The sequence below is a fragment of the Rubripirellula obstinata genome, from assembly GCF_001642955.1.
In the GTDB taxonomy this organism is placed as follows: Bacteria; Planctomycetota; Planctomycetia; order Pirellulales; family Pirellulaceae; genus Rubripirellula; species Rubripirellula obstinata.
Genome location: NZ_LWSK01000021.1, coordinates 1 through 57,671 on the forward strand (window position 1 = coordinate 1; position 57,671 = coordinate 57,671).

The following is a 57,671-nucleotide window of genomic DNA, read 5'->3' on the forward strand; positions in this document are numbered from 1 at the left end:
TAAGCTTGCTCAAGCAAGAGAAAACGGCCAAGTGCGGAGTCAAAAACAAGCGGCTCACCGCTGGTTGGGACGATGACTACATGGAAAAAGTCGTTTTCAGTCGGTAAATCCCCGTGCAATCGCCCTGCGGCCCAATCATCGCCGTGATGCCCGATAATGTCTGGTACGGCGGATGCGTTCCCGACGTGATCGACCGAATACTGCAAGAACATTTGATCGATGGCAAACCCGTGACCGAATTTGTGATCTCGCAATGAACATTCTAATTTTGACCGGTGCTGGTATCTCCGCTGAATCGGGAATCCCGACATTTCGTGATGCGGATGGATTGTGGGAAGGACATGCGGTTGAGGAGGTGGCGACGCCGCAAGGTTTCGCTCGCAATCCAGAGCTGGTCCACCAGTTTTACAACGAGCGCCGGAGGGCGTTGTTGTCGGAAACGATACAACCCAATGCAGCCCATGTTGCACTGGCTGATTTTGAGCGTGAACTTCTTTCGGATCCGCGAGTTTCTAATCAACGCTGCGACTTTCTGTTGGTCACGCAAAATATCGATGACCTGCATGCACGCGCGGGCAGCCAAAACGTGTTGCCCATGCATGGTGAACTTTTGAAGGCCCGCTGTCTGTACACCGAAGCCTTGTTTGATTGGCGTGACGACCTTGGTACGGACACGCCACATCCCGATAATCCTGACGACGAATCGATGCGAGGTTGCTTGCGTCCGCACGTTGTTTGGTTTGGCGAAATGCCGATCGGGCTCAGCAAAATTGAACAAGCCGCAGCCAATGCCGACGTGTTCATTGCGATCGGTACGTCCGGTTTGGTTTACCCAGCCGCCGGAATCGTCCAACAAACTAAACCACAGTGTCGCAAGATTGAAATCAACCTGGACGATACTCCTGCGTCGGCAGCGTTCGACGAGACGATTCGAGGACGGGCCAGCGAAGAGGTTCCCAGGCTGCTGCGAGAATTGTCGAACTGAATCTAGTCCCTACAATCGGAAATTGTTGTCGGCGTTGGCAGGGCGAGCATCGCAACTGCCGATAGTTGATTCAATGACGACTCAATTCGACGATATTGGGCTTAAGAAAGCCGCCATCTTGCTGATGAGTTTGCCGACCAAGGTTGCGGCAAATATCTTGGGGCAATTGCCGCCGCGGTACATCGAAGCGATCAGCATCATGATCGCTCAAACCGAATCGGTTGGCGGCGCGGATCAAGAGATCGTGATCGCAGAGTTCCTGACCAGCAAGGCCAGTGCGATCTACGCCAGTCCCGGTGGATTGGAACGCGCCAAAGAGCTGATCAAGGAAGCACTTGGCCGGGATGCGTCTGAGCTGATCGGTAACCTGACGCAGACGATCGAAGCGATGCCGTTTGGCTTTGTTAAAAAAGTCGACGCGCAGACTCTGCTGCAGTTCATCGGCGAAGAGCATCCGCAAACGATCGCGTTGCTGATGAGTCACGTGCCTGGTCACTACGCTGCCGAAGTGTTGGCGGGATTAGATCCGGAAAAGCAACTGGAAGTGATTCGGCGGATTGCTTCGATCGGTCGGACCAGTCCCGAAGCGGTTGCTGAGCTTGAATTTGGATTGGAAATGCGATTGTCCAGCATGGTCAATCAACAGCAAAGCCATAGTGGCGGTGCGGAAAGCGTTGCGGAGATCTTGAACGTTTGCGAGCGAGCGATCGAGCGAACGATCATGGATTCGCTGGGCCGCGACGATCCCGAATTGTCAGACGAAATTCGCCGGCTGATGTTCGTGTTCGAGGACATCAACAAGCTTGGCGATCGAGACATTCAATCGCTGTTGAAGAATGTGGAAACCGCGCAGTGGGCGATGGCGTTGAAGGGTGCCAGCACCAACCTGCAAGAGAAGGTGATGCGGAACATGAGCAGCCGCGCGGCCGAGAACTTGAAAGAGGAAATCGGCTACCTCGGAAGCGTCCGTGTCAGCGAAGTCGAAACGGTGCAGCAGAAGATTGTCGATGTTGTTCGCCACCTAGAAGACAGCGGCGAAATCTCGCGGCCGACCGGCGAAGAGGAAGAAGAATACGTCACGTAAATCACAGGCTAGTGGCTTGTCTCAGCTAAGAATTAGGGTGTGCCGTAGTGGATCTTGTTAAAGATCCTCTCGCGATAGGATCTTTAACAAGATCCACTACCCTAAAATTAAGCTGTGACAGACCACTAGAAGCGTGTGCGACTTTGTTACGCGCGGGCCTTGGCGGCGTACTGTTCGGCGTATTCGATCGACCATGCGTCGATCAACTGCTCGAATTCATCCGAGTCCACGTCGGCGATGGGCACGTAGTAGCTGCGATTAAACAGTTCGCGGTTCATCACGGTGCCTTTGCCTTTCAGATCCAGCACTTTGGATTTTCCCAGCGGTCGGATCATCATTTCCAGTCGGCTGTATTGGTTTTCGCGACGACCATTGGAAATTTTCAAATCATCGCGATAGCAGGCCGCTCCCCAGCCCACTTCGCCAAAGAGCGATTCTTCGCGGAAACCGGGGAAGTGGTCAGAGACTTGATGGATCGCTTTTTCGATACGTTCGGACAGCGACAACCGCAGCGATGTGTGCATGCGGCGCAGTTCATCTTCGCTTAGCTCGTTCGCTTTTTTCTTTTCAGCACCAGCTTCGCCCCGGCGCTTGCCGCGTTCGATCGCAGATTCCAGACGTGATTGAAAGTCGTCACTACTCATGACTTCGATGAATCCTCATTGGCTTCCTGCTGCGCCGCTGGGGCTGGTTCGGCAGCGGGAGCGGGAGCCTTTTCTGCGACGGGAACTTGCTGAGTTTCCGGGGCTTGCTCGTTTGCCGGTGGCGTGGAAGCGGGTGCTTCGCTGCTGGCAGTTGCCGCTTCGCTTGGTGCCGTTTCAGTTTCGCTGGTGGCCGGTTTGGCTGCAGCGGGAGGCTTTGGTTTGGCAGATTTCTTTTTTGGTGCCGCTGGTTTTCCGGTTCCGAGAAACTGTGCCAGATCACCAAACGATCGTAGCGGCTCTTCGCCTTTGGCCATCTTATCCGTCAGCGGCTTTTCTTCCTTCTTGCTGACGACGCGATAGGACTCAACTCGCTTTTCGCGACCTCTGCCGCCGCGTGAATCACGGCCCTGACCGCCTCGGTTGCCGCCGCCGGGTTTACCGCCAGAACGACCTGCACCGCCGCGCCCACCTGGGCTGCCGCCACGATTCTGACCACCCTTACTTGGGCCTCCGCCGGTCTGGCCGTCACGACTTTGCCCACCTCTGTTTTGCCCGCCTCTGTTTTGGCCGCCGCGATTTCCACCGCCGTGCCCATGACCGCCGCTTCGTTGATTGCGGCGTGCTTGTTCAAGTTCAGCTTCGCGTTCGGGCGACAAAGCACTCAAGCCGACACGACGTTTCTTTTCATCGATGCCGGTCACCCAAGCGGTCACAACATCGCCGACTTGAACTGCTTCGTGCAGGTCTTCGACAAACGTATCCGACACGCGGCTGACGTGAACCAGACCGCTGCAGTCGGGCGCGAGTTCAACGAAAACGCCGAACGGCATCACGCCGACGACGACACCGATCACCTGATCGCCTTTTTTCAGATCCTTCATCGCCGGGACTTTGGTCAGCACCGCTGGCGGAGTTCCTGATACATCACTATCGCCGAACGGATCGCAAAGCCAATGCACGAGCTGATAGGTTCGCTGAGCCCCGATTTGCCATTCTTTGATGCACTTATCAACAGCGGCCTTTTCCGGCAACGGATGCTTGATCGGATCAGCCGCCACCGGCGCAGTTTTCGTGGTAGCAGCCGCAGGCTCGGGTTCAGCTTCGGCTGTTTCAGCCGCTGGTGTTTCGGCCGCAGCTACTTCAGCCGCAGCTACTTCGGCCGCTTCGACCCCGGGGGTTTCAGCGGCTGGTGGTTCCGTCGCGGGCTCCGACGCTGGTGCTTGCGAATCACTTGCCGCCGAATCAGCTACGGCTTCAGTTGCAGGTTCTTCCGTTTCCGGTTTCGCGTCGTCCTGAATCGAAAACTCAGGCGACTTTTCACCCGATGCCGTGAACTCTTCGACGACGGGCTTTGATTCCTTCTGAACAACTTCCATCGGCTTAACTTCAGCGGCCGCCGTGCTTGACGCCGACGAGTAATCCGGAGCTTCGTAACCAGGCGGGAACGCAGGCGGCAGTTCGATACCCAGCGTCGTTGCCAATTTGCGAGCGATCGCATAATCGCCAGGATGGATCAGTGTGCCGTCGAGTGTTTCTTCGCTTCCGAAGACCCGCAGGAACGGCAACGCTTGCCGGCCTTCGGATTCGCTGGTCCAACCTTCCAGTTCCAGAATCGTTTCTCGTGACGTAAAGAGTTGCTTTCGTCGAGCGGTGTCGATCGCTGCTGCGGTGACGTCGGTCATGCCGGGCAACCGAGCCAGCCACGATTGTGGAGCCGAATTGACATCCACGCCGCCGCGGGAAGCACCGCTGACCATGATATTTTCCAGCACCGGCGCGAGTGCTTCTTCGGACAACTCACGCTGGAACGAACTCAATCGCAGTTTCAGCGGATCCACTTTCGCCATCGCCTGGGCGGGCTGCAGAACCGAGATCGCGAGCCATGCGGCTGATCGGAATCGGCGAGGCGTGGATCGCATTTCTTGATCGGCCACGCTGCTGCTGCTGTAAGCGTCCGCGCCGCCTCGTTCGGCAAGCGTCCAGCGAACTGATTTTTCAGGCGATTGTTTGATCAGATCACCGACCGCGACCATCATCGATCGCCGAGCGGGGCCATTACTGATGACAATCAAATCAACGTGGTGCGAATGAATCAATTCGCCCATGCGAGCGACGGCAGCGGATCGCTGAGCGGTGGAAAGCTGGCATGGCAAGTCTTCACAGTGCAACAGGCGACCGTCGGCGGACACGATTGTGGTCGCTGCGGTGCGAGGACCGACGGCATCGATCGACAGCACGACTTTCGCATCGACGGCACCCCGATTGACATGCGAACGAAGCGTGTCGGCGGTGACGGCGACCAATCGAGCCGACGCACGTTCTTGCAAATCGTCCCACCAAGCGGCCTCGGCAGCATCGCGGATGATGGCTTCGTTTTGCAGAACGACTGCCTTCAATTTGTCTTCAGCAACGCGATTAAAACCAACAGCGGTTCGTTGCAGTTCGGCGACCAATTTTGCAGCGTCATATTCAAACTGGCAAATCGCAACCTGGCTGCGAAGCGCACGACCGAGCATCACGACCTGGAAGGCGCTCAGCTTATCGCCGTTGAACTTCTTCCCTTGCAGCGGTTTCAGGACGCTGACCAACCATCGACGACGACGCTGTCGTGGCGAAACCTTCTTAGGAGCCTTTTTAGCCTCCGGTTTCTTCGCCGCTTTTTTCTCTTTTTTCGCAGCAGGCTTTGCTTCAGCGGTTTTGCCTTCAGCCGGAGCTACTGGTTGCGTCGGAGTTGAATCAGCAGCGGGTGGATCCGACTTTGGCGTTTCTGTCTCGACGGCCGCATCGGTTGCGGGAGTTTCCGCCGCTGGTTCAGCGACTGCTTCGTTAGCTTCCGCTGGCGCTGGAACTGTCTCAGCAGGAGTTTCCTCAGTTGAAACCTGCTCAGTAGAAACTTTCTCAGTTGAAACTTTCTCGGTTGACGTTTCCTCTGCGGGAACGGCTTCCGCAGCCGGTTTGGCATCTTCTGTTTTGGGAGCATCCGCCGCAGCGGTCTCCGTCACGGGTGCAGCCTTCGTTTCCGCTTTCGCTAGCGCGGCCGCCTCCTTTTGATTCTTCTCTGAACTTGATTCGAGATGAGGATCATGGATTTTGGCGATCTTGATCTGAGCATGTTTGGCCAGCCAGCGAACCGCGGCGGCAACAATCCTGGGGTCGTCGGGTAAACGGTGAGCCAGTGCATCGTCCAATCCCGCAACCGCAGCAGCGGCGTCGCCGATCGATTCGACTTTGCCGGCGATCGCGGCAAAGTCGTCGCCGTCACCCTTTTGCGGATTCAAAACTCGGACTGCCAAGCGGACCGAATCCGATGGCGCGGTCGATGATTCACCTTTCAGCCGTCGAGCCAATCTGGCCAGCACTCTGACCGATCCTGCTTTTTCGATCGCATGACCGATCGCGGGATCGACCAGCGGGGTTTGTTGCCAAGCGAGATGCAGCTTTTCTTTGCGAGTGGCAATCTCTTGTTCGTTGCGAATCGCAGCCGACAAAGCCCAAAGACTCGCCTCGTCGATGCCGCCCAGTTCATCACGTCGGTAACGCGACAAGAAAGGAGGACTATAACCCTGTTCGATCAGGGGCTGGGCAAGACGTAAGCTGGAAACATCGCAACGCCCGCGTTGGGCAATTGCATCAAAATCGACGCTCATAACGAGTCGGTCTCTTCTAAATTTACTAGGAGGCGAGATCAGGGTAAAAACTCGCAAATGCCACGCGAAAACTCGGCGCGCGTGGATCGAGAAAGATAAGGCCCCCACCACGGCAGTGTCAAGCAAGCGGTTAGTAGCGAATAGCCTTTAGCGATTAGCCTTTAGCTTTAGGGGCTCGATTCAAAGCTAACAGCTAATCGCTTCCTTTCCTACTTCGCCGTTTCCACAAACCGGGCTTCTCGCACGACCGTGACTTTGATTTCGCCTGGGTAGGTCAATTCGGACTCAAAAGCCTTGGCAATGTCGTGGCAGATCGACGCCGCCTGTTCGTCCGAAGTGCGGTCACTGGCCACAATTACCCGTAATTCACGGCCCGCACTGATCGCAAACGCTTGCCGCACGCCATCAAAACGCTTGGCGATCGATTCCAATTCCTCCATCCGCTTGATGTACCGCTCCAACGATTCTCGGCGAGCCCCGGGACGCGAAGCACTGCACGCGTCACCGATCGCGGTCACCATCGTGTAGGGATATTCGGTGACGATTTCGTCGTGATGCCCCAATGCCGCGTGAACGACCTCGGCACCTTCCCCGTTTCGTCGCAGCAAATCAGCCCCGATTTTGGGGTGACCGCCTTCCAGTTCGTGATCGGCGGCTTTGCCGATGTCGTGCAAAAGGCCACATCGCCGAGCCAAATTGCCGTCCATGCCCAACATTTCAGCCACCAAACCGGCCAAAAACGCGACCTCAATACTGTGGCGGAGCACGTTTTGGCTGTAGGAAGTCCGGAAATGAAGCCTGCCCAGCATTTGAATGATCTTGTCCGGCAAACCGCTGACCCCAACTTCGTCCGCCGCTTCATGCCCCTTTTGCATGATCAGTTCATCGATTTGACCGGTCGTTTCGCCGACGACCTCTTCGATTCGCGACGGGTGAATTCGTCCGTCCGCGATCAGGCTGCCCAACGACATCCGAGCGATTTCGCGACGAACGGGATCAAATCCGCTGACGATCACGACGCCTGGCGTGTCATCGATGATCACATCGACGCCGGTGGCTTTTTCAAACGCGCGGATATTGCGTCCTTCGCGGCCAATGATTCGCCCCTTCATATCATCAGTGGGCACATCGACGGTGCTGGTCGTGCTCTCGGCGGTGTGGGCCGACGCGTATCGCTGAATCGCGGTCAGCAACATTTCGCGGCCCTGGGCTTTGACGACTTGGTCGAGTGCTTTCTTGTGGCGAATCAATGCCGCGCCACGCTGTTGTTCCAAATCGGTTTCCAGCGACTGCAGCAACTGCTGTTTCGCGTCTTCCCGCGACAGACCGCTGGCTTGTTGCAAAACAACTTGTTGGGCGGCGACAACTTTATCAAGCTCGGTTCGCTGGTCAGCGATTTCACTCAACTGGTTTGCCAGCCGAGTTTGACTGTTTTCGAGCCCGCGTTGTGCCTTACGAAAATCCTCTTCCTGCTGATGCAGCAAGTCTTCGCGTCGATCCAGTTTCTGTTCCCGCGTCGTCAAGGCTTGGCGCATCGACGCAGCCTCCTGCTCTGCGGTCGCTTTGACCGACAACGCAGCTTCTTTGGCTTGGACCAGAATGTGCCCCCGCTCGGTTTCCGCCTCGCGGCGAGTCGAACTTAGCAGTTGCTTGGCTTGGGATTGGACTCGGAGTTGTCGTTTATTTTCGGTTGTTTTGAAGTAAGCGATCGTGCAGGCTGATCCAAGGATCACGCCAACGACGGCGCACAAAATGAAGGTAGGTATCATCGTATCGTCCTCTCGGTCGAGGACGCAAAAACCACTCGTCAGCTCGGTTGATTAAGGTGCCAGTAACCAAGGTCCTGGTACGCAAAGACATCGCCCGCAAAGATTCATTGCGGTGAGTGTTTCTAGGTTGGCCTAGTCGGAACTGCAGGGTTGCAAAGAGGTAAAGCAAAAAGCACATGATGGCTTCACCGGGCGGCGGGTGATTTTGTTGTCCGGAGGAGTTGTTAGTCTTGTAAGCATCCAGCCTATCATCTGAGCAATGCGGAAGAAACGATATACCCCGCCAATGCCCCATTAGAAACCTGGAAAAAGCCAAGATAACGGAGCCTCGATACCAGAAACAGAAAAGGCCCCACCATGAAAGACCAGTCACTTGCAAGATCTCATCTCCGAAATCCAAGCCGCTTGGCCGCCTGAGCGATTCCAGGGCGTTGGCGTGGTGGTCGGAATCAGCGGCGGTGCCGACAGCACCGCGCTGCTCATTTCGCTCGCGCGGATGATGGCGGATCTGCATCAACAGAATCGCCACGCCGGTTTCCTGATCGCAGCCCACTTCAATCACGGATTGCGAGGTCCAGAATCAGATGCGGACCAGCAGTTTTCATCAGAACTCGCCGAGCAATGGGGCATCCAGTTCGTCTCAGCAAGATCGACGCAGCCCTGCCAAGACGAAGCGACGATGAGTGCCCAGCGAATGGAGTTCTTGATCGATACCGCAAAACAAAACGGCGCTCGCTACATCGCTCTTGCACATTCCCTTGACGACAACGTCGAAACCGTGCTGCACCAATTGATGCGAGGCACCGGACCGGCGGGGCTGTGCGGAATCGGCGGAACTCGCAGCGTCGATGACGATCTGGTTCTCGTCCGACCGATGCTGAGGATCTCACGCGATCGCATCCGAGCCGCGTTGCAGGAAGCCGGGCAACCGTGGCGAGAAGATTCGTCCAACGCCAGCGTCCAATACAGCCGCAACTGGATCCGCCACGAACTGATCCCGCTAATCCAAACCCGCTATCCCGCCGCCGTGCCAGCGATCGATCGCGCGATCCAAGGCCAGAAAACATGGCGGACGACCATCGACGCCCACGCTGAAAACTGGATCCAGCAGCATCAATTGGCAACATCGCCTGCGACGTTCCGGCGAGACACCAATACCGACGCGGCCATCCTGATCGCGGCGATGCAACGGCACTGGAAAGAATCGGGCTGGCCGCGAGGATCGATGACACGCGACCACTGGCAGCGGTTGGCGAAGGCGTTTCAGGGGAAGGAGAAAACCGTACCCCGATTTGATCTTCCCGGCGGCGTTGAGGTCCAGGTTTTAGACGATCAGGTCATTCTGCGTGATTCGACCAACTGAATCCCAACCGCAATGGTCACGCGGCTAAACGAACTAATCCGTGTTCAGTCCATCCTTGGCTGTACCCGACTGAACCCTGGCGGGCCCAGCTACGAAAGATTTTCGCAACCTGGGAAGTTGTTTTGGGATCGTTCCTTAACCGACAAGAACTCGAATCGGCCTGAAGTTTGCTAGGCTGTTATGATCGACAATGATCTGCCAAATTGGCAATGCAAAACAACGAACTTCAAACTTACTCGCTGAAAAGACTTCTGTGGCTGAAGACCTCTATCAAACCCTGGGCGTAGACCGATCGGCGTCGAAAGACGAGATCAAGAAAGCACATCGCAAACTGGCGAACAAGCTGCACCCGGACAAGAACCCTGACGACAAAGCTTCGCATGACAAGTTCAAGCGAGTCCAGGAAGCCTACGATGTTCTAAGCGACGAGGAAAAACGTGCCGCGTATGATCGCTACGGATCCGATTTCGAGAAGATTCGCGGCGGTGGATTCAATCCCAATGCAGGCGGATCGCCTGGTTTCGACGGCTTAGACTTGGAACAAATCTTTGGCGGTCGCGGCGGCGGTGGCGGGAACGCGCAATTCGATGGCTTTGGCGATTTCTTTGAACAAATGATGGGCGGTGGTGCTGGCGGCCCATCCGCCGGTGGGCGGCGCAGACGCTCACCCGCGCCGCCGGCACGCGGCAGCAACGTTCGACACGAATTGGAAATCCCGCTGGAGATCGCCGTCCGTGGCGGAAAGACCGAGTTCTACGTGCAAACCGGTTCTGCCAACGAGAAGATCGCCGTCAACATTCCCGCTGGCGTCAAAACTGGCTCGAAAATTCGACTTCGCGAACGAGGCGGACCTTCACCCAACGGAGGCCCCACCGGCGACCTGATCCTATTGCTGAAAGTGTCCGACCATCCGTACTTCAAACGTTCCGGCGGAAACCTGCAAATCGACTTGCCGGTCACGATCGGTGAAGCCGTCTTGGGCGCAAAAGTGGACGTGCCGACTCCGGCCGGAACCGTCACCATGACCATCCCGCCAGGCACCAGCAGCGGCAAGCGTTTGCGATTAAAAGGTCAGGGCGTCGGAAGCACCGACGGTTCCGCAGGCGACTTGATCGTCAACGTGCAGATCCAAACGCCGGAGACAATCGACGACGACTCAAAAGAACTGATCCAAAAATTTGCAGACAAAAATCAGGATGATGTTCGTCAGGGCATCGCGTTCTGATCGCCATGGCGTCTTACGGATTCAGCAAAGCCGTCCGAGTCAAACGCGGTGCCGAATTCACCTTTGCACTGCGGCGAGGCCAATGCGCCGCCGACGGAGTGCTGGTGTTGTTCGCGGTCCCAAGTCAGCCCGATGCACCGGCACGACTTGGGATCACCATCCCCAAGAAAACAGGCAACGCAGTCGTTCGCAATCGTTGGAAACGTTTGATCCGGGAATCGTTCCGAACTCAAATCGAACAAATCCCAATCGGCCACGACTACATCATCAGGCCAAAAAAAAACGCGACCCTCAACTGGATCGCGGTTCAAAAATCGGTGCCGAAATTAGCGTGCAAGGCGACAAAAAATACTTAACAATTGTCGCCGAGATTGTCCCAACCTCGCTATCGAAACCCAAGCGTGAGACCAGCTCGGCTACGCTAAAACTAAGCCGCTGCTTTCGCACTACCCGCGAAAAAACTCTTCAGCGTTTCCACCACTCGGTTTTGCTCTTCTTCGCGTAGTCCTGGGAAGACCGGCAGGTTCAGAATTTCGTCGCAAGCCGATCGCGTTTCAGGAAGCTTCGACGAATCGAAATTCAGATCCTCGTAACACTCTTGTTCGTGAACGGGAATCGGATAGTAGATCTCGCTGCCGACACCGTGCTCGGACATGTGAGCTCGCAAGTCATCGCGGCGACCGCCCTTGATGCGAACTGCATACTGATTCCAAACGTGGAATGCCGCTGGATCTTCATAAGGCAGAACCATTTGATCGTCGCCAACCAAACCCGCATCGGAGAGCATTCGGCCGTATCGACTCGCCACTAACTGCCGAGATTCAACCGCTTCGGGCAGATGCTTGAACTTGACGCGAAGCACGGCGGCTTGGAACGTGTCCAAACGACTGTTGATGCCAACGACTTGGTGATGATAACGAGGACGCATGCCATGACCGGCAAACAAACGAAGCCGGTCAGCCATCGCTGGATCCACCGACGTCAGCATTCCGCCGTCGCCCATGCCGCCAAGATTCTTGGTCGGATAAAAGCTGAAGCAACCGACCAATCCCCAACTACCTGCGGGGCGCGAATGATAGGCCGCGCCGATCGCTTGAGCTGCGTCTTCGACAACGATCAAGTCATGGGTGCAGGCGATTTGGCAGATGCGGTCGATTTCAGCACACTGACCAAACAAGTGAACCGGAATGATCGCCTTGGTAGCCGGCGTGATCGCTTCTTCGATCTTCTCGGCATCGATATTGAATGTGTCAGGTCGAATGTCAACAAAGACTGGTGTTGCACCCAATCGAGTGATGCAACTGACCGACGCAAAGAAAGTAAAACTCGGAACGATGACCTCATCACCCGGTCCGATGCCGATCGCCATCAACGCCAGCAACAGTGCGTCGCTTCCTGACGCACATCCGACTGCGTTTTCGACTTGGCTGTAACCGGCAACTTCGCGTTCCAGTTCAACGACATCCGGCCCAAAAAGAAACCGGCCGCTATCGACGACACCGGTTAGAGCTTCGATAAATTCATCGCGGTAGGGCTGATTATCGCGATTGATGTCCAATAGAGGGACATTTTGTGTTGGCTGTGCCATCCTGGCGACCTTGTTTTTGGCTTTCAAAATCATGTTTGCGGAAACAACTGCAAACCTAACCCAGAAATAGCCCCATCGCGTCCCGCCAGTCAAGATCAGTCACCTTGAAAACTAAAATGGATTTGAATCAGAGTGGGTCAGCTTGCCTGTTGGGTCACCCTCTGCCAAGCTTTTAGAAACCACCTACGTCCCAATACGTAAGAAAGTCGATGCTGCAACGTGGCCAAAAATTTGTTCCGGGATATCGTCTTACAGAATTCCTGGGGCGAGGTCAGTTTGGTGAAGTGTGGAGGGCGAGTGCTCCGGGGGGAGTCTGGACGGCTGTAAAGTTCATCGATCTTTCGCGAGGTGAAGGGCAAAAAGAGTTTCGGGCGATCAAGAGAATCAAGGAAATTGATCACCCAAACTTGATGAATATCACGGCGATTTGGCTGCTCGATGATTCGGGTAACGTGATTCCTGATAATCCCGAACTCAGCGATGACACCGTCGATATCGATAGCATCATTGACGACAATCCCTCTCTGCTTGCTCCCAAGAACCCAGCGACTTTGGTTGTAGCGATGCCACTGGGTGGAAAAAGTCTGCTGGACAGGATGAAGGAACTTGAAAAGGCAAACCGAACGGGCATCCCTCTTGATGAACTTCTTCCGTACATGGAAGACTGTGCGAAAGGTCTCGACTTTTTGAACGCCCCACAACATGATCTGGGCGAGGGCAAAGTTTCGATTCAGCACTGCGACATTAAGCCCGCCAACATCGTGACGATTGGTGGGAGTGCAGTGATCTGTGACTTGGGTCTTGCGAAGCTTTTGCAACACCGGCAGGTGGAAGCGACCGAGGCTGCGGCGGGCACCGTGGGTTACATGTCGCCCGAAGCGATTCGTGGGAAATCCAGTTCGAACAGCGATCAGTATTCTCTCGCTGTCACCTACTATCACCTCAGAACAGGGGTGCTGCCGATCCAGGGCACGTCAATGTTCGAGGCGATCACTGCGCATCGCGAGGGAAAGCTCACGTTTGACAAGGTTGGACAAGCAGAGCAAGACGTGCTGCGTCATGCAACCAAGTTGCATTGGGAACATCGTTATCCCAGTTGCAGGGCATTTGTCGATGCGCTGCGTGAGTCATTTCGTGAACAACCCGCGTCCGCAGTCAACGACGCAGCCGACTGTATTTTTGACACGACTGAGTTGGCCAACGAACAGACAATGAACGAAGTGGCCGCACTTCCGACAACGCCAGAAGCGAATGCGGTGTTGGGATCAGACACCGCCTTAGAAGCACTACCTTCTACACCAACGAAAGCTCATGCTGCGAAGAAAACTTCGGAATATCGGATGTGGCGATGGATTGCGGCTGTCGCTGTAACGGTGCTTTGCGCCGGAGGCGTCTGGTTGAAAATGAGTGGAACTAAAGAAGAGGCAATCCAAGAAAGAACTGCAACACTCGAATCAGCGATTGAGGCCATTCCTCGTGATCTTATTGAGGCACGCCGGCTATTCGCCAGTGTTCTTTCAGAAGACTCTTCGATCGGGAACCTTACGCCAATCGTTCTGGACGGGTTTCGACGCAACGTTGTTCATCTTTGGAACCCCGCTCCGGATACGTTGATTGCGTTTGCGTTCGAGAATGCGCCAGCAATCGTTTCTTTGAAAGATTCCAAGATAGCCTTAAAGGCTCAGGCATTGGCCCCGTTCGATTCAGTTTTGTTCAATCCGAATGCAGTTGACTGTTTCCAGTCCTGGGTTGCGGCCGGGCATGGAACCTCCGTTCGCATCTGGGACGCTGGACGCGCAACTGCCGATCCAGCGTTGTTCGTAGAGCTTGATCCGTTCAAGGAAGAGGTGACTGCTGTTGCTCTGGGCGCGTGCTCTGGTGACGCGATTCTGGCAGTCGGCTCGGCGTCGGGAAAAATCCATCTTTTCGTTCATGTATCGGGCAAGTGGAACCGGTTGGTCGATTGGCCGATTGGCAATGAAATCAAAATGCTTTCGTGGGATCCTTCGGGGCAATACTTGTCGACCTTAGACATTGAAGGCAATGCATCGATCTACAAGGTCGAACACTTGATGGCACATCACGACGACGGAACGCCGCAAACGTTTTACAAGAATCCGGCCGCAAACGTGCGTCAGTTGCACTGGGGCCCAAACACCAACGTCCCAGCGTTGGGTGTTGTCCATTCAGGTGGAAGCGTGACGATGGTACGAATGGGCGAATCGCCAGAACAAGTCTTTCGAGAGTCTGTTGGAATCAACGGGTCAGAAATTGAATGTGGGCAAGTGCTCATTAATGGATCGCAACTAGCAATGGTCGTGGGGCTCGAAGATGGATCTCTCTTGGACGTCGGCAAAGCGAGTGTGAAGCAAACAACATTTTCCAATCAATCGATTTCTTCGTTAGATGTCACCGATGATGGGAACTGGATTGCTGCCGGATCCATTGATGGGAACCTGTTGTTCACCAAACGTGAATTGCTTGGGCAATATGCAGCGGTGGCGAAAGACGATGGTTCTGAATACTCGATCGAGTTTGTCAAAATAATCGAGCCAAGCAATCTTGTTGTCGCCGGGTGCAGCGACGGAACGATCCGAGGGTGGTCTTTGGACCTGTTAAAGTTGTTCGGAATCACTCATCGCGATACGACACTGCAAAAGATCGAAGACGTTAATCCTGAACCGCCTAAATCTCCGTCCATAAACTCGAGAACCTAAAGCACTCTCAAAAATTGTTGGACGATGCTTCCGGAACCAGCATTTCCAACGTCTGGTTGGTTTGTGGCAGAAAATCGAACTCCGTTTTCTGCGACGTTTCGTTCCACATCAGCCATTGTTTCAATTGTGATGCTTGAGGTGAGTCGGGCCAATTCGCAAGAATTTGGATCACATGTTCGCGTGCTTTTTTCAGATCCACTGATGTCTCGGGAACTCCCCAGTCACCCGATCGAATTCCGCTTAGCATCCAATGACCTCGGAGCTGCGTTGAGAGTGGGTTCGTGACCCGTGTCATTTGTTCGTAGGAATCGATGGCCTTTTTTAAGTCGCCAGAGATCAAAAGAGAATGATCCGCACGGATTTCCAATCGAAGCGGTTTGGACCTTATCTTCGAAGCGTGACGATTGGCCATGCGAAGAGAAGTTTTGAAAGTGGCTCTGGCTTCTTCCGCTGGCCCCGTTTCGTTATTGCGAAAATAGATGGAGGCGAGGTTAAAAGACGCATTGGCGGCGAGCCAATGGGCCAGAGGATTTTCGGGTTCGGCATCGATCGCCGACTCCGCTGCTGTCTTTGCTGAAATCAGCAAAGGCAGTGATTCAGGATCACCCGCCGACAATGCCAACGCTTGTTCCAACGCTTCGATCGAGGTCAGCAGATCATCTCGTGTCGCGCTGTCATTAGCGATAGACTCGGACAGGATCGCTCTTTCGTCCATTGTCGCGACACGCCTTGCAAGTTCACACAATGGCTCTTGATCCCATTTGCTATTGGCTGCCGCCGTCAATAGAACGTCGGCCGTCTGTTCAGAATTGCCGTCCAATGAGACCTGAATGATGGCTTCTCCATCGACTCGTCGGTAGGCGGCTGTGGTGATTTGGGACGTGTTTGGTAGCGATCCCCAAAGCAGGTAATCAACATCCATCCGGCTAGCCAAACCTTGCACGGTGGCATCGTCATCCGAAAAACCTCTTTCTCGTAGCTGCTGCAATCGTCGCCGAATGTCCATGGTGCTGGCGACCTTCACACCGGGCAGTTGGCTCATCTGACGTTTGATCGCCGTCGCGACTTGCACTGTCTTTCTGGTGGGATCAAAGGACATTGATTGAAACGGCTCGTGAGGAACGATAGCCATCTTGATAAGTCGCCGGGAACCTTCATCACCGGCTTGATTGCCATTCGCTTTAGTACTGCGTGCTGCCATCTGCAAATCGGCTCCGTTGATTGGCTTGATCTTGGCGTAATCCGTCGTCCCTCGACCAGCCGCTTCCACCAACGATTTCTGTATTTCAGGATACGACAAATCCAGCATGATCCCACCCGTGTCTGACGACAAACGATTCATGAAATCTCTCGTCTGATCGATCACTGTGGAATAACTAGCTTCGGTCTTATCGTCACTGGTGCAAAGCACGCAGTTGATCTCGATCCCTTTTTGCGCCGCCATGTTGGTTAGCACGTCATCGCTGTAGCGACGTTTTGAAGATGGGGAATCCGCGTTCGCTTTTGTCGATTGATAGGGTGGTGCGTCACCAAACATCAGAATCCATTTTGACACTTCTGGATTGTCCGACCACGGCAGTTGATTGATCGCCCGGTAGATCCCCAGGTCGGGTAGCTCGTAGAAAAAGGGAGCACCTGATTCCGGTGTCAATTTCTCGACGGCAGCAACAATGGTGTCGGCATCATTGGTGAATCGATCTAGCAACATCGTGACTTCACCGCTTGGTGATCCATGATCGCGATAGACGACAATGGCCGCTCGGACACCATCCCCACGAAAGCGTTTCAAATCATCGATCATTTGCCGAATCGATTTTTGAACGCCTGCAATTTCGGACGACATCGAATCGGTTCCGTCGATGACCAGTGCGATTTCTAGTTCACCGCTGCCAGCAGCCTTGTCAAGAAAGTTGCGCTGCAACAGCCCCATTGTTTTCCTTCGCGGAGCCTCCGTCGGGGAGAAAATCGTTTGCAACGCGCCAGAGACGGGAGCAGGTGTTGCGACACCACCTGCGGTGTCCGATTCATCCGCCAATGTATCGAAATGGAACAGCGAGCAAACCAGAAAGACAATGCAAAACTGAAACGTGCGTTTTGGTGGTGAGTATGGCATATCGTCCGCTACCAACGTGTGATGCGTGGAAATGGCGAGTTTTGGGAACAGCGACGGAAACGTTTCCAACAGTTGTTATCATAGTCTTTAGGTTTCGTCTTTTGTTGAGGATCTCGAATCAGGCAGGCACCAATCCATGAATTCCAATTTTTCACGAATCGCATATTTGTCTGTGCGACAAGTGTTTGTGTGGGGAAGCATTGGACTGCTGCTTGTCACTGGGCTGCTTGTGACTGGGCTGCTTGTGACTGCGCAGGCCTGGGCAGAACCGCCGCCGGTCAAATTGCCGTCAGAAAGTCAGTTGCCCGATTCCAGCAATCAAGACATGCGAGGGACAACGCCACTGGAATCTGAACTGCCGCAGAACGACCGAAGTAGACCGAGGCCTGCGACATTGGATTTGCCTGCTGAAGGCAAGCTGCCAGTTGATGATCCGTTGGCAGTCCAACGTGGCGCGGACGAGAATGTTGACCGTTCGACCGACCACCCACCAATTTTACGGCTGAATCATGCTGGACATCAAGCGATGATTCGGGCTTTGGACGTTTCCGAGGATGGACGGTATTGCATCAGCGGCGGCGACGATAAGGCAGCGAGGGTTTGGCAAAAGCAGTCGGAAAAAGGAGGCTGGAAACACTTTCGCACGATCCGTTGGCAAGTGGGACGCGGTAACCGTGGTCGCCTCAATTGCATCGCGATGCAAGGAGATCTGGTCGCAATGGCGGGCAATGGGGCGATGGGCGGTAATGGTGAAGTCGCCATTTTCAATTACAAGAATGGAAACCTTGTAACGGTGCTTGTGGATAACAAGGATGGTCATCGCCAGCCGATCCTAAATCTTGATTGGTGCCCTAGCGTCGATGCCCGGGCATCACAACTGCTTTCGCAAGACATGGATGGGAGAGTCCTTCTGTGGACAAAAGATGGCAATACAGGTCTTTGGTCCGGCGAAGTGCTGGTTCGACCCGACGCGGAAACTCTTGACACAAACACCGCTTCACTGCTTCTGCCCCATCGACGGTTTGCGGCCGCTGGATTCCGAACCTCACAAGAAGTTCTGGTCCCAGTCTTTGATCGGTTTGAAAAGCAGGATCAATCGAAGCCGCGTGCCATTTGGAAACTCAAACGCATCGATCTAGTTTCAAAGAAAGAACAAAACGTTGCAGACCTGGAATTCCGTGACTGTGCTCGGCAGATTGAGGCATCGCGAAAAGGAAATCGAGTAGCCGTTTTAGATGCCACTGGGCAAGCACAGGTTTTGGTGTTCGATGAAAAGGGAGCGTTCACGAAGCGCTTAGCAGTCAATGACGCCCGAACGAGGATTCAAAGTTTGGATCTATGGAACGACGGTTCCAAGCTTGCCGTCGGCACGCCCATTGCTGCAAGTGTCAATGGTGCCAATGTGGCGAGACAACAGTGGTGGGGAATCAGCGATGAATCACTCACCTTTCTGGCGGAGGCTTATCCGCGGTTCCCCGTCGGACCGATGCAGTTTGCCAATGAGCATGAACTGCTTTATTCGGCAGCCCGAAACGATGGAAACATCTACCGTAATATCGATTCGCCAACCGCAAAGGATCCGGAATTGGCAAAATCGAAAGTAACACTGGATGGAGTTGCGATGCGGGCATCCAGCAATCAACTTCCAGAAGATGTCGCATTCGCGCCCAGCGAAGATGGCTACAAAATTCGGATTCAATATCCGCCAAAGAAGGGACAGGAATCCAGCGACTTGCTCTTTGATCTGAAAACGATGCGTTTGACTTCACCGAAACGAGCGAGCGAAATTGGAAAAACGGCTTCCCACGATTGGCTGGCACTCGAAGAATCGATCGACGGGCAAAACGTCTATCGCCTGTACGACCAGAAAGAACCTCGGGGTGCCACAGTGCTGCGACCTGAATTTCATGGGCGTGGCACTTGTTTGCTTCCGTTTTCGCATACAGATTTTACGGCTGGAAATGATGGAAAGACCGAAGTCAGCGGAGTGTTGATTGGGACAGCCGGTCGTAATAACGTCTATCTGTTTCAGCCAAGCCGTTCGGGTCCCGCTCGTTTGATTCGCCAGTTCCGAGACCATTCTGCAGCGGTACGCACGATCAGCGTTTCGGACGATGCTCGTTACTTAGTGACGTCTGCGGCAGATGGATTGATCTCCATCTGGAATTGCGAAGGAGTGTTCGAGAAGTCGGAGATTCAGAATCGATGGGGGGTTGAATTGGCTGTCGAGGATCGGACGTTGGTCGTCAAGAGCATCGATCCAGCAGGACCGCTTTACTTTCGTGGCGTCCGATTGGGAGACACCATTCGATCGCTTGATTGGACGCTTAACGATGGCGAAGCCGTCTCCGAATCTGAGCCAAGCAAAATGTTGGAACGACTCAAGGACGTTCCCTTTGACATTCAGATCGTGTTTCGTACCAATCGGCAGGGACGTCCGCTGCCTGATTTCCAAAGCTATCCGGCTTGGCGACCGCTGGCGACGCTGTTTGTTGATGAAGACCGCGAATGGGCGTTCTGGACGCCAGCGGGTTATTACGATGCTTCCTTTAACGGGCATCAGAGGTTTGGTTGGCAGTTCAATCGCGGCGTCAATGCGAAGCCCGACTTCTTTCGCGCTGCCCAGTTTCGAGGACGACTCGAACGTCCCGATATTATGCGACGATTGCTACGATCAGGTTCACTTTGGGACGCCATGCGTAGCGTCACACAATTTGGTGGATTGCCACCAGGCGATCGGGCGATCGTTTCGCAAACCGATGCCAGACCGATCGTGAAAATTGTTTCGCCCGTGCCAGGTAGCGGGATTGTCCAGAGGACTCTTACCGTTGTGGCTAGCGTCGATGTTGCAAACGGTGATCGGGTCGAACAGATACGCGCTTTTGCCTCGAGTGTTCCAGCAATTTCACAACGTTCGGTTCCGCCACCGGATTCCGAAGACGGGGGAACTTGGTTTGAGTTTGAGTTCAAGTTACCGACCGCTGACGATTTACAGGTTCATGTCGTCGCCGTGACACAGTCCGGTGTGCTAGGTAGTGCTGAAACAGTTTACGATGGTTCAACGATGCCGCCAGCAACTCGACCTCCCAAAATGCATGTCCTGGCAATGGGTGCGGGGGATTACTCGGACTCGCGCATTTCCAAACTGGACTACGCCGCCAATTCTGCACGTCGATTTACGAACATGCTGCGTCTACGTTGCGGTGATACCTATCAGGTTTCGGCGGAGTCACTCTTGGACCGGAACGCTACGTCACCGTTGTGGCGAAATTGTGCCGACAGCCTCGTCCAGCGGATCTCAAGCACTGTTGCGCCGGACGACTTGATCGTGATCTATCTCTGCGGACACGGTTGGCGTGACCGCAGGAACGCGAATTGGTACTTTATTCCGGCCGATGCGGACTACGGACGATTGATGGACGACCAATATTCTGACTGTGTTTCGATCGCCGACCTGACAAGTTTGACCAAACTACCCTGCCGAAAGTTGGCCGTGATTGATTCTTGCCACAGCGGGGCAATTCAAGCAGATCTTCGTAGTGACGATTTAAAAAGCTTGCTACGTTTTTTGCAATCGGGATTGGTACTGACCATTACCGCTAGCGAAGGAAGCGAAGAAGCGGCTGAGGTTGAAGAGAAGGAGTTGGGGCGGTTCACATCGCGATGGCTCGACGCAATGAGTGGCTCGGCTGACGCAGACGGAGATCAAACCATCACGCTTAAAGAGGTGGTTGCCTACGTCGAACGGGAAGTTGCCAGCGACGCTCAAAAAGATGGGCTTTCACAGCATCCGACGGCTAGCCCACGGGAATTGATCGAAACACTCCACCTTCCTTTAGTTTCACGCACTCCAACGGTTTCTCAGATTCCTTCAGTTTATCGGGAAGACTGATCCGCTTTTCCGCAGTTTGCATCAGGTTTGGCAAACTATGACGGCTGCTTGCCAGGAATCCCCCGCTATTGGTGCGGATCGGGTTCATTCCCACGACACGTTGTGACGATCGTACTGTTTATACCCAATGCTCAGATCGTTAGACCTGGATGCATGTTGCGGGTTTTACTAATCGTCATCCGAGACTGCTTCGCAGACGTATGAGAGGCTTCCATGTTTGCCATTTCCCGTATTGCTTTACTCTTTTGCTTCTGTGTCTGCGCGGCGACATCGGCAAAGGGCCAGCTATTTGATCCTCCATCGGGCGCACCTTCACCTGGGAATCTACAAGCTCCCGTTCAGTTGAACACCGCCCCTCAGGTGCCAGTCGCCCCCTTTGATGGTCCCCCCAGCTCGCAGCAACCAAACTTGGGGCCACCTTCGTTGGACCCGTTTGACGCGGACCGTTTTGGGGACGCAAACGCTTTTGGAAACCAAGATTTCGACTTTTCCGATTCTGGGGCAACCCGAGAATCCTTTTCTTCGGCACCGACGATCATGGGCGACTCTCCCGGTGGAGTGGTAAAGGGACTTCGCGGTAGCATCACGCTAAGGCGTCAGATAACCGCGCAGGGTTTCAATCTTTCGGGAACCCCGGGAACACCAGGTGCCGTTGTCGGATTTGATGCTTCACCCTTTGGGGGTTCTCCCTCCGATGTCTTTACGACTGGCCTCGGTACTGACGTATCCGGTGACGGCCTTACTAATGTCGATACATTTTCAATCGCAGAACCGTTGCCCACCTCCGACGCACCGGGGTCATTTGGACCAGGCTTCAATTTCGATGGGGGAACGGCAACCTATGTTGGCAGCGGCGGTGGAACTACCGCCGTCAATGGCCTCTATACCGATGGCGAAAACTGGTTTCTCGATTATGGCTACACCGCAAACTTGGGCGGAAGCGGAAGCGGAAGCGGAAGCGGAAGCGGAGGCGGAGGCGGAAGCGGAAGCGGAAGCGGCAACGAGCAGCCTGTACCAGGTCCCGGCATCGCCGTTCGCAGGATCAAAATCGCGGAAAACTACTCGCCCGACGTCCGCGACCGCCTCTACCTAAACTACAGCTTCTTCAACAATTTCCAGGGCAACCTCGGCGATATCAGTCGAGTCATCATGGGAATGGAACGGGTGCTGTTCGAGGACTTGGTGTCGATTGAATATCGACTGCCCGTCGCAGGCACATTTGGAAGTACGCAGACACTGGGCGAAGCCGAACGCCGGGCACTGGAGATTGGAAATGCCTCCGCTATCCTCAAAACAATCCTGCTTCGTGGTCAGGATTACATCTGGGCAGCAGGGTTGGGTGTTTCTGTACCACTGGCGAGCGACACATCGCTCCGGGCTTCCAACGACGAAGAAATTCTGCGAGTGGAAAATGAAACCTTTCACATTCAACCTTTCACAGGCCTTCTTTACCGACCATCCGACCAGTGGGCGGTGCAAGGGCTTTTACAATTCGATTTCGCGGCCGGTGCAGATTCAGTATTCGCAAATATTGGCGGCGGCGTGCTACCAGAAATTGGTCAATTCAGCGACTCGACGCTAGGGAGTTTAGACATTGCGGCGACTAGAACAATGTTCCAAGGCGATCGTACTGACATACTTCAAGAATGGCTCGTCAATCTCGAGTTGCACTACTTGGCAACCATGGAAGAATCCGATTTTGTCATGCGAGACAACATCACTTACGAAAACCTCGCTGACAACTTCAACATCTTGAACCTAACCGTCGGATCTCACTTCGTTTTCAATAACGACTTAGTGCTGTCACCAGGCATTTCAGTTCCGCTACGTGACGGAACCGACAAACAGTTCGACTACGAAGCATTGGTTCAATTGAACTACTTTCGATAGTCGACAAAGATGAGAAACCAAGTAAATAAACCGCTAAAAAAGACCTGAAAGTGCTTCGTCAACAAGGTCTTCTCGCTTTCCAAGGATTGTTGTTTCGATTTCAGGCACCGCTTGTATCGTCAACACTTCATCGAATTGGTCTGCCCGAGTTCGACTGATGTGATTGATGATCAGCAATGCGTCGCGAGCTGTTGTAACACCATTGCGATCAACATCCGTTCGGTCACGCAGCGAGGCGGTCTTCGTATCGGCGGCCACCAATTCGCCTTCCGCAGACGTGCTTTGCCGCTGAATCTGATTCATGACCTGCAACGCGTCTAACGCCGACACCCGCCCGTCCGCCGACACGTCGAGGGTCTGCAGACTGCTGTTACCTGAGAAAACAATGTCAACCGATTCGCCGCTGATCTCAGATGCAAGAACTTCAGCAACATCAGTCTTGACAATGGTCAAAGCACTTGGAAGCCGATCAGGCGAACCGAACAAGTTCAGTATCACCAGGTCGTCCCGTCCACTGTTGTCGATATCAGCAGCCATGACATCAATCGGCGTCAAAACCGAGATCGTTTGCAATGATGCGAACCCCCCGCTGCCATCGCCAAGGAAGATTTCGGCGGCGTTGCCCTGAAGACTGACGGTTGCCAAATCGATGTTTCCATCGCCGTCAAAATCACCTAATTGAAGGTCCGAAATGTCATTCAGAGAATCAATGGAAGACAACAACAAAAGTTCATTGTCAATTAACTGATGCACATTGACCCCACCACCTCCGCCGGTACTAAAGACGGCGATCGCGTCCTCGGTTTCATTCAAAGCTCCCACGCTCAAAGCGACGACATCACCGGCCAAGATGGGATTCGATGCAGTAGGACGAAAGGTTCCGTCTCCATTACCCAGGTGAATGGTCATAGAACCTATATCTGGAGTCCCAGCCAAACCTGAATCGTAGCCAACACTACCGGTAACTAAATCCGCGTTCCCATCACCGTTTAGGTCACCTGATGCGATGGCAACCACTTGGCCCAAATCTCCAGCGACAATTACCGGACTGAACCCGTTTGCAGCGAGGTGAACTTGAAGCGTTGACGAACGAAACGACACGGTCCCGACGTCGAAAACTTGATCACCGTCAAAGTCCTCGATCAAAAGGTCAATCGTTCCGCTACCCGATTGAAAATCAATGTAGTTCGCGCTTGAACCTTGGCTGACCGAGATGCCACCGGCAATTGAATTGACGACATTATCTTGCGTTTCTAGGACACCAATCGAAGCAACCGCATTGATGGTGGTTTGTGTTCCAATGTCACGATGAACAATCATTTGCGGACGTCGGTCTACATCAATCGTTTCTGCGACCGAGTAGTTCCCGTCGAATTCTGCCAGTCGCAGGATTTTGTCATCGAAGTCCACAGCGACTAAAAGGTCACGTCCCGTCGAAGTAAAATCGCCAGCGGCAACGGATCTTGCCACCAGCCCTAAATCAACCGTCGATTGGGTGATGCCGGGCTTCTGAGCAACTGCCTGACAAGAACTTGGGATTGCGGCAGCCAGAACTTCTGATCCGCTAAGTGAGCTGAAGACATTAAAACTGCCTGAACTATCAGCCGTGTCGAAAGGCTCATCGGAATCGTGTCGACGATCACCATCGCGATCGACGAAAACGCGGGTTCCAAAGAGCGAGGAACCGCTGTCGGAATCACAGGTTACCTGGCCGGTCACTCCGCCTAAAAACTCGATCGCGACGGATGCCTCACTCGTGAATTCACCGTCGGACATGCGATACGAGAACGTGTCGTTGAGTTCATTGAAACCCGGGGTAGCGGAATTGGTCGAGACGATCAGCAATTCGTTCTCGATGCGAATGTCCAAGCCGGATTCAGTGGTCGGGTCCGTCAAAATCAACTGGGCCATCTCAGTTTCGTTAGGCGGGCCAACCGCATCATTCGCCAAAAGATCGGCAATCGAGATCGCGAACGAACCATCGTCGATGAGCTGACTCGGGGTGAGTGTCAATGAATCATCGATCGCAACGGGTGGGTCGTTGGCGGGTGTGACGTTGACCGTGACGGTTGCCACCTCGCCGGTGGGAATCCCTTCCGAATCGATGAGCGAAAACTGAAACGTGTTACTACCAAACGCATCAGGCATCGGCGTGAACGTTGCAATGAAGTCTTCGACGACGAGCGTTAGAAGCTCTGTTGTACCGGTATCCGGGCTGCTAAGAAAATTGTCGCTGGTGAACAGCGTACGAACGTCAATCGACTGTGCCGGCCCGTCTTCGAGGAGGTCGAGTCGACCATCGGCGACAGTCATGTCGTCGCTAAGAACCAGCATCTCGGCGGAACTCGCGTTGGGATCTTCTTGAAACCCATTCGCGATTCTAAATAGATCAGAGGGATCGGGACATATTGGTGCTTGACCGATAGGTGCGGCACAAATAACTCCAAACCCTCTGGACGCAAACTCTAGGGTGAAAGACTCGACTTCTTCGACTATGTCATCGTCACGGACAATGACCGGAATGATGACCGAGGTTTCACCTGCGGGAATCGTTACTTCAAGGTCGATCGGAAAAATATCCTCGTCCTCGACCGTGTTAGGGATGTACTCGAGGTTCACGGTTGTGTCTGTTGCCAGCGCATTGTCCAATCGGATGGTGAATTCACCATTCACATCCGGCTCACTTGCATTACGTGTTGTTTCGATGGAAAGGGTCGCTGAACCTGCGAGTTCTCCAAAATTGAAATTGGTCGCGGTCTCGTCGGACCCGAACGTAAGATTGCTAAATCGGTTGTCGTCGACGGAAATGCCGTCGCCTCCTCCGACGCCAATCGTTTCGATCCCGTCGCGGAAATCAACTGGCTGGATCTGCAAGAGGTCGTATGAGCCTGCGGGCAAATCCTCGAAAAGGTAGGCACCGTTTTCATCGGTCGTTGCAACGAACGGGACGTCAACACCGATCCCTTGCGGAAATAGATTCAACTCCACCGACGGAATTCCCGGCTCGTTTTCTTCTTGAATCCCATTGTTGTTGATATCGACGTATACCGTTCCAGAGACCGTCGAATTCGCCAGTTCGACGTTGGTTGAGGCTGAAGCCTCAGTGCTGCCAGACCCGTCTTCTCCGAATACTGAATCGAAGAACTGCCATGCCACGGAGACGTCATTGGCTTGAACACCCGATGCGCCCGAATCAACGACTGCATTGATGACCATCGTGAAACTATCATCCACATCCAGATTTCCTTTCGCGAATGTCACGACGCCATCGTCATCAAAGTCAAATAGCTCCTCACCGTTTGGACCAGTACCGCTGACAAAAGTCACACCGTCAGGCAATGTGCTCGTATAGTTCACTTCAGATGCAGCGACATTGCCGACATTCGTGACCACGCTTGTGTAGGTCAGCAATGAGCCCGGTATCGCTGTTGCATCGGAGACATCATGGGAGATCTGCAAATCAGCAAACTCGGGAGCCATAATTGGTATGATCTCGAAAGATGCACCACTGGAGTTGTTCGTTTCGATAGTATCCACGGCTGCGAGCGTGGAAACTTCCACCGATGCACCCTGACTTCCCGGACTATCGAGGTTAACGGATAAGGTGAATGAGATGCTCTCACCGGCGGCTAGCGATCCGAACGGAAAAGCCCCGTCAGCAAATATGTCTGGGAAACCGATGTTACCGGGAACGTCAAATGATAAACCCGACGAAAGGCTGCCAACAATAATGATTTCTAATGCATCTGCCGGTCCGAGGTTTTCAATCGTGACATCGAAAGAAGCTGTATCACCTTCCCTGAAATCGCCGAAACTAAATTCAATGGGTGTCGTCGCCCGCAGATCCGCCAGCGGTATCAGGCCAAAGTCGACGGTTGTATTTGTGTTTGGGTCATCGTCATCGTCATCGATGGGTTCGGATTGCGAGGCCAGGGTCACGGGCGCGGAAATGATCGCACCACCCGCAATTGCCTGGGTTCCATTATCGTCATTGTCCAGATCGTCATCCGGATCTGGGGCAACGGTGGTAAACAGGCTGCTGGCATGACCAAACAGAACGCCATTCGGATTGCTGCTGCCGGTGTTGTCCGCGAACTGGCTAGCCGGGATGACGACACGATATTCACCTGGATCGAGGTTGTTAAACCTGTACCGATCCAGGCGCGAAGTCGTCGTACCGATGGGACTATCGTTGAAGCTCAGGCTGTCGCCGGGATCAAACGGCAAAAGATTTCCTGTGACATCATAGAGGCGGACTTCAACCGAATCTCCAAATTGGCTGCTATCAATGTCCAAGAGTCCATCATTTAATGCCTCGGGGATGCCAGTCACTCTACCCGATATATCCAAAAAGAGCGTTCCGCCAAGGGTCAGAGGTTGGATGTTTGGTAGGTCCAGCGTAAATACGTCGGTTCGCCGAGCTTCAATGAGCGACACCTCAATGACGGTGTCCTCGTTATCTTGATTCAAAACCAATTCAATCGCGCCAACATCATTGAAGTTTGCACCACCGCTCGGTTGTGCGGTAAAAGCACTAAAGGGCACAAACAATTCTTCAAACTCCGCGGTTCCTGGTGCGGAAATGGTCGCTACCGATACTTCGGTATCGCTGGTGTAGACTCTGATTTCAAAACTTTCGTCGATCGTTACCGCAAAACGAGTGTTCAAGAGGATCCCACCACCGCCTGCCAATGGTTCATCCGCGGTGCCGCCACCAAGCGAGATGTTGTTCAAACCCAGTGGATTCAAACTGATTTCTCCGTCTTCGCCGTCGTATTGCAGCAGTGCTTCACCGTCACCAAAAACTGTATCAACGGCAACTCCATCGCCGCTTCCCGCCGTTAGACTGAATCGAATCCGTGCACCTCCCATACTCCCGGGGTCAGTCGTCAACTGAGCATCTCGCTCTCCGCCTATGGTGCCGCTAAGGCTACTTTGAAAATCAACCGCAGAGGGAGTAGGGCTGACGATCTCGAAGTTGAAGCTGTCCACATCCGAAAAGTCATCGATCAGTGCGGTTCTTTCCCCGTCGGCTTGATCGACCGTTACCAAAACTGGCTGGATATGGCTGGGGGCGTTCAAACCGCCAACGGCTGCCTGGCGAACGAAATAGTTGCCTACTTCCAAACCGTCAAAGCGATAAATTCCTGTCACAAGGTCGGTCTGAACCGTGTCAACAAGTGAGTCGCTTGGGTCGAATTGACCCGGATCAAGACCGTCGTCGCGGAAAAGCTCTACTTCCACGCCGCTCGCACCAGGACTTCCCGGACCAACGACGTCATCGAATGAATCTACCAGTACCGGTGGATCACCTGGTGACGGTCCATCGTTGTTGAGGTCGATGAATACCGCACCCGTGATCGATGCCAGATCTGTTGCCAGCAAGTATCGCGATTCCAGTAATTCACCCGCCAAGCGTCGCCTCCGATTTCGCGACGCTCGGCGAAGTCTACGTTTGCTCCCTCCAAGGCGAGATGGGATCGATTGCGAGTATCTACTGCTGCCGGGCATTGACATAAAGTCACCTGGTATTACTTACACGAAAGGTTGTCAAAACGTTAAACTATCGCTGCGAGAACTGATGGCAGGATGCCATGCCCCCCGAAAGCCAACAAGGTTACCCTAGTTTCCCCTGTCTCGCAAGATTGCCCTAAGTGAACCCCGTTTTTGAGCGATGCTCGCAAATTGACTGCTATGCCCAATCGCCGCCCCAAGGTCGATATCAAGGTTTGTTCCTCTGATCAAATTCAATCATTTGTTGCGGTTCCTTTGCCGGTGGAGTTGGGGCGGCAAAACAAGGACGATAACGGTTGGATGGCATTGCAGAATCTGGGCGATCGACACCGGATTGCCGTTGCACCGAGGTCGGAAACCAATCTGTCACGCGAAGCTCTGCGAATTTGTACGGAACATGGCAACATTATCGTTGCCAACATGCAGGGGAGGTCGATCTATCGGATCGGGGACGAAACTTTCCCCCCAAACCAATCCGTAACGGTGACGCATCCAGTCCAGATTCATCTGCTGGATCATGTGTCGATCGAAATCAGTCCTTCGACGGAAGATCGAAGCAGCATTGTCGGGGATATCGAACAAACCATTGGCACATCGGCGATCCCGTCGGTAGGCCTTGGGGCGGGCAAGCTCCGCGACCTTTTGCAACAAGATGCCGGGGAAGGTGCAGGTCAGGTCGCCGTAGGGATGGTCAGACGTGCTCTGGAAGTCATGCGAATGTCGGTCGGTTCGGATCAGTTCTTCCAAGCCGCAGCACGAAACACTGCGGCGATGATCGAGCTTGACCGGGCCGTTGTGCTTGTGATGGATCCGGGGGGAAACCTTTCAGTTAGGGCCGCGATTGAAATGTCTTCCGATTCTTCGGAAGGCTTAGACACCGCAAACCGAGACCCAAACTTTGACACGTATCCGGACGCGGACTCGAGTGAAGTCGTCGAGCCATTCGCCAGTATGCAAACGTCGGACATGGATCATTCCTATTCGAATCAGCTTGTCGACACGGTCTTGAAGACCCGAAAAAAAGCGATCTACGAACCTGCCAACATGATTCATACGATTGGTTCGTCACTCATGACGCTCGATCGCGCCGTGGCAGCACCAATGTTGGATGACGCTGGAGAGGTTCTGGGCGTGTTGTATGGCGATCGAAAGTTTACCGGCGCGCCGTCCGAGAAACCCATCTCTGAATTAGAAGCAACTCTGCTGGAAGTGATGGCCGGTGCCGTGGCGTCGGGTCTCGTTCGTCAGCGTGAAGAATCGGTACGCGCTGCGATGGCTCAGTTCTTTTCCCCCGAGGTGACCGAGCGGCTCAGCGCGAACGAAAACCTGCTGGTCGGTCGAGATGCCGAGGTGACTGTCATGTTCTGCGACATCCGAAGCTTCAGCCGCATCACCGAACGCGTCGGTCCCGAGAAGACCATCGAATGGATTAACGATGTTCTTTCTGAATTGTCTAAATGCGTCGTCGCGACCGACGGTGTCTTGGTCGACTACGTTGGTGATGAATTGATGGCGATGTGGGGAGCGCCAGGGGACCAACCCGATCACGCTGTCCGAGCCTGCATGTCGGCTTTGGAAATGATTGGAAAAACCGAGATGCTGCGACAACGATGGAACGAAATCACACCGGATGGGTTTGGTTTTGGCATCGGCATTAATACGGGCGTTGCACGGGTTGGAAACACCGGTTCAACGCTGAAATTCAAGTATGGGCCACTCGGAAACACAGTGAATCTGGCAAGCCGAATTCAAGGCATGACCAAAAAATTTGGTGTGCAGGTCTTGGTGGCTCAATCAACACGCGACGCCGTCAACGCTGCACCGAAGTCCGATTCGCAAACGGATCCCCTCTCATTCCGACGCTTGGCCGACGTTCAACCACTGGGTGTGAATGAAGTCGTTTCTGTTCACCAACTCGATGGCGGCAAATCCGATTGGGTTCAGCGATGCCGTGGATATGACGAAGCGCTGGCCGCTTACAACCGCCAGGATCTAGGGAATGCTGTTCAATTAGCCGGATCGATGATTCACCAATATCCAGAGGACGGTCCTATGGTTCGACTGCTTGGACGCATCATTGATGCCATGACTAGTGACACAGATTTTGATCCCGTCATTCGTTTCCAATCCAAATAGCAAGATGGAAAACCCACTCGATAACAATCCGAATTCGACTCGATTCAACCCCGAAGATCCGTCACAGGTTTCTGTTGATTCGATCCGGACCGAGACTTTCATCTTCGACGGCGATTCGATCGCCTCCTGCGGCGATACCACCGTACAAGCAGATGGTCATACTCGACGCATCGCAATTGATTCTCTAGCCAATCTACACGTCAAGGAAATCGAAGCGTTCGCAGCGACCAATGAGCTTTGCTTCGTCAAACGCAATTACGAAGCTGGTGAGTATCTGCTCCACCAGGGCGATCTCGCGGAAGGATTGTTCATCATCGATTCTGGGACGGTGCAAGTTGTCGATAAGGTGTCAGGCCATTTGATTGATCAACAAAGTGCGCCGGGAGTCTTTGGTGAGATCTCTATTCTTACCGGCCAACCTTGTTCCGCCGATGTGATCGCAGAGACCGACGTCACTGCCAGACTACTGAGCGCACAATCTTATGCGTCTTGCGAGACCGCAGGCCTGAATGTTGAACAGGTTTTGGGCGGGCTGGCTTCGACACGACTCGGGCATCACGTTCATGACGCTTTGCATGGAAAAACACTTCATGGTTATCGGATTGACCGTTGCATTTCGCGAGGCGGAATGGGCGTCGTCTACGAAGCCGAAGATCCCGATGGACGCCAGGTTGCCGTTAAGATGTTAATGCATCGTTTCATTGCGGATGAATCCATGCAGCGGCGGTTTGCCGATGAAGCGGCAATGTTGGAACGCTTGGATCACCCTAACATCAATCGCTTTTTGGATCACTTCCAAGAATATCGGACACACTTTTTAGTCCTGCAACTTTGTGACGGAACGGACCTAGGCAAATATGTCCAACAGAAAGGATGCCTGCCAAATGCAGAGATAAAGTCGATCATCAAGCAGGTCGCGGCAGGACTACTTGAAGCGCACGAAAAAGGAGTTTTGCATCGCGACCTGAAGCCCGCCAACTTGCTTATCAGCAGGCGAGGTGAAGTTCAAATCGCTGACTTTGGGCTAAGCCGACTTCGCGAACTGCAATCCGTCGAAAATACGATCGTAGGGACGCCAACTTACATGGCACCCGAACTTTTTCGCCGCATCGACTCCGGCATGCGTGGCGATTTTTATGCTCTGGGTTGCCTGATGTATCAACTGGTGACAGGACGACATCTGTTCCGCTGGCAAGTGCTTGGTGAGTTGATCAAGACCAAAAACGATTTCTGCCCCGAAACGGCGATCACGTCGGAGTCGATCGCCGAACTACGGGATGGTAATCCCGTTGATCCTGAGATCCTAAATTGGATCGTGACTGCCTTGCAGGCGGACCCTCAAAAACGCGAGATCGACCTGGCGAGAATAGCCTCACGCGATTGACTTTGTTTTGGCAAAATTCCATCGCCGGTATCCGATCGCGAGTGTTGCATTGGCTGCCAGACCAAATTATGGTCAAACGCAGACCAGTTCGGCAGCGGGGTGCAAAGCACCTCCTTGGTGCTGACGATCAGCCGCGTTTGGAAGATGTTTGCCGCGGCCTGAAATGTCCCGTTCACAGGCTATCCGATGTATCAATTAGTCCGCAATCGCCGTGTAAATGACTGTAAACAGCATCGTAAGGTGCCACCCCGCCGCAAGCTTCTGCTGGAGACTCTCGAAAGACGACGAGTGCTGGCCAGCTACTTCGTTAATCTCGCCGATGATATCGATGACATTTCCGGCGCAGTGTGCGTGCCCGATCAGGTAGCAGGCAACGACAATTGCACTCTGCGATTAGCCACCCAACTAGCCGCAGCCTCCGCCGAGTCTGACACGATCACGATTGCACCGGGCACGTATTTCGTTGACCCGATCAATGGCCCGTTCCAATTGGGCGAATCGTCAGACGGCGGAGACATCACGTTCATCGGAGAACCGACGATCCGAATCCCCGTCGTGATTGATGGACAGAACCAATCCGGTTTGTTCGATCTTGGGAATTTTGAATCAACGTTCACGTTCCAGGCGATGACGTTTCAAAACGGCTTGGCAAATGATTCCCATGGAGGTGGTGCGTTTCTATCGCTGACTCCGGTCAATCTTGTTCTTGAGGACGTCATCGTTCAGGACAATCGTGCTGAAGTTGACCCCATCAATGGAATTGGACCGCTCTCCGGTGGTGCGATCTCCGTTGACGGGAATGTCACGATTAGCGATTCAGCGTTTCTGCGAAACTCGGCGACCGGCAACGCAGGTGCCATTCGGCTTGTCAATCAAACCGGCAACCAGGGGACTTTGTCGATCACCAACACTCAATTCGTGAGTAATTCGGCTGGTTCGACGGCCGATGATGTCAGCCTTGGAGGAGCGATCTTTGTTGAAGCCGATACCTCGCCAACGGACCTCATTCTGGACAGTGTGAGCTTCGAGCTAAATACGTCAGGCGGATCCGGCGGAGCGGTCTATGCGATTGGAACGACGACCAGTATCACCGGAAGCAGCTTCAATGAGAACACCGCAACGGGAACTGATGGCGGTGCAGGTGCGGTCTATCTGATCGACAATGCACCGACCCCGCCTACCTTCTTGATCGGATCTAGCACATTCACCAACAACTCATCCATTGGCGGTGGCGGTGCTTTCGAATCGGTCGGTAACAATGGAACAATCTCCGACTCAACGTTCAGGTTTAACAGCGTCACCGGAACGAGTATCGACTTTCAAAATGGCGGCGGAGCAATAGTTTTGCTGCCAAGCGATACTACCCCAGCGGACCCGCCCAACACCGTCACAATTTCCAACTCAACGATCGACCAAAATACCGCAACAGCGGCGGGTGGGATCGCGATTGTCAATGTCGATGTCGGCATCTTTGATTCTGTCATCTCAGCAAACCAAGCGGTTAGATTTGGCATTCCCGTTGCCGGGACTTTGAATGGAGTCGCAGGTGGTATTGGAATTGCAGCAGACAACGGAGCAGATCTCTTTCTTCTCGACTCCCAAATCATTAACAATACTGCCTCGCTGGATGCAGGTGGCATCGGTGGACTCGATGTCGACATCACGATTGTCCGATCCACGATCGACGGAAACACCGCCGGGGACACCATGAACATCGGACGCGGCGGTGGCATTGGGCTGCAAGGGTCTAGCGACGTTCAAAACGATTTTACGTTGGAGATCGACAGCAGCACGATTAGTAACAATCAAGCAACCGGCGATGGCGGCGGCATTGCCATTGTTGGTCCAAGTTTCATCCTTGAAAACGCAACCATTAGTAGCAACCAAAGTACGCAGGGCAGCGGCGGGGGGATCGCGTATATCGGCCTCGGAAACCCTGAGCCGTTCATCGTACTCTCAACGATCGCGAACAATACCGCCTCTGGTATCGGGTCAAATATGATTGTCTCTGGGACAACGATCCAAGTTCAAGGGAGTATCTTCGCGGGAGGCTCGACGTTTCCAGCTCCCGGTTTTACGTTCACCTCGCTCGGCGAAAACATCGACTCAGGAACGTCGATGGGATTTACACAAGCAACTGATTTAATCGACACTGATCCGCTGCTCGGTCCTCTGCAAGATAATGGCGGACGAGTCTCTACACACGCACTACTGACGGGTAGTCCCGCAATCGATTCGTCATCGATCACGTCGGATCCCTTTGGCGGTTCATTCTTCGAAGATGCTCGGGGGATCACACGACCTCAAGACGGCGACGGCGACGGCATTGCACTCGCAGATCGCGGAGCTTTCGAGGCGGAGCAGGTAGCTGCAACCCTCACTCTGGGAGGCGAATTGTTCCTTGACACAGGTCCTGGGAGTTTATTTGGAAACGGGATTTTGGATGCGAGCGAATCTTTGTTTTTCCCAACTGTCACCGTTGAATTGTTTCGAGCGAATCAAAATCCTGGGTCGGATTCACCCCTTGCGACGGCATCGACCGACAATGGTAGCTATCGATTTGCGGGACTGGCTGCCGGCAATTATCGGGTCTTCATTCCTCTGTCCAACTTCGCCAGCGGAGGTCCGCTGTTCAACTTTGGCCCAACTGATGTTACTTCGCCCGATCCTAACAATGACGTTGATGGCGACGACAACTCTATTGCCCTTGGTGCCTCCTCCGGTAGTTTTTTTGGGGTTTCTACCGAAGGCTTCATCACACTCGCCCCGGGGACCGAACCAATCAATGATGCGGATACCGACCCAAACACCAACACGACACTCGACTTTGCATTTGTCCCGATCCCGTTTCCCGTCGATCTAGCAATCACAAAAAACTTGCAGGCGGGTGACTCCGTGAACGTTGGAGAAGCCTTTACTTATGAAATTACGGTAACCAACCTTGGTCCGGGAACGGCCGAGAATGTCTTTGTGACCGATATTCTTCCCGACTCCCTAAGCTTCATTTCACTGGACGCCGGTGGCTCTGCCATCACTTCCGATGTTAGCGGCCAAACGGTGACGTTTGATCTTGGGCAGGTACCCGTTGGATCATCGACGTTTCGGTTTGACGTCTTTGTTGATTCAGGAGCAACTGGATCGATCATAAGCACCGCGACGGTTTCAACCATTTCGACCGATCGTGATTCCGCCAACAATTCCGTTACGAATACGCTTAGTCTCGGTCCGGCCTTTGACATCGTTGTGACGAACACCGTCAATGTTGCCACCGCGTCGGCTGGCGATACCGTGATCTATTCGGTGAACTTAACGAATCAAGGTCCTGATGCTGCGACGAACGTTGTTCTTTCAAATGCTGTTCCCGCTGGCTTAACGTTTGTCAGTAGTTTTCTAAACGGGACGTCTGGCACACTTGATAACGGCATCGTTAGCTTTCCCGCTATCTCCTTGAGCAGTGGAGCTGCGAACGCTGCAACGGCAACGTTGACATTCACAGTGAATGCAGCCGCAAGCGGCGTGATCGCCAACACGGCGAGCGTCCCCGATCTCACCAGCGCCGGCGAAACGGACATCACCAATAACTCAGCAACCGTTGCAACGACGATTGATCCTATCACCGGTTCGATCGCCGGTACCGTCTACATTGATGCAAACAACAACGGTGTTCAAGACGCCGGAGAAGTTGGCATTGCTGGAGTCACCTTGCAGTTGACCGGAACCGATTCGCTGGGCAACGCAGTCGACCAGACGGTAACGACCAACTTGGCGGGCGACTACTTGTTCGCTCAACTGGCTGGCGGCGTCTACAGCCTTGCCGAAACTCAACCTGCCGGATTCAGTGACGGGCAAGAAGCCCTCGGTACCGGAGCGACAGCCAATGTTGGAAACGACATCTTTACGAACATCGTTTTGCCCCCGGCAGCAATGGCCACGGAGTTTGACTTCGGCGAACTGGATTCTGTCGCGATCCTTTCCGGGCATCTCTTCTGTGATTCCAATGCTAGTGGAGTTGAAGATAGCGGCGAAGCAATCTCCGGTGCGATCGTCTTTTTAGACACGAATGGAAATCGCGAATTCGACTCCGGCGAAGTGCATACAACAACCGATGGACTCGGTGATTATCAGTTCACGACTGTGCCGGGCGGCGAGATGATTGTGGTTGCTGAAATCCCCGAAACCTGCGTGGCGATCCCGAGTAATCCTGGCGTCGTGCGGACGTTGCTAGACGCTGGGAATGTCGCGACTTCGATCGCTGCCTATGACCGCGACTTCGATGGTGATTTAGATCTGTTGATTACGAGTGATCTGGATGGCTCACTGACGATATTCCAAAACACATTTGGCGATTTTACACTTGGTTCAACAGAAGTCCTCGGTCCTCGACTTCAGAAAATCTCTACCCGTGCAGGCTCGGAAGTTTCTTCTCCGACGATGGCGATTGTCGGCGTCGGGATGGGAGCCAACGAAGGAAATCTCCATCTGGGCAGCGACACCCTTGAAACTGTTTCGATTCCTGGTGGGCCGATTGACGTATTGATTGACAGTTTGACGAGTGATTTTTCTACAGAAATCGTCACTGCATCGTTTCGATCATCAACGCTTCACATCGTTTCGGCAAATGGATCGTTTGCACCGCGTGAAATCCAGACATCGACATCGCAATTGTTGTCGATTGCCAGCGGCGATATTGATGGTGATTCCGATATTGATTTGATTGCAACAGGTTCTGGTTACCGTCCGACGGACGTAACGATTGTTGGTGGAACCGAAGACAGCGAAATCAACATTCTGCTGAACGACGGAGAAGGGAACTTTGCCCAAGATTCGTCAGCGACTTCACTGCCGCGTGGCAAATATGTTGCTGTGGAAGCCGTCGATCTTGATTCCGATGGGAAGTCGGAAATTATTGCGGTTTCTCAGGAAGAGTTTGGCAGCACACTCTCGGTTTTCAGTTTTGAAAACAATGGATTTCAGACCGTCAGCCAGACTTCGATCGCGGCCGAGGTGACGGGAATCGCTGTTGGTGATTTGAATCGGGATTCGATTCCCGATGTTGTCGTGGTCAGCGAGTCGCAAGACTCTGTATTGTTCTTTGTCGGAGATTCAGACTTTGGTTTTCAATTGATCCAAACGGTTTTCGATGTACCGAGCCCGAGTGCGGTGACGATCGCCGATCTCGACGGCGATGGTCGCGGAGAGGTGGCGGTGACCAATCGCTTTCGACACGCCATCAGTTCCAGTGACACATCGCCATTATTACCGAGCACCGCTACGGTGCTTCGATTGCAAGTCGCGCAGCAAGAGGTATTGATTCAGCAGTCGCCTGTCACCGCCAATTTCGCCTTCCCCAGCGCAGAACTTCAGGCGAGATTCGATGTCAATTCAGACAACAGAATTTCGATGATGGATGCTCTGCAAGTCATCAACGACATTAGCCTCCCCTCTTCCACTTCGGTGCAAGAAGCTGAGGCGGAAGCGATTTCCAATGAGAAGGTCTGGAAGGCCACTGATGTAAATCTGGACGGATCGGCGACCGCCCTCGATGCACTCATCATCATCAATCACTTGCAAAGAGAGGCGTCCACTTTTGTTCCGGCGGAACCTAGCTTCAGAGCAATTGCAGTGGATGACGATGGTGAGAATCAAAGTCACATCAAAGCGACTGACGAAGTGATCGCTGCGGGCTTGTTCTAACGAATAGTTTCAATGGTCTTCTTCGTGATGGACGACTTGCGAGTGATGACGATGGCGTTCTTTTTCTTCTTGTCGCTCGAAAACTGATTTTACTCGCGAGACGATCTTTGGCTCACCGTCGGTGCGGTAAGCTCCTTCGCCACCTTGTTTGCGGCCATGGGTGTAGTTGAGCCACACGTTCGCTTTTCCAAAGAGTCCCCCATAATCGAGACCCCAGGTTCCTTCACCAAAGTCACGGGTCGCGTTACTCTTGCGGCCTCGACCACGATTGAAAACTGAGTGTCCCATCGATGGAACGCCTGCCCAGGCCGCTCCGCCGCCAACAAACCATGCGCTGTACTTTTTGTTGACGCCACAGGTAGCCCAGGGCGCGACCGCATGAGGATTGCCAGCTCGCTTACAGTCGTTCATTCGATAGCGAAGTGGCGGAGACTTTTGGCGATTGACGTCGCCCGGCATTTTGCGATGTGGTTTCTGGGGCCTGCCTGGGTCCATGTCTACACCGTGGCATGCTTCACCATCGCCTTCGCTACATGACTGACAATGGCCGCATCGAAACGTGGCTTCACTCGCGAAAGCGGGTACGGCTGCTGATATCACGGCAAACAAACAGCAGACTAGAACAAGATTGCGAACCATCGCAGCACCATTGGCATGGGGTAGGGATCTTCTATCCCCCCTCAATCGGATGCACTGGATCGCTACCACGAACAAAATCCGCACCACCGGACTGATCCGGATAACGCGGCAGGTTTTGCCAATCGGCAAACCTTGCCAAGCTTGAATTTGGTCGAACCACTACGTTCCAATCGGATTCCGATTGAACTTTTGGAAGGGAACGCGGACGCCGCCAATCTTGAATGAATCGACGCGAATCGATTGCATCGGATCAAAGCCAACTTGGCCCGCCGCCGTGACGACGTCGTCCTGGTCAACGCCGTCACCACTGACACCAAAGCCACCCGCTAGTCTGGTTCGACCATCGACGTAGATTGGCGTGCTACCCGGAAAGAAGACTACGCCGTTTTGATTCGCGAGTGGTTCGTGTTTGTCGGTGCCCGCAAGTTTCACGGAATCGTCCCCGGGATCACGAAAGTTTCTCATCACATTGAACGAATCGAACATCACCGTGCTGGCGTGATCACTCGATGCGTAAACATCGAACACAAGCGGGGATTCGTTGACGAGGTTCTCGGCAGTCGCAGGATTGATTCCAGGAAGCCGCAATCCGCTTTGTGGTGCCACGTTCGCAGGAGTTCCACTTCCCGTGGGAAAACGTGGTTCAACGAGAAATCGGAACGACCGGTTCGTCAATGCAGTCCCAAGCGGGTAACTGTCGCCACTACCTTCAAAATTTCCATCGCCGTCGAAGTCAACCCGGTCGGCATCTTGAAGATCTTCAGCATCCGCGTAGTAAGCAGTATTGCGAGCCTTGGCGACAGAAACATCGATCGAGAAGATTGTCGCATCAGGCATTCTGTAAAGTCCCAAAAGCTCGCCATTGGTGTCGGCGACTGCCAATACCATGCGAGTCTTGGCACCTGGTCGGAATCCGTTGTCGATATCAAGCCGGATCGCAGCTCGGGTGCGATTGGCTTCTGCGATTCCACCCCGAATGATCCGTTCGACCTGCTCGGCAGTGAGCCCGGATTCTGATGGCGAGTCTTTCGGCGCAACGAGCCATTCTTCAGGAACCGCTTGACCGGCAAGCAATGTTTCCTGATTAGCGTTTAACACTTGATTGTCACCAGAACTCACTCCGCGTCCGATCTGCGCCCCCACCTGAATCAGGCGATCGATTCCAGGAATGCGGTGAGACCGATCTGGCGTTGGGCCATAGATTTCAAGCGTGATGCCGACCAAATCGATACGTCCAGTCGGTAGCACAAAGTTGGGAAGCGACGGAAGTGAGCTGTTGAACTGCCTCAAGTCACGAACAAATGCCGAGGGCCCCATCATCCCACCACCTGCCGCAGCGATCAGCGCCGCAAACTCTGCTTCCAGGATCCGCGGCGCATTGGTGCGTTGCTTTTCACTTTGAACTCTCCCGCCATTCTCGCTTTGATGCTTGAAGCCTTGTTCATGGGTTGCGAATCCATCTTCACCAGGAAAGAAAACGCCGATTCCGCCCACCAAATTGATCTGTGAACTCAAGGGGCCGGTAACCGCGTTGCCAACAGCGTCCGTGACGGCTTTAAAAAGCGGAATTCCGCCAGGAAGTGTTGCGATTCCTCGCGGTGTACTGTTAGGTGCAAGCCCCGATTGCTCGCCGTAACTTTCTGGGAATGTCTTGAAGAATGCTTCTGCCGTTTCAGGAACGAACATCGGGTCAGCGTTGAATCGTGACGTCAATTCAAAATCGTCCGCTGTCCCTTTTTCCCCGTCCATTCCAGGATGCGTTCGACTATCACGGCTTTGGTGCTCGATCGCAAACAAGTCAACTTGTGGTGCAAATGCGATCTCGGGTGGGAAGTGCCCGCCAACGCCGATCGGCGCAACGAGTCCTGGTCCTCGATAGGAATCGTTGGCGTTTAAGGGTGAAGATTCCACTTCACGCTGAGTGATGGTGCTTTGGCTAATGAACCGAATCGTGCGACTGGTTAGCGGAGCTGCGTTGCTGCTGAAAAAGGCAGCCGTCCTTGCTTTGGCGACCGCACCGTCGATTGCGAATGAAAGTATTTCTTTGTCATAGCTTCCATTGGCATCGCGAGGAATCGTCACGCCGTCCTCGACACGGACGCCGACGATTCGGCCGGCCCGATCAACGACCGCGATGATCGCATCGTCACTCCTGGTGGCTTGGGAAGCCCGGTCCAATAGCGTTTCAACGTCGCTTGTCGCCAATAGGTTCTGAACGCCGAGTTCTTCGGCTTGATTGAGCACAGCGTTAAACTGCCCACCCACGTCCGGGGCCTTCACGCTGGTAAACACATCAGCAATCGGCTCGGCACCTTCGGCCGAACGAGCGATGTGGTTGACAATCATCAACGCGTCGATCGCTGAAACAACGCTGTCATTGTTGACATCAAGTTTCATCTGTTCAGCTTCCGGGGCCTCAACGCTTTCACGACCTACGCCTGAATCACCCTGCTGACGACTCAGATGGTTAATGACGGCGAGCGCATCAACGGCGCTGACAACTCCGTCTGAATTCGTATCAACGGGCAGAATGGCATTGTGAAGGGAGGCTGCCAGCAACTGCCGCCGCTCGAGGCTCTGCAGGGCCAAGAATCGCCGCTTGGTTCTCATGAAAAACGCTTTGTTCAGGTCATACGGGTAGGACTCGAAACGAAGCCCACCTAGCCCCCCTAGTCTACTTACAGGTCACCCCATATTGAAGGCTCCTCTCAAAAGGGGCCAAGGCAAGCCAAAATTCCTGAAAAACCCTGATAATCCCATTAACCGGCATAAACTAGCCAGTCATCGCAGCCGATACCAAAGGGGGGTGCGGCCTAGCTGCCGTGCCTTCCTATGCAAACGACTTTCATCGCAAGCTGATCGCTGCAATTGCTCGCCCTAACAAAAAACTTTATCCGATACACCATCCCCTGGTTCGTCGCCGTAGCGATGAGCGTGATGGTGGCGTGTGCAGATGAACCGAATCTGAGCGACCTGTTAAATGACAAACCCAAGCTTCGCGATTTCCTTGCGTTGCCCCTAGGCAGTGAAACTAGCGGTCACTTAGGCGAGCCGACAAACTCACCACAAACTGCTGGCCTAGACGAATACCTAAACCGTTTAGAAGACGCCTCTGAATCTGACACAGACGAAGAGAACAACTTCTATGAGCGGTTCGCGGATGAAGCGGACGAAACCAATGATTCCGAGTTGATGCCTTCGATACGCCCGCCAGTACTGCGGGATTCATCGGAAGCTGCCGAAGAGCTTCCCGAAGCGGATCTATCTCGCCGCGATGATACGGTCGATTTGTTCAGGTTGTTTGGTGGAACGCCCTACGGGTTTTCTGGTCCAAGTGGAATTCTGCCTACGGATTACCAAACGAGCAATCACTTCGTTCCGGTCGATGACCGTTGGCGGTTGGGTCAACAGGACTCCGACCGTTACGGTAAAGCCCATCCAATCATGGATGACTATCCCGGCGTGAAAGGAGCATGGTGGGATCCGTATAACCAAAATGTGCTCAAAGGCGACTATCCGATTTTCGGCCAGCACACGTTTATGAAGTTGACCTACAAGAATTTAACGCTTTTGGAGGGTCGTCAACTTCCCACACCAACAACGCCTTTTGAAGCAACGCAAAATCCAGGAGCGGCTGCGTTCTTCGGTAACCCCAACCAGTTTCTGTTTGCATCGTACAACTCTTTTGCACTGGATTTATTTCATGGCAACACATCGTTCAAACCGAACGATTGGCGTGTTCGCCTGAACTTGGTCCAGAACGTGAACTATCTGCGAGCGAACGAACTAGCGGTTGTAAATCCTGATGTGCGTGAAGGTCTAACGCGAACCCGCACTGATTTTACGCTGGAAGAATGGTTCTTTGAGTCAAAGCTTTCTGATCTCAGTCCGTATTACGACTTCGTGTCGGCGCGGGTTGGCAGCCAACCGTTTGTGAGTGACTTTCGCGGCTTCATTTTCTCTGATATCAATCGCGGTGCCCGACTATTCGGTACTCGCAACGCGAACCGCGATCAGTTCAACCTGATCTTCTTTGATCAAACCGAGAAAGAGACAAACTCGCTGCTGAATCGCTTCAATGAAGATCGTCATCAAAACACATTCATTGCTAATTACTATCGCCAAGACTTTTTGTTTCCAGGCTATAACGTCAATCTTTCGTTTCACGCCAACCGAGACGAAGCGAGTACGGAATTCAACCGCAACGACTTTCTGGTCAGACCGGACCCCGTCGGTGTTTTCCAGCCTCACGATGTTCGGTCCTACTACTTTGGCGCGGCGAGCAATGGACACATCGAACGGATCAATGTCAGCAGCGCTTTCTATTACGTGCTTGGTCGTGACGATTTGAACCCGATCGCAGGTCGCGAAGTGGACATCAGCGCGTACCTAGCCGCACTGGAACTCTCTTACGATCGCGATTGGGTCCGATTTCGATCCTCCTACATGTACAACTCGGGCGACTCAGATCCCAATGACGAGAAGGCTACCGGTTTCGACGCCATTACTCCGAACCCGAACTTCGCCGGTAATGAGTTCAGTTATTGGGGGCGTCAGAACCCACGGCTCTTTGGTGTCGAATTGACAAATCGGCTGAGCCTTAATCCCAGCCTTCGCAGTGACAAGTTTCAAGGGCAAACCAACTTCGTAAATCCTGGTCTGCACCTGTTTAACCTTGGAATCGATGGTGACATCACACCGAGACTCAAATCGATCAACAACGTCAATTTCCTCTGGTTTGACCAAACTGCCCCGTTGGAAACCTATTTGTTTACTGGCGAAGTCAATAAATTCATCGGCACCGACATTAGTACTGGTATGGAGTACCGTCCTCTGTTAAACAATAATGTACTGCTGCTGGGTGGGCTTTCAACTCTCATCGGAGGCGATGGTTTTCGCGATCTCTTCCAGAGGATCGATGGCAAGCTCGAAGATCCCGTGGCAGGTTTTGTGGAGTTGGTTTTGGAATACTAGCAATTGCGCATCTTGGCGGCTTTGATTGAAAAGTTGAACCGCAGGGGCTAAAGCGTGAGTAAAGCGTGAGGGACAGGGCGTCAATGAACGGAATCTCGAAGCTATTTCTTGCCATCTTTGCGATTGTTTTTTTGCTGGGCCAAGTCGTTGCTCCCGTCTTATTGTTTGCCCAATCAAAACAACCCTCTTTTCACGGGCGACTAGACCAAGACCGGCCGCTTGAACCCGATGTCGGACGACATAGCGACGATCCGTGGGACTTGGCGCGGCGTCTGGGCGTTGCCGACAACAGCTCCTATCCGATTCCGGAAGATCTGCGTCACATCAACATGGCAACGCAGACTGCTGCGGACGCGCAATTAAAAAGTAGCGGGTGCATCCATTGCCATACTAACGTCGGTGATATGCATCCTGAAAACACGGTCCACATTGGCTGTATCGATTGCCACGGCGGTGATGCAACGACGATCGAACTTCGCAAGGCCCACGTGTGGCCTCGCTACGCAGAGGCTTGGAAAAACAGCGCCAACCCGGTACGCAGCTACACGATTCTGAATCATGAATCACCCGAATTCATCCGCTTTATGAACCCAGGCGATCTGCGTGTCGCCCATATCGCGTGTGGTCAATGCCACGCCAACGAAGTACTACAGCTTCGCAAGAGCATGATGACGCACGGTTGCATGCTTTGGGGAGCGGCCCTCTACAACAACGGCGGTACCGACGAAAAATACAGTCGCTATGGTGAATCGTACAACATGAACGGCACGCCGCAAATTTTGCAAACGGTTCCGCCGCCGACCGCTGAAGAAACGCGGAATCATGGCGTGCTTCCAAGGCTCAGCCCGCTGGTGCCCTATCAAGTCTCCCAGCCTGGGAACGTCCTGCGAATCTTTGAACGCGGCGGACGATTCCGCCCCGAAATTGGAATCCCTGAGCGACTCGAAGAACCGGGGCGACCGCGTGAGCGATTGAGTCTACGTGGCATGGGCACCGAAAATCGGACTGACCCCGTCTCGATTGGGCTCGCCAAAACGCGACTGCTTGACCCGACGCTTAACTTTCTTGGCACGAATGATCATCCCGGTGACTACCGCAGCAGCGGCTGTAGCGCTTGCCACGTGCTCTATGCGAACGACCGCAGCCACACCGCCAGTGGCTTCTTGGCCAAGTATGGTAACCGTGGCAAAGCGGCTGCCGAGCGAGATGATTGGGTAAAGTACATTGACCCGACGATTTCCAAGAACGACAGCGGACATCCCATTCAACACAAGTTTGAACTGCGGATGCCGACCAGCCAATGCATTGTCTGCCACATTCACCCCGGAACGAATGTCCTCAACAGCTATCTCGGGTACATGTGGTGGGACAACGAAACGGACGGCGAATTGATGTATCCCAAAGAGCAGAAAGAGCTGACGGCAGAAGATTACATTCGAGCTACCGAGTCGAACCCCAATGAAGCTGCCGCGCGTGGCCACTGGAGCGACCCAGAATTCCTTGCCGATGTGACGGATCTGAACCCGCACCTCAAGCACACCCAATTTGCTGACTTCCATGGTCACGGCTGGGTCTATCGTGCCGTCTTCAAAAAAGACCGTACAGGAACACTGCTTGATTGGAAAAACGAGCAAGTTCCTGAGGTCAAAAACCATCTTCTGCAGCAATCAGTTGCCCCCTCAAACGATAAAGAGAAAATATCGGGACGTTGTCGTTCGGGTACTCCGGTGCATGAACTTGATATCCACATGGAAAAGGGAATGCATTGTGTCGATTGCCATTATTACCAAGACGGGCACGGCGACACGAAGCTGTACAGCGAAGTTCGGGCTGCGATCGAGATCCAGTGCATCGATTGTCACGGAACAGCGGAGGAATCTTTGATTGAAAAAGTCGAGCAGCAAATCGAATCGGGCGTCGCCCCACGTCTGACCACCAGTGGTCCTGCCGCCCCAAAGAAAGGAACAAACCTGCTAGCGCTTCGTACAACTTTTGACAAACCACGCTTCGAGGTGCTTCGAGAACCAGGGCAAAAGCCGAAGTTGATTCAGCGGAGCGGTGTCGAACCTGATCTGTGGTGGGAAGTCACGCAAACCGCTAACACCGTCCGCCGCGATCATCCTGATTACAACCCTCGTTCGCATGCCGCCAAAAGCGTTCACATGGACGCGGACGGAAAAATTGCCTGGGGAGGATCGCAGAAAGACGACTTCCTCAAATGCGCACACAGCAACGACAATATGTCTTGTATCTCGTGCCACAGTTCCTGGAACCCAAGCTGTTTCGGTTGCCACTTGCCCCAGAAAGCAAATATCAAATCACCCGAACTGCACAACCTTGGCGACGTAACGCGAAACCGCACCAGCTACAACTTCCAAACACTCCGAGACGACGTGTTCATGCTCGCGCGGGACAGCAATGTGACGGGGAATCGCATCGGCCCAGCAAGAAGCAGTTGCGCGATCCACGTGACGAGTTACAACGCCAATCGCGAAGCAATTTACACTCAGCAACAGACCATCAGTGGTGACGGGATGAGCGGGATCGCGTTTAGCACCAATGTCCCGCACACGGTGCGGGGCGGTGCGGGTTGGGAAAACGAATCGAACCATGCGGCACCCGGTGTCTACGAAACGAAGAGCTGCACTGATTGCCATCCATCCGCTTACGGGGACAACAATGCGTTGATGGCTCAACTGCACATGCAGGGAACTGGCTTTACAAATTTCATTGGAAAGTATTGCTACGTTGCCGCGGGTGAACATGGCTTCGAAGCGGTCGTCGTCACTGAAGACACCGAACCGCAAGCCGTCATCGGTAGCTCGCTGCATAAACTGGCCTATCCAGAGAATTACAAAGAGCATCTGAAACACGAACGCAAGTTAGAACACAGCCACGAACATCCCGGTCGCGACATTCTTGAAACGCTGACTCTGAAATTCCGCAAACCAGAGATCCTTGATCTCCAGCATCGCGGCGAGTATTTGTACGCAGCCTGCGGCAAAGGCGGTCTGCGTATTTTTGACATCGCATTCATCGACGACAAAGCGTTCAGCGAACGAATCACGACCGCACCGGTATCACCCGTTGGGCAACGTTTCTACGTACGCACCAAGTTTGCCACCGGCGTCGCTGCTCCATCAACCATCGCTCCCGATCCAACACGAAAACAGGATCCGACGAACGAAGAATCGGCGGTGCATCCACTGTACGCCTACATTTACGTCACGGATCGTGAAGAAGGTTTGATTCTGGTTGGTGCGGGGACGCTATTGGACGGCAACCCGCTTAATAACTTCCTTGAGCGTGCCGTGACGTTCAACCCCGACCATCTTCTCGATGGTGCCGAATCGGTTTCCATCGTCGGAACCTATGCCTACGTTTGTTGCGAAGCAGGGCTGGTCGTGGTTGATCTCGATGACCCAACGTGCCCGAAAGTTACCCATGTCATCGGCCACGAAGAGCTCGATCATCCGCACCAAGTCGCGGTTCAGTTTCGGTATGGATTCGTAACGGACAAAGATGGTGTCAAAGTCCTCGACACAACCGAGCTTTCTCATCCACACGTCGTCCATCAGGTACCGCTGCACGACGCCCACGGCATCTACCTTGCCCGGACTTATGCCTACGTTGCAGCCGGCAAACACGGGCTAGCGATCCTTGATATCGAGAAGCCTCGCAAAGCACATATTGATCAAATGTATGACGCGGATGGAAAGATCAACGACGCCCATGACGTCCAACTCGGGATCACCAACGTCAGTGAGTTTGCGTATGTCGCTGACGGAAAGAACGGACTGAGGGTGATCCAGTTAACCGGTCCCGAAGTTCACGGCAACGATGGCTTCAGCCCACGCCCAATCCCGCACTTGGTCGCAAGCTTTAAGTTACCCAAGGACGGGCACGCCCTCGCGATCAGCCGAGGAATGGATCGCGACCGAGCCGTTGATGAAAGCGGAAATCAAATCGCCGTATTCGGCCGCGTCGGCGCGAGACCGCTAAACAAGGAAGAGTCAGAGCGAATGTATCGCCGCAGCGACGGCACGCCCTGGTTCGTCACCGACGACGTAATGGACGAGCGAATTTTCCGGATCAAGCGAGAGTGAATTACACCGCACCATAGGCCAACATGGCTTCGGCTATTTTTGCGAACCCGGCAAGATTCGCACCGTTGACGTAGTCTACGTTCCCCTTATCGTCGGCTCCGTACTTTACGCACTTTGCATGGATGTCCTCCATGATTTCCTGTAACTTGTTGTCAACTTCTTCCCGCGACCATTGAAGTCGTAGCGCGTTCTGACTTTGCTCCAGACCCGAAACCGCGACCCCTCCCGCATTGGCCGCTTTGGCAGGACCGAACAGGACCGAGGCCTTCCGAAACGCTTCAATCGCATCAAGCCGCGTCGGCATGTTTGCACCTTCGGCAACCACAAAACAGCCGTTCGCCAGGAGCATCTTTGCATCGTCGAGTTCAATGTCATTCTGAGTCGCACACGGAAGAGCGACTTCACAGGGAATTGACCAAGGACGTGAGTCCGCGTGAAAGGAAGCTACAGAGAACTTTTCCGCATACTCAGAAATCCTTCCCCGTCGAACTTCCTTCAAGTCTTTCAAGAAAGCAAGCTTCTCGGCATCGATTCCATCGGGGTCATGAACGAATCCACCCGAGTCAGAGACCGTGACAACTTTAGCACCGAGCTGAGTTGCCTTCTCCACCGCATAGATGGCAACGTTGCCGCTGCCCGAAATGCAGACAGTTTTTCCTTTGATGGAATCGCCGATTCGATTCAGCATATTTTCACAGAAATAGACGCAGCCGTATCCGGTCGCCTCCGTACGCACCAAGCTTCCACCAAACGAAAGCCCCTTGCCCGTCAACGTTCCGACAAAACGATTGGACAATCGTTTGTACTGACCGAACAGGTAACTGATTTCACGGCCACCGACGCCAATGTCACCAGCAGGCACGTCCGTGTCTTCCCCGATGTGCCGATGGAGTTCGATCATCATGGAGTGACAGAAACGCATCACTTCATTGTCGCTTTTTCCTTTGGGATTGAAGTTCGATCCACCTTTGGCACCGCCCATCGGCAATCCGGTCAAACTGTTTTTGAAGATTTGCTCAAAGCCCAAAAACTTCAAGATGCTCTGAGTTACTGACGGATGAAACCTCAGCCCGCCCTTGTAGGGGCCAATCGAGTTGTTGAATTGAACTCGCCAAGCACGATTTGCCCGAAAGTTACCTTCGTCATCTTCCCAAGTCACTCGAAAAATAATGATCCGGTCAGGTTCAGTTAACCGCTCAAGAATCTGAGCCTGTTTGTACTTGGGGTTTTCAAGAATGAAGGGCATCAGAGATTCAGTGACCTCGCGAACCGCTTGGTGAAACTCTTCTTCACCCGGATTACGCTTGATCAATCCATGCATGAATGTTTCAACTTCACTGTCGGCTGCGCTAGACATCTTGCTTATCTCCATGGAAGTGATCGGGGCAATCCGTATGCTGGGCGATGAACCCGTTCGGATGCGTCATGCAGCCTAAGTGTAAGACATCCTCACCTAACGATGTTCCGTAAGCCGACCCAAAGCTAAAAGCTGACTAGGCTTGGACGGTTCACTGGGCCTTTGAATCAGCGGGCCGCGGCACAAGTCGGTTTACAGGAATACGTTCGATGGCTGACGAGCCAAAATATCGCTGGATCAGTAAATGACGCAGCCACACTCGGCCAGTTTGTCGGCTTGTAAGCCTGAAAGCTGGCAGCTTATGGCTAAGAAGTTTTTGAACACCTCACTTGTCGTTCACGCAATACTAGCCGCTTGGGAAATGCATGTTGGCGATCTTCTTCGCCATGTCATGTTCTGGTAGGAAAGCTAGCTCTACAAAGGCGGTTCTGGAGGGGCGAATTCGCATCTCGGTCACTTCACCCAGTGGTTTGCCACCGATGAATGCTTGGGTGGGGCGTTTGCGTGGGTCCAGGTTTCGGATTGCGATCGTCGAATTCATCGAAATGGGTGCCGATTTCCATCCTCGTGGTGTCATGACGTTCGATCCCACTAACATCCATGCCTCCGTGTCGGCCAACATCGGTGTCGCGCCCATCGATGCCGCATAGGCAGTCGAGCCTGCAGCGGTGCAAGCCAAGATGCCATCACACACCAATTTGTCAAATCGCGGGTGCTGGTCGACCTGTAATTCAAACCAAGCGGTTTGGCCGGTCGACCGTTCCAACCAGGCATCGTTAAACGCCAAGTCGATTCGTGTTGATCCGTCGAGCAAGGTTGATTCCACACGCAGCAGCGGTAGGTCTCGCACGATCACATCTTCGGCAGGAAACCCTGACTGTGTGACGTCTTCGCGATCGTTCAGTAAGAACCCAAGATGTCCAAAATTGACGCCAAAGAAAGGTATCCGACGCTCCCAGAAATCCTCGATCGCTCGAAGCATTGTGCCGTCACCGCCCAAGGCAACGACGTAGTCCGCCTCTTCGATGGCAACGCCGGAAAAACGCTTCGCCCAATCTCGTGCGGCTTGGTTTCGAGGATCGAAGAAATAATGTCCGCGTCTTCCATCCAGCGAGATCAATCGCGAGTGCGCCGGTTCGCTTAAACGGTACAAGCCACGGCTTTCAATGAAGCCGAGTACCGCCGGGTCCATCAGATTGGAAACATTCTCACCTCGCACCAAGGCACTGCGAATGTCCAATGATCGGCCCTTCGTGCGAACCTCCATCAATCGATGATGGGGTGGCAGATCTTCCGGATTGGGAACGCAATCTTGATCGTGAACAATCAAAAACTTGGCCTGGTTCCATAGCTCGTTGGCACCTTGCCACCATCGCTGGATCAGTGACTCACTGCTCGCACCACCCTCGACAAAGTCGTAAGGCACGACATGCCAAAGATCGACGTCGGGATATCGCTTGGTCAGTTCATCATTTGTCGTAAACACTTGGTTTTCGAGATCCGAAAAGTCCAACTCGATACGCGGGATTCCGCGAAACGCAATGTCTACCAGTGCCGCACGAAAACTGCAGGCGATCGCGTTCTGTTCGTGCTTATCGCTACGCGGACCAGCGGGCACGATCACGACTCGCTCGGCAATTTCAGCCAACGCACGAGCAATCTCGGCATGGTGAACTCCGGGAGGATTGAAGTTCCCTCCCCACAATGCAACTTCCACAACAAGCCTCGCGAATGGGTGACTGCAAGGCGGTCGAATGCCGCCTCGATGATTTAATGCCCTAAGACTTTAATGATGAAGGAGCGTCTTGACTTACACCCGAATGCTCTAGCGAACTTTCCGCAATGCACGATCAAGTTGTTTCAATGACAAGATAAATCTGGCTGGATCAAATTCAGCTCGGCGTTTTAGATCCACCTCAAGAGATTCGCGATAGATGTACTGGTCTCGCCCCGATGGGATTGAGAGTTCGATCCCTGTGTTCTCAGTACTCATTAGTTGAGCAATGGCTTGTTTTACTTCGCCGTTAAGTTCGACTTTGTGGTCATTTAATTCGGCCGAAACCGTCTTGATCGCCCAGGCCAATTCGCGTGCCGAGTCGTATGTCAAAAGAAGTGGTGCTGGCGTGCTTGCGTACTTTTTTAAAATTAGTTGAGCTGCCTTTGCGTTGATCGGGCGGCGTTCGGCCGTTTGCACCATCTTTTCCAACTCAGCCGTCATCGAATTTGCGATCTGACTGACGCGACCAGAACTTCCAAACGGTTGGCCATAGAATGCTTGATTAAATTGAGTTTCTAAACGGTCGTAAGCGTCGGCGTTTTCTTTTTCTGCAAGTAGAACGGCCGTGTGCATAATAACCGTGAACCATTCATGGCTGCGGGGGCGTCCGGGCGGACCATCGAAGCCGCGTCGTTGGCGTAGGCTTTTGGACTCAAGTTCGTGATGGCAGGCGGCACAATCGTAGAGTGCGTAGTCGGCCCATCCGCCGTCGTTGGCCGCTTCTTGAAAGAGCGACAAGTATTGAATCTGTGACTGCAATGCACCAACAAGTGTCTTGCGAGTATTCCAGAATATATCTTTTGGTGATACTTGTTTCGTCAGACCTGGGTAGTTGATTTGAAAGTACTGGTCTCGTTGAGCGTACTTTTCGAGCGACGCGTGAAGTTGTTTGGGAGATTGCCAGTGCTGAGGCATTTGCTGAGAGAATTCGTGCATCTCGATCGACGGCAGTGGCGGGTGGCCGGCCGCATACATTTCGTGATTCACAAACATTCCTTTGCCGCGATTGCCAATATGACAATCGGCACAAAGACTTGCTTGACGGCTTGTATTGACCAAATCCCGCATCCCATCCGCCTGCTTCTCGGATGGCTTTTTCAAACGCCAAGTTTTCGGCTTGGTATGGTTGGCAACCCAATCCGTCTGCTCGCCTGACTGGTGGCATCGCATGCAATCGATGCCAAGCTGAGCTGACTTACCCAACCCGGCAAAATCAAATGCTTTATCGCTGCTACCAATCTCGTAGCCACCATGACACGTCAAGCATTGGTCGCGAAATTTCGCGTAGCCTGCTGGCTGCTTCACTGCACCTTCGCCGAAAAGCTTGTCGCACATTCGTCGGCTCAGCACATTGCTCATTCCAACCCATTGCTCTGGAAAATCGTCGAACGCTAATTCACCAATTTCGACTCGGTAGTTCGCCTTCACAAGTTTCTGCAACAACTTGCTGCGATGTTCTTTTGTTTCTTTTAGCATCTTCTTCAATTGCTGCCTGCTCTCGTCAGCCGAAAATGGCTCCACGCGACGGCGGGCAATCGTATGTTTGTCTTGCGTCAGCCAACGCTCCATTTCGTCACGGCGACTGAACTCACCAAACACATCTTTCTTTCCGCTGATCATCGAGCCGATGGATTCGGCAAGATGACATTCGACGCATTCGCTGACCTCTGTGTTCCGGCTCCAGTTCATATAGACCAAGTCCGAAAGCCGATCATCCCACGACGGCGGCTCAAAAGTATCCTGCGCATTCGTGTCGGATATCACGACGACAATCGCCCAAAAGGTGACGAAAGCCAGGATCGATGCGGTGCTTGTTCTCTGATTCATGATTGCGATTCTAATCATTCTTGCTGCCCTGGGTCTGTTTCTTTGCAGGCACACCGAAACGTTTTTCTTGTTCCTCGAATAAGTCTTCTTCCTCTAAAACAGGCTTGGAAGGTTGATTGTTTCGCTTGTCTTTCTTTTTGCGATCAAGTTCTTCCTGCCGCTTTTCCAGCAGCTCCTTCAGTCGTTCTTGCAGCTCGGCATGATCTTGTTTATTCAGTTCTCTTAGCTCCTCGATCAAGGCACCAAGCTCGTATTCTAACTGAGCGGTCGCTTGTTGATCTGCCGCGAACGAAGACTCCAAGTCAACGGAGACTTTGCCAAGCCACCGAGCCAGATCGACGGCAGTCATTTGAGCTTGCTCGCGGCTCATTCGATTGATTCCGCTATTCGTTACCGCAAATCGGCTGATCTCTTTTTTGGCAGGATAACCCAGCCCCCTTTGAAGTCTTTTGGCAGAATCCTGAAGCGGTCCGCTCCAGCCTCCCGGCCAGCTTTCGCGTGACGCCACCGCCGCCAGATACCATTGAACCGCGCCTTCCCATGTCTCGAATGTTGACTGTTTTCCAGCGGAGCTTGCAACCAGTCTTCCCAGGTCATCACTTCGGAAACCAAGTCGGGCATTGACGCCCGACGGACCATTCAACCACCGATCGAGAGAGATTCTCGCATTTTCGGCTGCCAAGCCAACTTCGTTCGCGTTCGGAATCGAGTTTGCCTCCATCAGGTGCTTGACATAGTCAAGCGATTCGATCAGCTCGATGTCTTCGTTTCCTGCGGTGCCTGATTCGCGTCTCGATTCAATGACCCAGCGAATTCCTGAATCATTCCACTTGGAATAGATCGCTTGAGCTTTTCGATTGCCAGCGTTCGGCGTTCGGGCGTTTTCAAGTCCGAGGTCGTGGTGACAGGATGCACAATCGTACGAGGCTAGTTCTGGCCAAATACTCACGGAATGTGATTGCTCGGCTCGCGACTTTAGCAAGGTAAGCGATGCGTCCGTCGCGGCGACTTGTCCAGCGATCCAAAGCTGAGCTTCGTAGAACGTCTTGTCGCTGGCTTCCGCGTCCCGCCAATGTTTGGGCAACCATGCGTGGTAGGTCGCCAACTCGTATCGAAGCGGCGGATGCCCCGCTGCGATGATGTCATGGTTCATGTCACGGTCGTCGTCTCCGACATGACACGACGCGCACATGCGGGCACGGACATAGAGGTCTTGGTTGTTTACAAAACCTTCGGCAGCAACCGGCGACCAAGCGGCGGTGAAGTGAGTTCCTAACCAGTGTTCGCTTGGTCCGTGGCAGGCTGCGCAACCAACTCCCTCACGCGTGAAGCTATTCGCCGAATCGTTTCGGTCAAGCTCATGGGTCCGACATGATTCGCCGCATGATTCCTGACTGCCATGGCTGTGTTCTTTGAATCCGTTTGCCTGGCGAGAGAAGAAAGTCTGCAAGGATGTGAATGAACGATCGGGCGACGTCACACGGGGCTCGTCGAATCGTTTGGTGGTGTTATGGCATGCCAAGCAGTTGTCATATCCTTTTTGGTCGGTGACGTTTCCTTGCTTGTCGATGATCGCGAGTCCAAGCATCATGCGTTGGCTCTTGTCGTTGCAGATCGTACGCCAGCTTTGCGCGTGCGGATCGTTTTCATTCCACAAAGCGTATTCGTTTCCGCGCCGAGCAGTCGGTTGAGCAATGCCCGGCCGTGGGCCACCATGACAGCTAGCGGCAGCACACGACTGTGCAGATTCAATTCGGAGATCCTGCCGCTTCAATGGAGAGACGGATTCCGTAAGCGACAGGAAACCTTGCCCCAAGCAGGACGATGCGGCGTAGGACGATGCGATGATGCATAGGGACGCTAGCCCGAAAGCAGATCGAAGACGGAATTGATGAAGCATGTGGGTTCAGTTCAGACCAATCGCAAAAAAACGAGACCGGGAATGCAAAGGGGGTTAGTCGTTCGAGTCAACTTGGTTTTCGAGCAGGCCGTAGCGAGCCAAAGCGAGTTACGGCGATTCAACTCATTGCCGTAACTCGCTTTGGCTCCCTACGGAGCCCTATCCGAAATTTAAGTTGTTACGGGCTACTATCCCCCCATGCTAGTTGTAAATCCGCATGCATTTGGACTCATGAGCAAGAAATCTTGCCCCAAAACGCAGAATTGAGCTCCTACAATCGCTGCAATCGTGTGCTGACCACGTCCAGATGTTTGACGACGCAGCGCCGCGCAACTACAAATACCCCCCGGCGGATGTGTTCTTCACCCCTTTTCGACCGGAAGTTTCCTGTGCTTCTTTCTCGCTCTCAATCGCGTCTGCATTTGATGATGGGGATACCAGCGGCAGTCTTTGTCGTGGTTTGCTTGTACTACTACGTTACTCAAAGTGTTCGCGTGGGTGCTTGGCAGGGTGGGGGCAGTGGGCCTGGATTGATTTGCGGTATTGCAGCCGGATCCGTGATCGTTTTTGAAATGCTGCTTTGGCCCCGCAAACTTTTGCGTCGGCTGCGTCTGATTCCAGCAAAGTACTGGCTCGCCGCTCATATTTGGTTTGGTCTTGCCTCGCTACCGCTTGCGATCGCGCACTGTGGTTTTCATCTCGGTGGCTGGTTACCGGCCACCTTCATGATCTTTTTTGTCGCCACGATTTTCAGCGGGATCTATGGGGTGGCAGTTCAGAATTTATTGCCTCGCTGGCTATTGCGGAATCTTCCGTCCGAGACGATTTACAGCCAGATTGATTATGTGTCAGACCAGGCTGTCAGAGATGCGGAGCGTTTACTTGTTGGAGCATGTGGACGCCGCGCAAACTCTGATATTTCCATCGAAGACGAACTGAGCGACCAATTGGCGATCCGTGAGACCGTCGTCGTCGGTGCCGTTCGGCAGGCGGGAAAAACGAGTGGGCGCACCCTCGAGACACGACAGATGAATCGTGCCAAAGAAGATTCCGTCACGCTATGGAATGCGCTCGATGAAATTCGGCCCTTCCTGCTTCATGGCAAGCGCGAACTGACACCGGTCACGGATACAAATGAAGCATCGGCATGGTTCCGCCGCCTGAGAACGGCGTGCAGTGAAGAGGGACAAGAGATTATCGATATCCTGATGAGTCTCTGCAATCAGCGGCGACAATTTGATATTCAAGCAAGAGTCCATCACTGGTTGCACACATGGATTCCGATTCATATCGCATTATCGATTGCCGTGACGGGGTTGTTGGCTGCACATGTTTGGACCGCTTTGAAATACTGGTAATTGATGTCGCGCGAGACTGGAAAAGAACGATCGCAACGAATCGAAATTGACTATTTCCGCAAGCGGACTGGGCTTGATCGGTTTCGGTCGATGTGCATTTACTCGGCAATCTCGTTGACCGGTGCCTACGTTGCGTTTGCAATTTTTGCTGGAAAACCATCGTCACAAATCAGCACGGGGCCGCTCGCACGGGTTCATGCTTCGTTCGAAAACGATTGTCGGCAATGTCATACGAACTTTGAGCCAATTGATTCTGATGCAAACCAAATGAACCTGTCTTTTGTGGGAATTCAGTCCTCGGAGTCGATCGCTCATTTGGAGTCGGCATGTAAGAAATGTCACGCTGTGGGCGATCATTACCGCACAAACATGACCAATATCGCTGCGATGAGCGACCAAAACTGCTCAACATGTCACCACGATCATCAAGGCCGCGATCATCTTCTCAACCAAGTTGCTTCGGCAAAGTGTACGTCGTGTCACGAAGGTCTTGACGCATCTTGCAAGGCGGAACCGAGCATCGCCAAGGCGATCTCAGGATTCTCTGAAGAGACTCATGGTGATTTCAAATTCATAAATAGTCGCGAACGTGGTGTCATCAAATTTGACCATCACCAACACATGCAACCTGGACAAGTGGATTCGGGAACACGCGGAGCATTCACGATTGCGATGCTCGACGCGTCCATGCGGCAGCGCTATCAACAGCCGGGACAAAGCGACACGGATTCCGTTCAGCTTAATTGTCAAAGTTGCCATGAAATGGCGGGCAATCCAGCTTCCTCCAATTCGATGATTGCAGACGGTGAATTGGGACGCTACATGAAACCTGTTTCGTTCGAAAAACACTGCGCCGCTTGCCATTCCGTCAATCCAGGCATCGCGACCGAACAAACAATGCCGATTCCCCATGGGCAACCTTGGAACAAGACAGAGCTTTTCCTTGCCGCAACCCTTGTGGGTGCTCAATCAACGGGTGCGATCCGAGATCCGAACGACGATTCGCAGACAACTCCTCAGCTTGGCGAAGGATTTGGAAAGAAAACACCTACCAACGAAACAATCGCGATTGACGTTTCTACTTTGGCAGGCTTACGAAAAGCCACCGAGGCCCAGTGTTTGAAATGCCATGACGCCGATTCGATCACCGACGACGCAATTCGCGGCGCAGTCGATGGAACTGCACCACCGATGATTCCGCCACGTTGGCTGAAGCACGGATTGTACGATCACGCAGCTCACCGACAAATCGATTGTCGCTATTGCCACCAAGACGCATACCCTGGATCAGAATCCAAGCCGTCGCCGCCAAAGGATCATGAGAAGATGATGATCGCGGGAATCGAAAGTTGCGTTGGCTGTCATCGAAACGAAGATGAGGCCTTGTCTGCAGCGATGCTAAAGTCGGAACAAAGCGGAGTCTTTGGCGGGATGCCGACTTGGGGTTCCGACGATTGCACGCTTTGCCATCGTTATCACACGGATGTAACGTCGTTGGGAGCGAAGCGTTGAGTGGTTTGCTGAGCACCCGTCGTGGATTCTGCTGCCGCGTTTCGATATCGCTGGCCTTTTTCCTCGCTGCCCCCGCTGTGTTGCCTGTCGTAGCTCAGCAGATTCAGCGGCATATCGAAACAGAGTCACTGGATCTCAGCCCCCGCTTTCTTGGCTCTGATTCGTGTGCAACTTCGACATGCCACGGCAACGTTGTTGGACAGGGGCCGTTGTGGAATCATTCGCTTTCGGTTTATGCAGCAAACGATCCGCACGCTACGGCAGGAAGGATTTTGTCACGCGAAGTAAGCCCTCTCTCTGAATCGATCGTGGTTTTGCTGGATCCCAACGCCAAGACCTCAACGGAGGCCTACACCCAAGTGCTGCAAAAACATTGCATCAGTTGCCATGGAACCGTGACCCCCGATCAGTGTGATTCAAGCAATCCCCTCAAACCATCAGTGCTCTACGAAGGAGTCTCATGCGAAGCCTGCCACGGTGGGGCGAGTCAATGGATCGATGATCACTTAAACGAAAGTTGGATCGGTCCCTCGCGGTTCCTTGCGGCGACGGGAATGCGAGATACCGAATCGATCG

29 protein-coding genes (1 of these 29 running past the window's edge) are annotated in these 57,671 nt (G+C 53.4%); 17 read left to right on the forward strand and 12 right to left on the reverse strand.

The window, feature by feature from the left end; genetic code table 11:
- Positions 1-113 precede the first annotated feature (113 nt).
- The 3 genes from RC85_RS26705 to fliG all read left to right on the forward strand — a co-directional run bounded on the left by RC85_RS26705 (position 114) and on the right by fliG (position 2,069).
- On the forward strand, positions 114-257 hold the full coding sequence (locus RC85_RS26705; protein ID WP_157593898.1) for a (2Fe-2S) ferredoxin domain-containing protein: 144 nt from the start codon (positions 114-116) through the stop codon (positions 255-257).
- Positions 254-985: an SIR2 family NAD-dependent protein deacylase gene (locus RC85_RS08160; RefSeq protein ID WP_068260969.1), complete on the forward strand. Its 732-nt coding sequence runs from the start codon at positions 254-256 to the stop codon at positions 983-985. Before RC85_RS26705 ends, RC85_RS08160 begins: the two co-directional genes overlap by 4 nt.
- A gap of 73 nt (positions 986-1,058) precedes the next feature.
- Entirely contained in the window at positions 1,059-2,069 is a 1,011-nt protein-coding gene (fliG, locus tag RC85_RS08165) for a flagellar motor switch protein FliG (protein ID WP_068261031.1), read from the forward strand.
- Between the two features lie 146 nt (positions 2,070-2,215).
- Here the strand turns inward: fliG and RC85_RS08170 are convergent, their stop codons facing one another.
- The 3 genes from RC85_RS08170 to rny form a co-directional block, all read right to left on the reverse strand.
- Positions 2,216-2,713, reverse strand: coding sequence for a hypothetical protein (locus RC85_RS08170; protein WP_068260972.1), 498 nt, complete (start codon positions 2,711-2,713; stop codon positions 2,216-2,218).
- Positions 2,710-6,360 (reverse strand): S1 RNA-binding domain-containing protein, encoded by a 3,651-nt coding sequence (locus RC85_RS08175; protein WP_068260975.1) that lies wholly within the window; start codon positions 6,358-6,360, stop codon positions 2,710-2,712. Before RC85_RS08175 ends, RC85_RS08170 begins: the two co-directional genes overlap by 4 nt.
- 209 nt (positions 6,361-6,569) lie before the next feature.
- The gene (gene rny, locus RC85_RS08180) at positions 6,570-8,129 is read right to left on the reverse strand and encodes a ribonuclease Y (protein WP_068260978.1); all 1,560 of its coding nucleotides are present in this window, start codon (positions 8,127-8,129) and stop codon (positions 6,570-6,572) included.
- Between the two features lie 373 nt (positions 8,130-8,502).
- Between rny and tilS the strand changes: the two genes are divergently transcribed.
- From tilS to rnpA, 3 genes are all read left to right on the forward strand, one after another.
- Entirely contained in the window at positions 8,503-9,492 is a 990-nt protein-coding gene (gene tilS, locus RC85_RS08185) for a tRNA lysidine(34) synthetase TilS (protein WP_068260979.1), read from the forward strand.
- A 253-nt stretch (positions 9,493-9,745) separates the two neighbouring features.
- On the forward strand, positions 9,746-10,717 hold the full coding sequence (locus tag RC85_RS08190; protein ID WP_068261033.1) for a DnaJ C-terminal domain-containing protein: 972 nt from the start codon (positions 9,746-9,748) through the stop codon (positions 10,715-10,717).
- 5 nt (positions 10,718-10,722) lie between these two features.
- A complete protein-coding gene (rnpA, locus tag RC85_RS08195) occupies positions 10,723-11,073 on the forward strand; it encodes a ribonuclease P protein component (RefSeq protein ID WP_068260980.1) in 351 nt (116 codons plus the stop codon).
- Positions 11,074-11,144: 71 nt separating this feature from the next.
- Here the strand turns inward: rnpA and RC85_RS08200 are convergent, their stop codons facing one another.
- Positions 11,145-12,305: a DegT/DnrJ/EryC1/StrS family aminotransferase gene (locus RC85_RS08200; protein ID WP_084422480.1), complete on the reverse strand. Its 1,161-nt coding sequence runs from the start codon at positions 12,303-12,305 to the stop codon at positions 11,145-11,147.
- 209 nt (positions 12,306-12,514) lie between these two features.
- Here RC85_RS08200 and RC85_RS08205 point away from each other — a divergent pair, with 209 nt between their 5' ends.
- Positions 12,515-15,022: a WD40 repeat domain-containing serine/threonine protein kinase gene (locus RC85_RS08205; protein ID WP_068260985.1), complete on the forward strand. Its 2,508-nt coding sequence runs from the start codon at positions 12,515-12,517 to the stop codon at positions 15,020-15,022.
- Between the two features lie 7 nt (positions 15,023-15,029).
- Here the strand turns inward: RC85_RS08205 and RC85_RS08210 are convergent, their stop codons facing one another.
- Entirely contained in the window at positions 15,030-17,204 is a 2,175-nt protein-coding gene (locus tag RC85_RS08210; RefSeq protein WP_084422475.1) for a vWA domain-containing protein, read from the reverse strand.
- A gap of 67 nt (positions 17,205-17,271) precedes the next feature.
- On the opposite strand from RC85_RS08210, the gene RC85_RS08215 reads away from it, so the two are divergent.
- Both RC85_RS08215 and RC85_RS08220 read left to right on the forward strand, forming a co-directional pair.
- Complete coding sequence (locus tag RC85_RS08215) at positions 17,272-21,027, forward strand: WD40 repeat domain-containing protein (RefSeq protein WP_068260988.1); 3,756 nt, start codon at positions 17,272-17,274, stop codon at positions 21,025-21,027.
- A gap of 342 nt (positions 21,028-21,369) precedes the next feature.
- A complete protein-coding gene (locus tag RC85_RS08220; RefSeq protein WP_162273188.1) occupies positions 21,370-22,917 on the forward strand; it encodes a hypothetical protein in 1,548 nt (515 codons plus the stop codon).
- A 33-nt stretch (positions 22,918-22,950) separates the two neighbouring features.
- On the opposite strand, the gene RC85_RS08225 is transcribed toward RC85_RS08220, so the two are convergent.
- Positions 22,951-28,332, reverse strand: a complete 5,382-nt coding sequence (locus tag RC85_RS08225; protein WP_068260996.1) for an SdrD B-like domain-containing protein — start codon at positions 28,330-28,332, stop codon at positions 22,951-22,953.
- Positions 28,333-28,611: 279 nt separating this feature from the next.
- Between RC85_RS08225 and RC85_RS08230 the strand changes: the two genes are divergently transcribed.
- The 3 genes from RC85_RS08230 (at position 28,612) to RC85_RS08240 (ending at position 37,645) form a co-directional block, all read left to right on the forward strand.
- Positions 28,612-30,567, forward strand: a complete 1,956-nt coding sequence (locus tag RC85_RS08230; RefSeq protein ID WP_068260997.1) for an adenylate/guanylate cyclase domain-containing protein — start codon at positions 28,612-28,614, stop codon at positions 30,565-30,567.
- 4 nt (positions 30,568-30,571) lie between these two features.
- Positions 30,572-31,951 (forward strand): protein kinase domain-containing protein, encoded by a 1,380-nt coding sequence (locus RC85_RS08235; protein WP_068260998.1) that lies wholly within the window; start codon positions 30,572-30,574, stop codon positions 31,949-31,951.
- 288 nt (positions 31,952-32,239) lie between these two features.
- Positions 32,240-37,645 carry an SdrD B-like domain-containing protein gene (locus RC85_RS08240; RefSeq protein WP_068261001.1) on the forward strand — a complete coding sequence of 1,802 codons (5,406 nt, stop codon included), beginning with the start codon at positions 32,240-32,242 and terminating at the stop codon, positions 37,643-37,645.
- Between the two features lie 9 nt (positions 37,646-37,654).
- On the opposite strand, the gene RC85_RS08245 is transcribed toward RC85_RS08240, so the two are convergent.
- Both RC85_RS08245 and RC85_RS08250 read right to left on the reverse strand, forming a co-directional pair.
- Positions 37,655-38,056 (reverse strand): hypothetical protein, encoded by a 402-nt coding sequence (locus RC85_RS08245; RefSeq protein WP_157593901.1) that lies wholly within the window; start codon positions 38,054-38,056, stop codon positions 37,655-37,657.
- A 387-nt stretch (positions 38,057-38,443) separates the two neighbouring features.
- Entirely contained in the window at positions 38,444-40,894 is a 2,451-nt protein-coding gene (locus RC85_RS08250) for a dockerin type I domain-containing protein (RefSeq protein ID WP_068261006.1), read from the reverse strand.
- A 258-nt stretch (positions 40,895-41,152) separates the two neighbouring features.
- On the opposite strand from RC85_RS08250, the gene RC85_RS08255 reads away from it, so the two are divergent.
- Complete coding sequence (locus RC85_RS08255; RefSeq protein WP_235033417.1) at positions 41,153-43,258, forward strand: hypothetical protein; 2,106 nt, start codon at positions 41,153-41,155, stop codon at positions 43,256-43,258.
- 83 nt (positions 43,259-43,341) lie between these two features.
- The gene (locus RC85_RS08260) at positions 43,342-47,364 is read left to right on the forward strand and encodes a hypothetical protein (protein ID WP_084422478.1); all 4,023 of its coding nucleotides are present in this window, start codon (positions 43,342-43,344) and stop codon (positions 47,362-47,364) included.
- A 1-nt stretch (position 47,365) separates the two neighbouring features.
- Here RC85_RS08260 and gdhA read toward each other — a convergent pair whose 3' ends face one another.
- The 4 genes from gdhA to RC85_RS08280 all read right to left on the reverse strand — a co-directional run bounded on the left by gdhA (position 47,366) and on the right by RC85_RS08280 (position 53,916).
- Entirely contained in the window at positions 47,366-48,721 is a 1,356-nt protein-coding gene (gene gdhA / locus RC85_RS08265; RefSeq protein ID WP_068261009.1) for an NADP-specific glutamate dehydrogenase, read from the reverse strand.
- Between the two features lie 346 nt (positions 48,722-49,067).
- Entirely contained in the window at positions 49,068-50,438 is a 1,371-nt protein-coding gene (locus RC85_RS08270) for an NAD(+)/NADH kinase (protein ID WP_068261013.1), read from the reverse strand.
- A gap of 108 nt (positions 50,439-50,546) precedes the next feature.
- On the reverse strand, positions 50,547-52,325 hold the full coding sequence (locus tag RC85_RS08275) for a cytochrome c3 family protein (protein WP_068261039.1): 1,779 nt from the start codon (positions 52,323-52,325) through the stop codon (positions 50,547-50,549).
- Positions 52,326-52,335: 10 nt separating this feature from the next.
- On the reverse strand, positions 52,336-53,916 hold the full coding sequence (locus RC85_RS08280) for a hypothetical protein (RefSeq protein WP_149752962.1): 1,581 nt from the start codon (positions 53,914-53,916) through the stop codon (positions 52,336-52,338).
- A gap of 866 nt (positions 53,917-54,782) precedes the next feature.
- Here RC85_RS08280 and RC85_RS08285 point away from each other — a divergent pair.
- From RC85_RS08285 to RC85_RS08295, 3 genes are all read left to right on the forward strand, one after another.
- Positions 54,783-55,583: a hypothetical protein gene (locus RC85_RS08285; protein WP_235033416.1), complete on the forward strand. Its 801-nt coding sequence runs from the start codon at positions 54,783-54,785 to the stop codon at positions 55,581-55,583.
- A gap of 3 nt (positions 55,584-55,586) precedes the next feature.
- Entirely contained in the window at positions 55,587-57,095 is a 1,509-nt protein-coding gene (locus RC85_RS08290) for a cytochrome c3 family protein (protein ID WP_068261021.1), read from the forward strand.
- A 77-nt stretch (positions 57,096-57,172) separates the two neighbouring features.
- Positions 57,173-57,671 carry the 5' portion of a cytochrome c3 family protein gene (locus RC85_RS08295; RefSeq protein ID WP_162273189.1) on the forward strand. 887 nt of this gene lie beyond the right edge of the window, so only the first 499 of its 1,386 coding nucleotides appear in the window; its start codon is at positions 57,173-57,175; its stop codon lies off the right edge, out of view.

Excerpts from the sequence above, each read along its gene's own strand:
- RC85_RS08290 (WP_068261021.1), top strand. The coding sequence starts at position 55,587 with ATGTCGCGCGAGACTGGAAAAGAACGATCGCAACGAATCGAAATTGAC.
- gdhA (WP_068261009.1), bottom strand. The coding sequence starts at position 48,721 with ATGTCTAGCGCAGCCGACAGTGAAGTTGAAACATTCATGCATGGATTG.
- RC85_RS08215 (WP_068260988.1), top strand. The coding sequence starts at position 17,272 with ATGAATTCCAATTTTTCACGAATCGCATATTTGTCTGTGCGACAAGTG.
- RC85_RS08260 (WP_084422478.1), top strand. The coding sequence starts at position 43,342 with ATGAACGGAATCTCGAAGCTATTTCTTGCCATCTTTGCGATTGTTTTT.
- RC85_RS08245 (WP_157593901.1), bottom strand. The coding sequence starts at position 38,056 with ATGAACGACTGTAAGCGAGCTGGCAATCCTCATGCGGTCGCGCCCTGG.
- RC85_RS08235 (WP_068260998.1), top strand. The coding sequence starts at position 30,572 with ATGGAAAACCCACTCGATAACAATCCGAATTCGACTCGATTCAACCCC.
- RC85_RS08200 (WP_084422480.1), bottom strand. The coding sequence starts at position 12,305 with ATGGCACAGCCAACACAAAATGTCCCTCTATTGGACATCAATCGCGAT.
- rny (WP_068260978.1), bottom strand. The coding sequence starts at position 8,129 with ATGATACCTACCTTCATTTTGTGCGCCGTCGTTGGCGTGATCCTTGGA.
- RC85_RS08175 (WP_068260975.1), bottom strand. The coding sequence starts at position 6,360 with ATGAGCGTCGATTTTGATGCAATTGCCCAACGCGGGCGTTGCGATGTT.
- RC85_RS08205 (WP_068260985.1), top strand. The coding sequence starts at position 12,515 with ATGCTGCAACGTGGCCAAAAATTTGTTCCGGGATATCGTCTTACAGAA.
- RC85_RS08230 (WP_068260997.1), top strand. The coding sequence starts at position 28,612 with ATGCCCAATCGCCGCCCCAAGGTCGATATCAAGGTTTGTTCCTCTGAT.
- RC85_RS08170 (WP_068260972.1), bottom strand. The coding sequence starts at position 2,713 with ATGAGTAGTGACGACTTTCAATCACGTCTGGAATCTGCGATCGAACGC.
- RC85_RS08250 (WP_068261006.1), bottom strand. The coding sequence starts at position 40,894 with ATGAGAACCAAGCGGCGATTCTTGGCCCTGCAGAGCCTCGAGCGGCGG.
- RC85_RS08275 (WP_068261039.1), bottom strand. The coding sequence starts at position 52,325 with ATGAATCAGAGAACAAGCACCGCATCGATCCTGGCTTTCGTCACCTTT.
- RC85_RS08280 (WP_149752962.1), bottom strand. The coding sequence starts at position 53,916 with ATGATGCTTGGACTCGCGATCATCGACAAGCAAGGAAACGTCACCGAC.
- rnpA (WP_068260980.1), top strand. The coding sequence starts at position 10,723 with ATGGCGTCTTACGGATTCAGCAAAGCCGTCCGAGTCAAACGCGGTGCC.
- RC85_RS08160 (WP_068260969.1), top strand. The coding sequence starts at position 254 with ATGAACATTCTAATTTTGACCGGTGCTGGTATCTCCGCTGAATCGGGA.
- fliG (WP_068261031.1), top strand. The coding sequence starts at position 1,059 with ATGACGACTCAATTCGACGATATTGGGCTTAAGAAAGCCGCCATCTTG.